Raw genomic sequence first — 57,671 nt, forward strand, 5'->3', positions numbered from 1 at the left:
GTCAAGTGTACCAGTCCCTCCCCTACGGGGGAGGTTAGGTGGGGGCTGGAAGTCAGCAGTTTTGACATATCAAGACAGATTACTCAATCCAGCGATGCCGGAATCCATACTGTCATCTCGCTCTTTCCTCTGTTGCCCCAGGCATAGTATGGGATGAAGCGCACGGTCTGTGTATGCTTCTTTGCCTTTGCCTCGCGATAGAGCTGTCCCTTCCACGACGGCTCGCTGCGGTTTATCACTTCTGCCTCAAGTGCCTTCACACGGCTGCCGTCGATGGTCATGTCAACGGGAGTGAACTTGGCGTTGAGCGGAATGGCGATGTCGTCGATTTGCGCACCGCCCAGGTCGTTGCTCTCAAGACAGTATACTATAGGTCCGCGCTGCACGGCTACCTGTCCGCGGCTCTCCTCCACGAGTGGGTTTGCCTCTATCAGACGTGTACGCATCGGCATGCTGAGTGTCACCACGTCGCCTTTCTTCCATGTGCGTGTCACTGTGGCGTAGGTGCCGGCGGTTGCCTCGATGGTCTGCTGAGCGCCGTTCACGAGTATCGTGGCTCCCTCGGTACACCAGTCCGGCACACGGAGCCGTATCCCGAACTGCTTCTTTCCCTTCAGCTTGTCGATGGTCAGCTCCACGGTGCCGTCCCACGGATAGTCGGTGGTCTGCGAGATGGCGATATCGCCGATGCCGTCGATGCGGGTGTTGAGGGTGTTGTCGCCATAGAGGTTCACGTATATCTCGTTCTTGCCGATGGAATAGGCATAGTCTTGTGCCTCGCAGAGGGTGCGCAACGTGTTAGGCGGACAGCAGAAGCAGCTGATATACTCGGTGCGCTCCTTGGGCCAGCGCAGCTTGTATGGCAGGTCTGCCGAGATGCGCATGGGGTTGGTATAGAAATATTTCTTTCCGTCGAGACTGATGCCTGGCAGTATGCTGTTGTATAGGCAGTTCTCCACCACATCGGTGTATTTGGCATCTCCTGTGGCTGCAAACATGCGCCAGTTGAAGAAGAGGTTTCCGATGTTGGCGCATGTCTCGTTGTGTGCCGTGGAGTGTGGCAGCTGGTAGGGGCGGCCATAGCTCTGGTGCACCTTCTGCACGTTGTCGGGCTTATAGTCGGTACCGTCGGGCGAAGTGCCGTCGTAGAGTGCTCCGCAGGCTCCGGTGATATACATCTTGCGTGTCACGATGTCGGTCCAGATGGCGTCGAGGTTCTTCTTCAGCTGTTCTTCGCCGCTCTCCAGATAGAGGTCTGCCACACCGGCATACAGATAGTTTGCCCTCACCGAATGACCCATGGCATTATATTGCTGGCGGAAGGGCACGCGGTCCTGGTTGTCGTCGGTGCCGTTTTCCACCTTGCCTCTTATGTCGATGAGTTTCTCTGATAGTTCCAGATATTTGGGGTCGCCGGTCTCGCGATACATCTCCGTCACCGCCATATAGTGTGACGGGCAGATGGCGTTGCGGGCGAGTTCGTCGGAGGCTCGCTTATAGAAATCATAGAGGAAGTCGGCTGCCTTCACCGCACAGTTGAAGAGCGTGTTCTTGCCCGTGGCTCTCTTGTGCATTATGCCGGCAGTGATGAGATGTCCCAGGTTGTAGGTCTCGAAGTTGAGCCGGTTGCCGAAGGCTCCGTCTTTTCCCGTTCCCACCTTTGTTCCGATGGTCTCATTCTCCTTCGCCTCCTCCTTGGCGCTCTGCTGCCTGTTCATCTCGGCTATGATGACTGGAGTGTGGAGGTATCCGTCGGGGCGCTGCGACTTTTGGATGAGTTCCACGAAGCGGTCGATTATCTTGCCCACTTCCGGGTCTTTGTTCACGGCATATACCGCCGTCAGTGCCTCAAGCCATTTATACATGTCACCGTCGTGGAATGGTGGTCCGTGGCGCTTTCCCTTTTTCTCTCCGGCTGCTATGAGGAAGTTGTTCCAACCGTGTCCCGTGTCAGACTTCCATGTCTCCCACATGCTCTGCACTGATGTGCCGCTGAACACTCCGAAGCGCTCGCCCCAGAATCCGCCGGTCCATCTCACGGCGCTGAGCGGTGTTGACGACACCACGGCGTATTTGCTCTTGCCGGTGTCGGTGATGCCGTTTTTCTGTGCTGCCGACGGCAGGACTGCCATAGACAGTGCTGCCATCAGTCCTAATCCTCTGAGAGGAATGATACTGTGTCTTATCTTTTTTGCCATTTGTATTCTTGGTGTTTAACCCAAATCGGTAATTAGGACGTTTAATGTATCTTTTTTCTGACTACTTGCAGGGTTATTACAACGTTCCGCCTCTTGCCTTCACTCTCTTTGCCCACTGCTCGCGCTCCTTGGTGAGGTTGTAGCCGCGCTTGGAGAGCCAGTTGTTAATCCTGCCCTTGTATTTGCCGAATGCCTCATGCTTCTTCTTGGAGCTCTCGGCATCGATGGCAAACTCGCGGCCCTCCTTGAGCCAGGCGAGAATCTGCACCTTCTCTTCTTCTTTCAGCGTGGGTATCATGTCGCACTGCGCCGTGTATGTCACGTTCACTACATTGTATGTCAGCACGTCCTTCACGGTCTCCACCTCTGCATCGGTGAGATATACCGAAAGGTCGGCGATGAATCCGAAATGACTCTTGTAGAGCTTCTGGTCTTTCAACATCTCAGCATATTCCATCTTCTCTTTCTTGGCGTCGCCGGTAAGGGTCTTTGCCACTGCCTTGATGCTGTCGCGCTCTGAATATATGTCGTTGAGCTTGAAATAGCGGTTTGCCACGATGTTGAGCACCTGCGTACCCTTCTCCGTACCGGTAATCTTCAGTGCGTCGGTCACCTTCTGCGAACGCTGCATGATTGTCTCCACATACTTAGGGTCGCGACCTGCTGAATCGAGGTCTACAGCACTGGCGGTGAGGGTGCCCCAGACCATTAGTGCGGCTGCCATGACGAATAATTTCTTCATATTTTATATATGTATGCTTAGTTGTTTATTTATACTGTATACTTGTTTGTCAATATAGAGCGTGTACTTGCTTTTTTGATATACAGCGTTATATATCTATATGTATTGAGTACTATATATAGTATATAATGTGTACTTATCTATATGTCCTTATCTGCCGGTTTTCTCCTTGCCGAATATTTCCTTCAGATATCTCACGTTCTCTCCATAGTTCTTCTTCACGTTGCGCACGTCGGTCACGTCGCGGCTCCTCTCCACGAAAAGCCATCCCGACCATCCCATCTTGTCGAGCGTACGCTTCACTGCCGGCATGTCTATCGCCTTGTCGTGGCGGAGCCACACTCCGTCGGTGTTGCTGGCATGAATGGCGCAGATGTTGCCGCTGCCGAGCTTCCGCAGGTCTTTGCTGATGTCGCGGCTGTGCTCCACGGCGGTCTGCAACTTATAGAATATCTTTATGCCCTTTGAACCGATTTCCCGCAGCAGACGCTTGTTGCCCTTGGCGTCGAGCGGTGTGTCGATGCCTATCACCTTGCCGCGGCGGTGTGCCATCTCGCCTGCCTCATGCAGACGCTCCACTATCTCGCGGCGCAGCGGCAGAGAGTCGGTCCAGTTGTTGCCGCATCCGCCAAGGGGCAGGAATGCCACGGTGGCATCCATCACGTCCATCGTGTTGAGACAGTCTTCCACGAGCCAACGCCACGATTTCTTCCGGGCGAAGCTCTGACCATAGAAGCCCGACATTGCCACTGCTCCCACCTCTATGCCGAGACTGTCGGCGGTGTGGCGGAATTTCCTTGCCATCTCCGGCTGGCGCATCTTGTTGTCGAAGGAGTCGCGCTTGCCGAGTCCACCCATGTCCATCTCCAGTCCGTCGCAGCCCAGCTCTTTGGCAAGCTTGAACTCTCCGAGCTTCTGGCGCTTCAGCACCATCCAGTCGCACACTCCCACCCGATAGCGGTTTTGTGCCACAGCAACATCGGGCAGCATCATCGAAAGCAACACGATGATAAGGGACAAATATTTCTTTATATCTCTCTTTTGCAACATATGGTTATTTTTTAGTTGACGAGTTAACGAGTGGACAAGTTGACGAGCCGACAAGGATGTCATCTGACCACCGGCAATTTGCCCACCGTATCATATAGACGGACAAAGGGGGAATTTGTAACTTGGTGATGGGATTATTTCCTGTTTCCACAATTATGAAGTATATTTGCAACGCATACTCTCACAATCGGTTTTGAGGCTGCTTGGGGATTAATCCCAATCGGTCATCGGCTGTTTGGAACTTAACATCTACACTCTATGCTTACATCGCTGATTCTCGGAATATTCACCTTCGTGCAGCTAAACTGCGAAAACCTCTTCGACTGCACACACGACTCGCTCAAGCAGGACACGGAATACCTGAGCGACAGTCCGCGCCACTGGAACTCCAACAGATACTGGAAGAAACTGGGTAACATATCCAAGGAAATTCTGGCTTGTGGACACAAGGACGAAAGGGGCACTGACCTGATTCCCGACCTCGTGGCGCTATGCGAGGTTGAGAACGACTCCGTGTTGCACTATCTCACGAAACGCGGTCTGCTGAGAAACGCGAAATATGAATATGTGATGACCGATTCGCCCGACCAGCGTGGCATCGACGTGGCGCTGCTGTATTCACCGATGTCGTTCAGGCTGATTGACTCTTATCCGTTGAGGGTGACGCCGCTGAAGGGGATGCGGCCTACGCGCGACATACTGTATGCTACGGGCGAAGTGGCGAGCGGTGACACCATCCATGTGTTCGTGCTCCATGCGCCGAGCCGCTTCTCGGGCAAAAGCAAGACAACACCATACAGGATGCAGGTGATGCAGCGGCTGATGGCATCGGTGGACTCCATACGCAGCATACACCCCGACCCGATGATTATCGTGTCGGGTGATTTCAATGATGAGTCGAAGGACAAGTCGATACGCTTTCTTGAGGCCGGCAGACTGTCGGAGGTGTCAGCTGGCGTCAAGGGGAGCCACGGGGCTAAGGGCACGTATAAATATCAGGGCATGTGGCAGAGCATTGACCACATCCTCGTGAGCCACAGGATGAGGGAAAGGCTCAAGGGATGCTTCGTCAACGACCTGCCGTTTCTGATGGAGAGCGACGAGAAGTTTGGCGGGATGAAACCTTTCAGGACCTACAACGGATACAGATACGCCAACGGATTCAGCGACCATCTGCCACTGGTGGCGCAGTTTGAACTTGAGGAATAATGCCCATGGCTGGTTTCTATGTATTGAATATCAGCCCCTCTCGTGCTCAAACCCATCATAGCCTTCCCTAAAAGGCAACCCATCCTAACCTTCCCAAAGGGCAACCCATCCTAACCTTCCCAAAGGGCAACCCATCCTAACCTTCCCAAAGGGCAACCCATCCTAACCTTCCCAAAGGGCAACCCATCCTAACCTTCCCAAAGGGCAACCCATCCTAACCTTCCCAAAGGGCAACCCATCCTAACCTTCCCAAAGGGCAACCCATCCTAACCTTCCCAAAGGGCAACCCATCCTAACCTTCCCAAAGGGCAACCCATCCTAACCTTCCCAAAGGGAAGGAACAAGTTACTCTGCAACTGAACATCAGCCCCCTCTCGGTCTCAAACCCATCCTAACCTTCCCCAAGGGAAGGGACAAGTTACTCTGCCAATGATTTCAGCCAATCATTTCAGCCCCCTCTCGTTCTCCCCCGTTGGGGAGATGCTGGTTACTACGTTACTGTCAAGGACTGGTTGACAAAGGTTACTCTTGTTACTGACAAGCCACTAATAATCAGCTAGCTACAGACAACAATCAGACAGGCAATGGTATCTGTCCCTCCCCAACGGGGGAGGTTAGGTGGGGGCTGATAGCGGAAAGCGGTTCATATATATCATGACAAATTACTCTGCCTATGATTTCAGCCAATCATTTCAGCCCCCTCTCGTTCTCCCCCGTTGGGGAGATGCTGGTTACTACGTAACTGTCAAGGACTGGTTGACAAAGGTTACTCTTGTTACTGACAAGGGCTAGTTGACAAAGGTTACTCTTGTTACTGACAAGCCACTAATAATCAGCTAGCTACAGACAACAATCAGACAGGCAATGGTATCTATCCCTCCCCAACGGGGGAGGTTAGGTGGGGGCTGATAGCGGAAAAGCGGTTCATATATATCATGACAAACTACTCTGCCTATGATTTCAGCCAATCATTTCAGCCCCCTCTCGGTCTCCCCCGTTGGGGAGATGCTGGTTACTCTGGTTCTGTCAAAGCCTTGTAAATACAGGTTACCTTTGTTATTGATAAGTTACTGATAATCAGACAACCAGACAACCGATGGTATCTATCCCTCCCCAACGGGGGAGGTTAGGTGGGGGCTGATAGCGGAAAGCGGTTCATATATATCATGACAAATTACTCTGCCTATGATTTCAGCCAATCATTTCAGCCCCCTCTCGTTCTCCCCCGTTGGGGAGATGCAGGTTACTCTGGTTCTGTCAAAGCCTTGTGAATACAGGTTACCTTTATTATTGATAAGTTACTGATAATCAGACAACCAGACGACCGATGGTATCTGTCCCTCCCCAACGGGGGAGGTTAGGTGGGGGCTGATGTCGATAGCCGGAGTAAACAGTCCCTTCCCTTGGGGAAGGTTAGGATGGGTTGCCCTTGGGGAAGGTTAGGATGGGTAAAAAACCTCCCATTCCTTTGGAACATATTATAATAATATGTACATTTGCAGCGATCCCCCTTCCATGCAATATTAGCAGTTATTGTGTGGCGAGGGGATTTTGCGTATATACGAGACCGTGTCTTGCACCCCAGACACCCAGCTGCGAGACGAGCTCAACTGCCTCCGACCATACGCAACGGAACCATATCAGACTAAACTTGCCACACAAGGAGCTCGATGGCAGCAAAAACTAAATGATTATGATCAACACCAAACGAATTTTCACGGCTTTTTTACTGGCCGTAATTGCCATGGCAAGTTATGCCTACGACTTTGAGGTGGATGGCATCTACTACAGTTATGACGTTTACGGCAACGCTGTCGTGACCCATGGCGACAAGAAATATACGGGCAAAATCAAAATTCCATCTGAAGTAAAATGGAACGGCAAAAAGAAAAAAGTGGTTGAAATCGGTGACTATGCTTTTGAATGTTGTTACGAACTCAAGTCGGTCTCTATTCCCAGTTCTGTATATTATATCGGAAGATTCGCTTTTTCGAACTGTCGTCTTCTCGAAGAGATAAATATTCCCAATGGGGTAGAAGCGATTAAGGTCAGTGCGTTCCGAATATGTATTTGCATACTTCATCAACTCAAAAGCGTCAATCATCTTTTGAATAACACAGTTCCACTCGCGCATACCTTTGAAGTCGGGACAATAGCCATGTTTCTCTAGTGCCTTAAAAGCCTGTAAGCGTGGAACGATTAACCGAGCCAAAGTATGGTACGTATTCCAAACCTCTTCAATGGAATAGTCGTTCTTGTGGCTCCAGTTCTCGGTAGAGTCCTTATTTCTCAGTTTTGCCATATTCCATTTCTATTATTGTAATAACACAATTGCTCGAAGTTCTTGTTTAGATTGGGGTGCCATACCCCACTTAATCAAAAACTCTCCTGTTATAGACTCAATCCAGTCGCTAAACGGTTGTAGCTCATCCATCCGTAAAGGCTGTTCTTCGGGAAAGAAGAAAAGCACTAGAGCATGATTGAATGGTTCAAGATGTGTGGAATTTCTTGTTATTTCGACCATCATCAGATTCATTCTGTTTGCCATTAAGGCATCTACAGAAACATCAAAGGCATGAATTACTCCACCTTCCTGAAACAGGTCTCTCACATCGTTAACATCGATGCTCACAAGACCCTTAGGAGCGTTGAGCACATCCATGATGCAGCGTTTAACCTGTCTGTGCTCTTCCTCTATTGTAACTTTTTCGTCAATGAGGGCAAAAACGGGGCTCATGTATTCTGGCCCTATCATGCATTTCTGTTCTTCCATAATCATCTATCCTTTTATTGATTGATACTCTTCTGGGAAGTCTTTCTTTAGCATGGCAAGGAAAGCATACTGATACATCGAACCGACAAAGTGTGCCATGCTTGGCAAAGGTCTCTTGGTTGCCCTGTCAAAGAGTGAACTCCAGATATGATTTAGCTCGTCCTCCCTAAAGCCGTTATCCATTCCCCGATGCAGATAAACATGTTTAAGGCATTCCGCTTCAAGTGGGTTCTGGCCAGACATCAGCTGAACAATCCTTGCTGACTCTTTCCAAGTCATACCTATCCAGCCCGTCATGAACCAGCAGACATCCTCTCTATATAGGAATCCGTATGGGAATCGCCATTTGTCAAATAGCCGTACTACACCGTGCTTCTTCTTATAGTCTTCAATGTTATGGACGTGAATTTCGTAAATCAGCCGTGCACTGTATAGGGCAGTAATGATAAGCAGGTCTTCCATAGAAGTTATCTTACCAAAAAGTATCTCAGCCATTTCCTTTGCCAACTTGTCACCAAAGAAAGGAATGCTTCTGTCTTCTTCATCAAACAATGTCTGATAACCATTTGAATAATACAGAATGTTTGCACTTCCACGATGATACATGTCTGGACATACCTTGCCAGCCTTGACGATTTCATGTTGAATGCGCTTGATGCGAGTCAGCGTATCTGAGCGGATGACGTTAAATCTGAATATATGTATGTTGTCAGTCGGCTCAACATCACCGTCAATGCAAAGCGTATCTAATCCGTCATCTCCTTCCACTTCATAAACCTTATAATGTTCTGCTACACCATCAGGACAGACAACTATAGAATAGCCTTTCTGCTTCTTCCTATATCCACGAAACGTATTGATTTCTTCTTCACTCTGAATGTTGTCTATGTCTGATGTGCGGGCAACATTGTCATACCCGAATACTTCTGTAGCCTTGAAATATGCCCAGTCATAGGTATCTTCATCAACCTCAATGTCCATCGTCGTATCACTATCTTCATCGCCCCAAAAGTCTATCGGTGTAAGGCTGATACTTCCAAGGCAAATGTTAGTAATTCCAAGTGCATGACAAACATGCGAAGCGGTCATCCATCTGCAGCCTGGTCCGATAAGTGCATCAGGCATAGACGTTAGTTCTTTCACGTATTGGTGCATCGCCAAGAAGTAATCGACCTGCTTCCTATTCTCAATAAAAGTGAGTTCCTGTAACAAGGTAAATGTTCTGACTCCACGATTGGGAATGCTCTCTTTCCCTTCTATGACGAGCTTTCTTAATTGTTCTATTGCTGTTTCCATATAGTAGTTATTTTACTAATGGGTTATTGGAATTGTATGCAGCATAACTGATGACCACTTGATTACCAAGTGCAGGGTCATAGTCAAGGATGAGGTCGCCATACTTGCGTCCTTCTGCCAACAGATTGCATAAAAGAATCTCGTCTTCCGTCAGAACTTCATGCTCTGTTCCTGTGACAAGACGGACAACGATGCCGTCCATCTTTGGTATCATGTCATACGATGTAAACAACTCGTATAGATACTTTGCGCCACTTTTACCATTAGAGGCATACGACATGATTTCCTCAGTACAGAACAACTCAGAGTGGAAAAGCTCACAGAGTTGTTCAACACACATATAGTTTCGTGCATCTTTTAACGCCCGTATTGCTTGAACTAAAAATCACTGATAACTGTCATACGCTCATAGTAGTGTTCCAAGAACTCAATCCTGAAGCGTTTCTTTCGCTTAATCTTATTCAAGGGGACGCTACCAAACCACACAGAATCCTTTGCAAGTTTGACAAGTTCTGCTTTCTTTAACTTGGACAGTTGTCTAATGGTGGGTATGAAACCGCCATATTCACGTATTACATTGAAATTCTTCAAGGCTCTGACTTTATAATAAAGGCTGTTGTTCCATCTGTCTAACGTAGCCATCTCCAAATCATAAATCCTAAAGTGTTCATCCACCTGCTTCTCGACGAACCCATAGAACGATGTATGCCACAAGCAACAAGCAGCCAATTCTTCATTAGATGCAGCGACTTCGGGCGCAATAACGAGTTCTTTGGTTAGTGAGTGTTCCCACAAGTCACCCTCCATCGGATAAGCGTTAAGATGCAGTCCGCTACCGTCCTCCCAGTCTTTCATGGTTATGTGACACACCTTATCGTTAGCATCCTCATGGAGTACAGGTTGCATCAGACGCAACATGTCAAAATGGATTTTGTACCAGCCAAGACTTTGCCCCATGTCTGGGTACATCTTGACGATGAGAGGAGCCACATCCTCAAACCGTACGCAGTCTAAAAGTTCCTTGAATGTCATATCAAACCTTTTTGTTTATTTCAATGTTAATCTCTGTCTCGAACTTCCGCACATAGATGAAATCTGTAATGGCGAAGTTCATGTGGTCGAAGATGTTGTGGAATGCACTGTGAAGGTGTAGGTCTTTCGTCAGTTCTCTATCAAGCCCCTCATTCCAATTAGGCGGTGGGCAGTCCATACCGATAAAAGTGTCAAAGTCCTCATTGATGTCCCTTGGCAAGGTTAGCGTTGGAAGTGTAACACCATCATCATACAATGGGTTCCAACCGCTGTCACAGATTGCGCCCCAAAGTTCTCCTCGTTCTTCACCTTGCAAAGGGTGAAGTCCTGGATAGTCATAGGAGAGGAAGCATTTGGCTGTAACCTCCACATCATCCCCCCAAGCGTTTTCTTTGATGCTATCCCAGATACAATGCGCCCTGTCATACATTTCCTTCAAGGCATCTCGCAGGGCATCGTTAAAGGCGATGATGTCCTGAAGGATTTCCTCTTGGTGAGCTAAGACCCTCTTGTTGATCATGTCCTTCCGTAAGGACAGCAGACAGTCGCAATCGGAATAGTCGTGCCGATTATCGTTGTATTTCCATAGGATTTCTCTTTCTATGCGCTCTATGTCATAATCGTGTAAGTCAACCATAATACTCATTTTAGTCTGTATTTTTAATTTTATCGAGTATAGAATTGTTTTCAAGACTCTGTCTGGTTTCTATTGAACCAAGAGCTATGTCATACATTGCCATAAGCAAAACCTCTTGCATGCTTTTCTGTGGGAGAGGTATGCGGACAAAAGCATCCATATAGGCATCAATCTTTTTATCCACATACTCCGCTGCCATCAAGTAAATCTGCTCTTTCTCCTTTGGCACATGTACTTCAAATTCACAACCACCTACATGGATGTTCAGTCTATTCGTTTCTTTTGCCATATTGATATTCCTATTTTTGATAACAAACAAATTTCCAGTTGCAAAATAAGCACAGACCTCCGCCAACTGGTGGCAGAGGTCTGAGAAAAGTGATGCTTTATCGAAAAATAATATTATGTCAACGTGCAGAACGAGTGTTTATCTTCTTTCCATCCTTGCTCCATGTATAAATCCATGAGCCTTTCTGGGTTGTGAATGAATCACCAGCTACAGAGAGGATTTTACCTACAGATGAAACTGCGAAAGTATGAAGTTTCTTCCCAGTAGGGTCATAGGTGTAAATCCAAGTACCATGCTGGATGATGTAGAAATTTGCGCTATAGCCTTTCAGCTCTCCTGTAGATGTGCTTACTGTCTTTATCTTTTTGCCACTGTCATCATAGATATAATACCAAGAATTCGTTGTTTCTATGTGACTAATCTTCTGTGCCTGTGATTCCTGAGAACCAAGCATTACCACTAAAATTATTAGAATCTTCTTCATTATAAGCGTTGCTGTTTTATTATAGGGTCTGAGCAATACTCTCGTCGTTTACATGCCTTGCAATGCTTTCCCATCCATATTTCATCGAACTGGTTCATTGCTTGTTCGACAATTCCTGGTTCATCTGTAAAAATGCCTGCTTCAAAGTTTCTTTTATTATCCGTCTTCATACCGATACCGGCACCAGTAAGGTTTGCGCTACCGATATACACTTCTTTTCCGTCAAAGACAAGCATCTTAAAATGAACACGAGGACAGAGAACTCGCTCCAAGCGGTCGTATAGAACAGGGTACTTGTCAAAGTCTTCCCGAAAGTTTGGACCAGGTTCTTTGGCATGAATGAGTCGAACCTCCACACCGCGCCGTATGAGATGAGCAATGATGGCAAGAAAAGGTTTCTTTTCTTTGCCTAACTCCACAAAGAGGTCTTTGATGTCGGCAGTCCCAATCCAAAGCATGTGCTTCACGGATTGTACCCGTGAAAGCACTTGCTTGTAATGATCGGTGTTGGATATATATGTAAGCATATAGTTTACATTTGCTTAATATCCAGATAAGAACCCCATGCACCCATGATAGGTTTTATATTCAATCCATACTTGCGTTGAAAAGCTGTAACAATAAGCTCTTGTCCTTGCACTGTGCCTGTCAAATTGTGGGCAAAACCATTGTAGGGAACTTCAACTTCCATTCCTTTTTCAACTTTGCAGCCATTGTATTGCCCAGACTGTTTAATAGATACTTTGAATAATGCCATAATTGTTTACTTTTTGAGTTAATAATGTATCCTATGAAAATTACAATTTTGCAACTTGTCGTATCTTATTCATGTATGATTTCATTTCCTCGACAATAACATTTGCATCAAGACTCTGAAAATCAAACTTACAATCGTACCACCAATCATTCAATTCCATAGAGTCAGCATCATCGCCATTGAACAAGCGTTGATTCTCACGAGTTACTTGCGTTCCAGGAGCTTTTCGAATGCCTACTTCGGCATTCTTTACGAAACCATTATCAATGACACCATGCCATTCATAACAAACCATAAAGTCCCCAATTACAATGCCAATACCAATCCATTCCCTGGCCCAATCCTGTTCCCGTTCTATCCAATGATCATTTCCATCATTCGCAGCAAAGTGAGCTTTTGCCTCAGGAAGTTCTTTGGTGATTGCAAGTATTAATTCTTTTCGTTTTTGTAAAGTATCTGAAAGTACAACTTCTTCGACTAATGGCTTTATCACTGAATAAGCAGCAGCATAAATCATACAATACCTTTCAAACGTTATTTTCGCAAAATTCACACTCTGATGCTGGTTGTATGTTATATCAGACTTAATCGATTCTATATCTTGCAGATAATGAAGCGACTCTTTATTTTCGTGGTATTCGGAGTATTGGCTGGAATTGCTCTTACTTCTATTCGCTTCAAAAGAAATCGCTGCCATGTTCCCAATGCTCCATAGCCAATCTTTATCATATTCTCGATAATCGGCGTTCCTCTTTCCTGTAATCCAATCTTGAGGAACAATATGATCAAAGTCCCAGGGACGATTTTCTTCAGCCCACATATCTTGCCGTGCAGGGTCATAATTGCGGAAGTGTGTATTTATATATTCTCTTTCCGCATATAATAGAATCTGTTTAGCCTCTGCGGTACCATACCAGAAAGTCCTATCGAAGAAATTTCGACTTGGTGCAGAAAGACTTTTCCATAATCTCCAATTTCTGGACTCTTCTATTGTAAAGAATTTTCGTACTTCTGTAGGAGTGTAAACATGAAGGAGTTGGCAATCATGCATCAATCTAGAAATACCCATTAAGATATTCTGTCGGTTAATACCTTTTTTGAATCGATAAAACATCTCTTGTACACAACTCTTTTTGTCATTTCCGAACCAATGTAGCAAGAATGCGAGTGCTCTTATCTCCTGGATAGTTAGATTTATAGAAGATTTTGCATCTTTGCTGGCAAGATACATGAGTAACAAATAAACATCAGGTGAGTTTCGAGCTATTATTGTCCGCAAGATACTCGGTGTCCGAAGATCTGTTTCTTCTTTTACTCCTAACCATTCGTCAACTTTGTCAAGGATAATTTCTAACTGATTATCCTTATACAAAGCTTCTATCTTTTCCTTCTCTTCTAGTTTCTTTGCAGCACTTCGGATTTGCTTGATAGTCATTTCGTTTTTAAAGTTTTTGTCCTCATCAGAGGTCAATGCTAGACGGAATGCAAGCATCACTAACTTGGCGGGATTCATGTATTTCTCCGCCAATGCATCGTTTACATCTTTGATGGATGGCCAGTAAGCTTTAATCGCAGAATAATTCAGGTCATCTCTTGAAATTGCCGTACCACCAGTATTAAGACGGGTGAATAGCACCTCCAAAGTTGTTTGGGCTGCAGAATCTTCTGTGGTCTCTGTCTCCATTACCTCCTTTGGAAGGTGGTTGCAAGTAATCGTATAATCCTTCAAAGCCTTAAAAGCAGGGAATAAAGTGCCACGTAGATAATCCAAGGCAATATCGGATTGCTTAAATTTCTCATTGAAGGACTTTCTGAAGGAGAAATTAGTGGCATTGAAAATTGCCAGTGCTTCGTCGGCAAATGTTTTATCATCATTACTTTTCTCCGCAGCCTCCAATAAACAAAATAGGGGAATTGGTAGATTTGCCTCTATAGGCCATGTTTCGGTCAAAGAAAAATGGTCATTATAGATGTTCCCTTTTAAATTAAACTCATTCAGAGCATTTCTTTTTTCTGCTGTATTTAGTCGATTCGCATCATCGTCGTTCTTAAATCCCCAAGGGTGCGGAGTAGTTGTGGTCTTAACCCAGAATGTGCGTGTCGAACTTTTTGAAGAAGGGGGTACAAGATCAATCCACAAAACAGCCCTCGCATTTGGAACGGTGTTAAAACCGATACTAATCGCATTGTATCTCTGTTGTCCGTCCATAAGGTAGTATTTTCCTGCTCCTTCATTGTTTACAATGTCTGATAGCATAAAAGAACCTATTGGAAACCCTCTAAGGATAGAATCCCAAAGAAGTTCAACCTGACGTGGTTTCCATACAAGTCCGCGCTGAAGCGCAGGAATCAAAACTTCGGAATTATTTGAGGTCCAGGATGCGATTTGCCGTAGCGAATATGATAAATTTTTCATATGATTTAAATTATCTTCTTATGATGGGGATAGTGTTTTTTGAATTTTCGGTGTTTTCTACATCATCATAGCGAACTTCATCAATAATATATTTAATGTTCCTGATACTCTCAGTTAACATCGACTCGAGTCTTTGAGTTGTTAATTCTGTATATGGACAATGAACCACCCCGGAGTAAGTTCTTTTTATGGAGTGTTTACATTTGATTTGTCCCAAGTATGGATCGGATACTAACTCTTCTTTTTGATGAAAATAACAAACGATCGTACCTCTTACCCACACATCATTCGAGTATGTTGTTGGTACAATTAACCAAGATGGTTGATGAACGATGCGGTCATCTAATAGTATAGAAGGTCTTTCAAATTCTGTATAGTTAATCTGAACTCTATCCTTACTTTCACATTCTATTTTAAACTTGTTGTTTAAGATTATAGAGCCTTCTTCATACATTTCGTGATATTCTTCTTTCGCTTTCCTTTCGTCATAATTCCTTGAATCTAAATATTCTATTATTTCTTGGAGAGACATACAATTGGGAAGAGCCTCAAATATACCTTTTGTTTCTATTTTCATAATCGTACTATTCAAATTTAATGTTATAAAATTTCTCTTGCTATCCATGCACATGCCTCTGCATCGGCAAGGGCGTGGTGATGATCTTCCAACTCATAACCACAGGCTGCTGCCACAGTCTGAAGCTGGTGATTCTCTAAATCAGGGAGCACTTGTCGTGAGACGCATAGGGTGTCGTAGAACTCATAGTCAGGATAGTCCATCTGGTATACACGGAATACGGCTTTCAGACAACCTTCATCAAAGGGTTTGTTATGAGCAACAAGTGGTAAACCCTCTATCAGAGGTTCAATCTGCGCCCATACTTTTGGAAATACTGGTGCATCGTCGGTGTCTTCATGACTGAGTCCATGAACCTGAGAACACCAGTAATTATAATAGTTCGGCTCTGGCTGGATGAGAGAGTAGAACGTATCTACAATCTCACCATTTCGTACAATAACGATACCAACAGAACAAACGGAGCTGCGCTCATTGTTAGCCGTTTCAAAATCTATAGCTGCAAAATCCTTCATTTCGGGTCATCTTTGTATTTGTTCCACATTCTTTTTATCTTACCGGCAATCTCCTTGCGGAGCCAGTAGGGTTCAAGTACCTCCATGTCTTCTCCATTCCAAAGCAGTTCCTGCTGGAAGTCGAACTCTGGACGGAGATTGAAGGTGAAAATACTGTACTCTTCATTACGCTCTATCTCTTCCTGCGACTCATGCATCTTCAAGTCACGTATATAGTTGGCTTGTCCTGCTGATACCTTCAACTTGACTGGCTGGATTTTAACTGACTGTTCAGCGATAATGCCGAAGCAGCCATCAAAGAAGTCCTGTGCTGTCCAGTCTTTTGGAATTTCAAAAGTCTCTGCTGTTGCATGAAGATATTTAATTCTGTCAAGAGAATAGATACGTGGCCCTTTCTTATAATAATAGGAATAGGTGCTACGAGCAACCATGTACCAACGTTGACGGAACAGTTTTACACAATACGGCTGCACATCGAAGTTGTTCTCTTCGTCCTTCCAATAGCTGTGGTAAGTCATATTGAGTACACGGTTTTCCTTCATCGCTTCGATGATGGGCTGAAGGTAGTCCTGACCAGACGGCACGTATTCCAGAATGATACGGTCTTTGATGCTCTGGCTGTTTGCCAGGGCATTGCTCACACAGAATGTGTTGTAAAGCCAAGAACGGAGTCCGTTCTTGCTAATATCCTCTTCATTCTCGATGTAATAACGGTACTCGCCACGCCCTTCATTGGCGATGTTGATACCAAACATATCCCAGATAACATAACGCCAGTTGTCGAAGGTACGTTTTGGAATATCCACACCTCTACTAATATCCGTATCACGAAGCCACCGTTCATTCAGTTCTTTGAATGAAATTTTGCGTCTGCGATAGATGGTTTCTATCACCCATACGTACTTGCTAATCAGGCTTTGCCCTCTATCGTTATTAATCATATTTTATGTTTTTTCTGCAAAATTACTCTAAGGGTACGCCAAGCCGTGGCAGAGGTTGGAGAAAAAGTAGATTTTGTTAAAAATTCATCTACATTCAACCTTTAGGGACATCTAAAGCTCGGAATTGTTCTTGAAGGTTCGTTATCTTTTCCATCAACTCGCCGAAAGTCAGAGGTTGCCCATAAATGAAGCTCTCCTTCATTTCGTTATAGTCAGCTTCGTAAGAGGACATCAGTTCGTCACTTGGTACAATCTGAATAGTGGCAGGTAGCTCTTTGTCGTAATCCACATAACCAACATGATAGAACTTGCGACGATGCTCCACAATCTCATGATAGAGCACCAAATCATTAAGAGCCATTTCTGCGTATGGGGTTTGCATCAGTCTCTCCAAGTCGTAGAAGTGACGTGTCATTCTATGCGTTCTCGGTTCGTCCTTCTGGAACTCTTCACACAAGAGGAAAGCTTTTTCCAAGAAAGTCCTGGCGGGACTGACAGTGCGGATTGTCTGGACAAGGTCGGAATCCACATCTTCATCCTTGAAGGTCTGTTCTATAAGTGATGAAATTCTTCTCATCTCGTAAGGCTCGGACATTGACAACACGCTAATCTCTACTTTAACCGTTGGTATTGCGTATGCGGCTTGGCTATCGTAGAGTGAAGGATATTGAACATAAAGAACAGATGGGTCTTTATCGTGTGGAACCTTTTGGGGCTCACCATTTTCATTGGATATGTCATTGTCTGTGAGAACTGTTACTTCAAGCCCCATTTCGACAAGTTTCGCCGATAACTCGTCTTTGAACTCGCCATACAAGAAGTCCTGTCCTTTCTCTCGAAGATTATGTATTTGCGTATTACTGGTACAGCTTGCACAAGAGAGTTGCTTGACGTTCAGAAAATAGTCACGGCTCAATGCTAAATCAATATCTTCACTGAATCGGTTGATGATATCCCAGCCTTTACTGAGACTCGTACCACCTTTGAATAACAGATATTCTGATACACTGGAGTGAAAAAGGGCATACAACACTGCCGTTACCCACCAGTCCTTCTCGGCAGCAGCTTCATCAATTTGCCGTGCCTCGACCACACCTTGTATCATCGCCTTTCGCTCGTCGAGCGAGAAATCAATCCATTTACTCATTTTATTCCTCTCTTTATAACTTGTCGCATCCATACAGGAGCCAACAACAAATCATATTCTATGGTGTCAGTCTCAGGAGTTTCCGAGAACAGTTGTCTAATCCTCGCTTCAACATCCTGAGTGATGTTATGCTCACCAATGCTGCGTAATGCTTGTACCAATTCTGGCATCAAACGTCCGCGGAATGCAAAGTTCTTAGGTGCCCCATGCTTCAGAGTCACTGTTCGATTCCCTAATTTCATTTTTCGCCCAGACCCAGTAGTCAGAAAAATAGTGTTCATGGGTACTTGCGTTGAGAATCCTAAGCGATTAGCAGCAGTGGCTCCCGTAGGTATAACTTTTGCCTTATCTCGTTTGGAAATCTCTTTCACTAATTCGTAAGCCGAAGGATAAAGGATGCCAAAACGTGTTTTACGTGCCTTGACATACACACCTTTGGCTATTCGTGTAATCAATCCTTCTTTCTCAAAGATGGCGAGCAGTTTTGTGACGTACTCGACATCATATTGGGGAAAAGAAGAAACAAAGAATATCTCGCCAAACTTACTGCGAGTAATCCTTTTTCTAATCTGTTGTACTACTGCATTCTCCATCGATTTTGTATATAAATTATGGTCGGAATGATAATAAATATTTCCGACCGCAAAGATACAAAAGTTCTTTTATACAGCAATACTTTAAGTGTTGAAATTAAGTTTCATTGGCAAATTATAGCGTTTTTCTTGCTGTATAGATGGCATTCCTATATAAATAATGTGTCGCTTTTTACATTAGGGGCAATATTGCCAGAAAAGACGACTTCAAGAATAAAATACCATGACTTAATCAATTTATTGCACACTTGCGGGCCATTTGGGGTTCAAAAAAGTTAAAAACGTTAAATGTTCGTCTTTTCCCCAATCTTTAGAATCTAGGCAATCACTTTTCTATCGTTTAAAGTACAAGTAATTGATATAATGCGATTTACAAATACCATTGATGAACTTATACATACCAAATCATACGAGACCATTGCTCATGTCATACCACAAAAGGGTGCGTATGTAGAGGTGGGCAATCGTGTACTTATTGGATTGGTGAAAGAAGACAACAGGCTGTTTCAAGCATTTATGGACGGAACTGCAACCTTGTATTATTCAGGAAAACAGTTTCCAACAACCATCGCCTTGCAAGATCTTCACTTCTTCATGCCATACATCAAAGGAAAAGGAATACGTGATGTGTATGAGATTGTCAAGGTGCGGACTATCACGGGCAAAGAGGCAAAACAAACGGATGAAGATGATGCCGACAGCAAGGCTCTCCGCCTGGCTTTTGAACTTCGGTATGTTCGCAAGCAATATGCAGAATTCCAACCAATAGACACAACAAAGATGATAGTCCACACGTTTGTTGATACGACTTTCGATAAGTTGGAAGAATGTGTGATAATAGATAAATTGTAAAAAACTATATAAGAGAATGAAAAGCATCGGATAAAGCTTGAGTTTCAGGAGCAACCCGAACTTATGCAGGTAAAATTGACTCTCCATATTCAAAACGAGCCTACAAATGAGCCTGTAAATGAGCCTGTAAATGAACGGCAACAAACTATACTATCTATCATGAAGCAAAGTCCATCAATAATAAGAGAAAATTTGGCAAACAAACTGGGTATTTCGCTTGCAACGTTAAAAAGAGAACTTACTTCGTTAAGAAAGGAAGGTTACATTACACGTAACGGAAGTGATAAAAATGGGCAATGGATTGTTGTTTCAAAATAGTTGTATGTACGTGAAAAAATCTGCCATATCTTCCAGTTTCGACATAACTCGTTGTATATAAGCAAAATAAAGGCTGGCAGATAACTCGATAATCGGGTTATCTACCAGCCTATCCCCCAGCCTTAACAAGCCATCTGCCAGCCTGTCAATGCGATTAACGCAGACTGGAAACAAGATTACCGCGTAGCGAAAATATCATTACCGCGTAGCGGAAATAAGATTACCGCATTGCGGAAACAGAAGTACCACGCTGCGGTAATGTGCTTGGGGCTGAAGAAATCTCCCCTTTCTCTTAAAGAAGTTCTTCCTTTTTCTGAAGAAATATCCCCTTTTTCTTTTTACTAAACACGCATCACTCGGGCAGTGCTGTTACAATCACTACGCGATTAAGATCGTTATCTTCGTATGGCTGCGCATTGCTGCCGATGCCTTGCGCCTCGATGCGCGACGGAGCGATGCCGTAACGCTCTATGAGGATATTACGCACGCTGTCGGTGCGGCGTATGGAAAGCATCAAGTTGGTGCGCGCCTTGCCTGTGGCTTTGTCGGCATAGCCGTCGAGACGGATGCGGGCAGAAGGGTTCTGCTTGAGATATTCGACGATGTTCTCAAACACTATGTCCTGCTTCTTCTCTGGCTTGGCGGAAGCGCAAGCGAAGCTGACCGAGGCGAGACGGAACGCTTCCTGTTTCTTCGCAACCGACTTCTCCACTATGCGGTCCTTAAAGACGGGACGCTCCACTATCCGCTCCTTCACGTACACCGTGTCGACCACGGCTTCACGACGGAGCTTATGGCAGCGCTGCTTCTTGGCGCAAGGCTTTGAGGCGTTGAAGCGATAGGTCAGTCCGAGCGTTGCACCGAGCGTCGGCTCGTACTTGCGACCAGTGATGCGACCGTCGAAATGGTCGGGCATGAGAGCCGAAGCTATCTCAAGGTTTACATCCATGCACTTCAGCACGCTGTACTTGGCGGCTATAGAGAAGTTGGCTGTGAGCGAGTTGGCGTCCGCCGTGCCGCGATAGGCGAAGGTGCGGGCGTAGCCCAATCCTACAGCCGGAAGCACATCGAAGCGGCCCTCGCTGCGGAAGAGCAGACGCGAGAGGCTCACCATGAAGTCGGCATGAGCGTTGACGTAACGCAGATAATGGCGATAGGTGCCGTCGGGGCGGACCGTCACATTGTCGATAACGGGGTCGTGAGGCCCGTATATAGAGCCGTCGGTCTGCGGGTCGCGCAGATAGAGTCCTTCGGATGTGGACATGCCGTTGAGCGCATAGCCGCCAATCTGCAGGCGCAGGGCGTAAGCCGGAGTGATCCACTTGCCGACGCCGACGTGGTATGAAGGAGTGAGACGCTTGCCGAAGTGCAGCTTGCCGGCATCGCTCGAGAAGATAGTCTGCACGCCTCCGCCCGCCTCAACGAACCATCCGTTCTGCGCAGATGCCGGGAGCAGCGACATGCACCCCAGCACCATGCTTATTATAGTTTTCTTATTCATATATACAGATAGGTTTTAAGCTTATTCAACAATGAGGAAAGCAGGTCTGCTGGGCTCGCCAGCTGTGCCGTAGCTTGCGCCGCCGGCAAACGTGAAAGCCGAGACAGCCTGATAGAGACACTTGTTGCGTGCGGCATAATACTTCAGCGTAACGGGTTCCTCCGCTCCCATGCTGCCGTTTATCTCCATGCGGAAGACATACTCGCCGTTCTCCGCCTGTTCTGCCTTTGCCATGCCGCGACATTCTGCGCCCACGAATGCAGCCATCAGGTCGTCTGCCGTTGCCTGGCGCACGATGTTCTGAGGCAATGCCACACAAGCTGTCATCTTGAGCGGATGCTTGCCGGCGAGAACGAGAGGCAGGGTGAGCGGCTGCTCGGGCGAAGCCTCCACCTTGCCGTCGGCGAAGGCGAGGCATGCAGGAGCCGTGAACACGTAGCTGTTGCGATGGCTGTAATAGCGTATGTCTACAGACGCCGCCTGTGAGCTGACGCCGTTGACCACCATCTTGTATACCGGTCTGCCGTCCTGCTCGCCCACAAGTTCGCCCACGCCGGCGCACACATTGCCAATGAACGCCGCCAGCTTGTCGCCGCTCTTGTCGGCATAGCTGCCTGTAACGGCGTCAAGGGTGAGATAAGCGATCATGCTGCCTTGCGGCACGAAGCTGAGAGTCTGCGGCTGTTCCTCAGAACCAACCACCGAACCGCGCTTGCCGATAACGAAGGACTGCTCGGAAACGAACACCTGCTTCTTCTCCGCGCTGTAATAGCGGAATATCACCTGCTCGCCCTCGGCACGTCCGAGGATGTCGTACCAGTAGAGCATATCAGCCTCGCTCTCCACGTGCTTTATGCCGCGACACTCGTCGCCCACAAACGCCTGCAGCTCGTCGCCTGCAGCTACGTTGAAGGGCAGCTTCGCCTTGTCCACCTTCACCCATACCTTGGTAGGTACGGGGAAGGGTCCCGACTGCTCGAAGTCGGGATAGGCGGGCGCGTCGGCTGTGCCGTAAATCTTGTCGACCTCATATCTGACGTCTGACGCTACGGAGACATACGTGCGCTTGGCGGCAGCACTGTAATAGCGGAACTCCACATTGCCGTTCTCGCTCGACGGCGCCTTCACGTGGATGAAGAAGAGGCGCACGCCGTCGTTCATCACCGTCTTAGCCACACTGCGACACTCGCCGCCAATGAAGGCAGCCATCTTGTCGCCGTCGGTGGCAAGCGTTTCGAGCACCGGCGAGAGACGCACTACGGCAGTCATGCTCATCGGATAGACACTCTTGTCGGGGTCGCTCCACAACGGCGCCTGATCGTTGCCGCTGAAGTCGGCTCGCCACATCGGGGCGGAAGCAGGAGTGGCAGACGCCACCTGCCATGTTGGAGTCTCGCTTACGAAGTCCTCCTCAACCACGCTCCACTGGGGAGCGGGTTGTTGCGGATAAGTCTTGTCGCCCTCTTCGGTGCATTGTGCGAAGAGTAAGCCCAATGCGGCGAGAAACGAATACTTTATATATTTCATATAGTCTTTCTTTTTAAAATATTACTTCTTGATAGCCTTCATCGAATAAACGTTGCCGTCTACGGCGATGCTGACGATATACACACCAGCCGGAACCGTGTTGCCGGCGTTCCATGTGATGTCTACATTGCCGCCAGCGTTGCAGTCGTTCCATGCCACGATACGCTTGCCGCTCATGTCGCTGACGTATACATCTGTATAGGCGTTGCGGCCGACAGTGGCACGTATCTTCAGCTGCGAGTAGAACGGCGACGGATAGATGTAGAGTCCGCCCTCGGTGCCGAGGAAGCTGATGCGCATCGGCTCGCTGAGGGTGCCCACATTGCTGTTGGCAGCATAGCTTACAGCGCTCGGTGCCTTGGCTACGACGTCGCCGTCGCGCTCTACAGTGAAGTCAACAGCCTCGGGCTTGTCGCCACCGATGGTGAGCATGAAGACGGTTCTGCCGTCGGGCAGAGCTATAGCCTCGGCATAGCCGCGCGGCTCGCCTGCTACGTAGCTCACAAGGCGGTCGCCCTGCTGCAGCTCTACGCCTTCCACCTCTACCACTGCCGTCATGTTGGCTGAGTAGGGGAAGTAAGCGTTTGTGCCGTCAGCGTTCTTGGCAGCTGCCATCGCAGCCTTAGTCTTGCGTCCTACAGAAGTCTTCGACGGATACTGCAGCTGAGCGTCGTCCTGCGACTGGCGCAGGAGCATGTATCCCTTGCCGTTCTCCATGTACGTCAGACTGCCTATCCATCCCAGATTGCCGCTGTACATAGCCATCTGCGTCTGCGACTTCACGATGTCGCCTTCCTTGGCGTCGTAGCCGGCGAGAGCCTCCTTCAGCGTGAAGTTGTCTGAAGGCAGATACGAGATGTAGTTCCAGCGCGCTGTGCCGTCTGCCTTTGCTCCGCGTATGGTGAGCTTGTGCGAGGTGGGGTCAACCGCCGGTCCTGAGATATGCAGGCTCTGCGGCTGCGAACTGTGTACGAGATACATCTGGTCGTTGTCGATGGCGGTGAGCTGTCCCATCCATCCGTTGCGCTTTGTCCACGATGCGAAGCCGTACTGCTCGTTCTTCACCTGGTCGTCTGATGTCCACTTGCCGTCGGCAAGCAGCTTGTTAAGATCGGAGAGTTTGTCGGATGCGATGTTCGTCGATATCCACGTCCATCCCTCGTTCAGCGTGATGTTCTGCACACGATAGTCCTTCGCCGTGAAGAGCACTGGCTGCGACGGACTGCCCACTACGGCGTTATTCTCGAAGCTTATCGGCTTCTCGCTCTCGGCTATGTAGGTCTGTCCGGTGCTTGCGTCCCAGATGCGGAACTCGAGGTTGTCGCTGCTTACGTCGTTAGAGTAGACCGTGAGCATGGCGTAGTACATGTCGTTCTGCTTGTAGTAGCGGTTGTTGCATACGCCTACGCACTTTCCGCTGCTGAACGCAGCAAGCATGTCCTCGTCGTCAGAAGAGTATACCTTATTGATATACAGCTTGCCGAAGACAGACATATTATACTTGAAGTCGGCGGCGTTCACCGTCCAGTCGGGCTTCTCGCCCTCTACCTTCACCGTGAGCTGCAGAGCCTCCACCACGTTGTTGTCGCCACGCAGATAGAGCGTCTCGTCGTATGTGCCGATGTTCAGACTCGGGTCGATAGTCAGCACGATGTCCTGCGACGCTGTCGGGTCGATGGTGCCGCTTGCCGGTTCTGCCTCAAGCCATGAAGGAAGGTTCTCTACGGTGAAGTGTTCGATTGAACCGCCGTTGTTGAGTGCCTTCACCTTGATGGTCTTCTCCTCGTTGAGCTTCTTCACTACGGTGAGAGCCCGGTCGCTCCACTTCAGCTGGTTGCGGTCGATGAATGCGCTCCATGTTATCGGCGAGAGAATCTCGTTGCCGTTCTTGTCGCGCACGCCGTCAACGGTGAACTTCACGATAGTCTTCTCTATGCGCTCGTAAGGCTCTTTCAGATTGATGATGAGCGCGTCGTTGTTCACTACGAAGTCGTAGAGCAGCTTGCTCTCCGGTCCCTTTGCCTTGACGGGTGCAGAGGTCTTGGTCTCGACATCGCCGCCTACCGCAACTGCGTCAGGCACCTGCTGCGTCGGGTCAGCCTGCTGCTTCTGGTCTTTCAGAGAGAACTGCAGTTCCTTCACGCCCTGCCATTCGATGTATGTCTCAAACGGATAGTAAGCCAAGAGTCCCTTCTCAGTGCCGTCAAGACGGTTGCTGTTGCCGTTCTCCACGAGCGTTTCGCTCTTGTAGAGATTCCATACACGCACCTCGTCAATCTCGCCCTTGAAGAAGTTGTCTGCCTTCTCCTGCTGCAGGTTGTCGGCAGGAGTCCACACACGAGCGCCGAGATGTATGTAAGCCGCAGCTATGCCACCAAGGTCGGCTGCCTCGAAGTAAGTGTTCAGCTTGCCGTCCACGTATATCTGTCCGCGTCCGCTTGTACGGTTGACAGCTACAGCTACGTGGTGCCAGTCGTTGTCGGCGTAGCTACCGTCGCACGCCACACGCACACCGTTGTTGTGGAACACCAGACGGCCTTCCTCCAGATTGAGAGCGAAGAGATTGAGCGAACCGCCCATGTCCTCGCCGTCGCCGCGTCCGTTAGAGATGATGGTAGCCGTCTGCTGAGCCTCGTCGGCCTTGAACCATGTCTCGATGGTGTAGTCCATGCTGTTGTCTACGACACATGAACTGCCCGAAGAGAGCTTCAGATACTGGTCCTTACCGTTGAACGCTGCTGCGCGTCCCTCGGGGTTAGCCCATTCGCCGCCTCGCATCTCAAGGTTAGCACCGTGTGCCTTGTCGGCAAGAACGCTGCCCTTAGCTTCTGACATAGGATAGTAAGCAATGAGATTGCTTTCGGCTCCTGAGAGCATTGTCAGCGAGTTGGTCTGCAGACGTGCTGGTGTGACTACCTTGTCCCAAATACGGGCGCCGTGCATCTTGCCTGCGAAGTGTCCGCTTCCGTCTACGCTGGCTCCGAACACGTAAGCGCCCTCGCCATTGTACTCGCCCACCTCAGCTGCGCTGATAAGCTGTTCGTAGTTATAGTAAGCCGACACGTTTCCTTCATTATTATATACAAGAGCCACGTGTGCCCATGTGCCCTGCTCGTAGTCGAACGCCTTGTCGCTGACGATGGTCTTATCAGCCACCTTCACCTTCAAGCGGTTGTCGCTCGTCGTTGCAAGCTCTATCGCACTGTTGGCGTTGCCCTGGCTGAAGAGCACAGCGTCCTGAGGCTTGTCTGCAAGAGTCCACATCTCGATGGTGAGGTTCTTGCCACTCCAGTTGCGCTGGAACTCAGACACGAGTTCGTCGTTCTTTCCGTCAAGACGTACGCTTACGCTATGGTCGGTCTGTGCGCCGTTGCGTATACCTGTCACCGAGAAGTTGTTGTCGGTGAGGAGTCCGTCGGCTATAGGCTCGTTGAATGTGAGCTTCACCTCGTCGTTGACCGTCAGTACACCATTAGCTGGCTGAGCGCTACCGAATAGGCGCGGGTTATACATATCCTTGATGCCGCTGTGTACGGCAGAATAGTTGTATACCTCTTCATTGTTGATCATGCTCGTACCTACAGTGCGCAGGTCGTAACGCTGATCCTGCTGGTCGTCCATAAACCAGCGATACTTGATAGTACCGGCATCAGCAGCCTTGATCATCTCTGCATTCATACCATTCTTCACTGCCTGGTCGAAGAGAGTCTGGTCGTTGTAGTAGCTCATGAGCGTTGTCCAGTCGTTGTCGCTGCCCGACGACGGCTTGAACTGAAGCATGATGCGATGGAAGTTGTCATAGTTCACATCGAATCCGTCAATCACTACGTCCATGTAATGCTTCTGCACGCCGTTCACCTCCGCTGTTGCCAACTTGGTGTTGTATGTCCAGTTGTCGGTAGGCTTCTTCAGGTTCACGTCAGTAGCCGAGGGAGTGAAGTGTACGCTGAACGTCACGTCGTCATATATTTCATCCTGGAAGTCGGTGGGGTCACACTGACACTGCGACTGAAGCATCAGTCGGAGATTGTCGTAGTTCATCACCGAACCCTTGCGCACCTCGAGTGTCTTGGTGAGTGTTCCGCCTGCCGGTACGAGCAATGCTCTGCCGTTGCCGATCGGTGCGCCATCGATGAGCAGCTGTGCTCCGTTAGGATTGCTGGCATCGTCAATAACGAGGTTATACCAGTTGTCGTCCTGCGACTCAGAGTTGTTGCGCAGATAGAGCGTGAAGTAAGCCGACTTGCCAGAAGGAACATTATCGATGAAGTCCTTTTCAACGGTTATCTCCGGAACTTCCATCTGAACGGTAGCCTCATTGATGACGTGCTGTCCCGGTTCGTAATACTTGGTCTTGTATTCGCCCTCGAACGGACAAGACGTAGCACCGCCACGGGTCTTGAAGATGAATGTAGAGAAGGTCTGTCCCTTTTCATCCTTCATGTCCTTGTACTTGATGTACTGGTCGCCGTTCTTGTATCCTGCCTCGCGGCATACGTCTACAGAGATGTAGTCAGAGCCTTCCTCTGCGAGCACGTAGCCCTTGCAGTGGCGTGCAGTTTCCTCAGTTGAGAACTCGCCGCCGTGTTCGGTGGTAAGGCTCTCGTCTAAAGTGAACACCATACCAGTGCCATTGAGTGTCCATCCGAAGTTGTTGGTGAACTGAGCGCCAATCAAGATAGAGAAGCGTTGAGTCTCCGAGCGTCCAACCTCATACTCCTCAGAGTATTCGTAAGAAGCACCGCCCTGGAACGAATGGTTCTGCATAAGTTCTGCCTTCACCTTCTGTTCCTCGTTATTGCGAAGCTGCATCTTCCAGTTGTCAATCGACTGATTGAGGAACATGATAGTATCCTCCTTCAACGGCTGTCCTGCCGGAGTGTAGATCTTGTAACTTGGTCCGTCAATCGGGTCGGTGGCATTGGCACCCTTAAACACCTTGTCGTTGTTGCTCTTGCCGAAGTTAGGATCGTCAGCTGCCAACTTCGAAACGTATACTGGGAGTTTGGTGTTGTCAGCCATTGCCTGGAAGTCGATACCTTCAGCTGGCTGATGCAGCAACTTGTTGCGTACATCCTCAAGTTTAGGCAACAGCACCTGCTCGATGTGCACCTGCGGATAGGTGAACATAGTGCCATACTTCTGCGAAAGTCCCAGACCAGTAGTCTTCACAAGCAGATATTCACTGTTTTCGGGAGTAACATTGCTGAACAGTTCGTATTCTGAAGGATTGGCCTGATACATCTCACGTGTAGTAACGGCGATGTTTTCGGTCTTGCCTACACCGATATTGGTAGAATAGCCAACGAAGAGGTCGCCGTCGCTTCCTACATACTGCGGGTCGCTACTTGTCTCGAAGCGTGTGGTAGTGGTCATCGTCTTAGTGTCAGAGTCTGTACCACCGATTGTCTCACTGTGAGAAGCACCGAATGAGAATTCGTTCTTCACGTCGTTCTCGTACACCACTCCGGCACCAAGACCGGTGAAGGTGATGACCTTGGCACCAACCTTTGCCTCGTTGTTCAATACTCCCTCGTTAGTGACATTTCCCTCATATGTACTTGTAGAAGTAACTGTCACACCCTTCTCAAGATAAGCATAAGAGTTGCTTCCCGGTGGGTCGCGCAGCACGAAGAGCACCTTGTCGGGTCCGTTCGTAACGAAGTCCGATCCCAGAGTCTTTGCACCAATTACGATAGCCTTAGTATTTCCCTTGCCGTCAAAGCCACCCTTCCAGTTGATTGTTGTAGAAGATGTGCTTTCGCTGTTTTCGCTGTAGGTCATATCCATAGCTGCTGAGCGCAGAGCCGAAGTCATTTCCGGGTTGTTAACCTGGAAAGTCCATTCAGCCTCACCGTTCTCGTCAGTAGTGATGTCTTCTTGCGTTCCGTACGCAATGTCGCCTCTACTGAATGACAGTTTAGCCTCAGGCGTTGGCACGATGTCCTCCTTAACGCCATCCTTACGTCTGCCGTCCTTATCCTTATATTCGTACACCTCCGCTGTGGTGATGTGATAAGTGACGTATTGTCCCTGCTCATACACCGGCACGCCGAGTGTGTAAGGCTGTGCAGCATTATCAGGATTGTAGGTCTTTACCTTTATAGCCTTTGTTTGGTCGAGGGTAGCGATGCTGAGTTCTTCCTTTCCGAAGAAGTCCTGAAGCTTACCCTTCACCTTCTCCTTCACGATGATTGACGGAGTGTAGCGCTTGATGAACTGCTGCTTCTTGTTGTAATATACAGTGTCGCTGCAATTGACATACTTGCCCTGCGTAGAGATAGAGTCGACATAAGCATTCACCTCGCTCTGCTTTGCAAACTCGTTGCTCAAGTTGAGGTCGTCGCCACTGCCCGGGATTTTGTCATGACCAGGCACTACTACATTAATCTTATACTTCTCAGGAATGAGGTCGGCATAGAACTCACCCGTTTCTGCGTCAGGATAGATAGTAATCTTGTTGCCATTGTAAGCTACGCGGTTCTGGTGCTGCTTGCTTACGTATGCGCCCTTGACGTGATTGAGTGTAGTCTCGCGAGCTTCAGTTGTCATCTTGTAATTATCGTTCGGATAGGTGAGTTCGATGCGTACGTCGTCAGCGAGGTTGTTCTTCGAGAGCGAGTGACCCACGGGAAGCGCCTCCTGCTTCGTACCACCAGCTACGCGTCCGATGTAGCGTACGGTTGTAACGTCAAAGATTTCGAAGCCGCCGTCGTCGTCCTGATAGTTGCGGTCGGTGCCGTCGGTGTTGGTCAGCTTGCCGCCGTTCTCGAACGTATGGTTGGCAAGCACAGCCTTCACCTCGTGCTGTCCTACGGGCACGCTGATAGTGAACTGTCCGTGCGAGTCGGTCTTCACAATGTTGCTCTTGCCGTCCATTACGGTGACGCCATCCACGGCGAACGACACGCCCTCAACGGGCACGTTGCCACCCTTATACATCACCTTACCCGAAATGTTGAACGACGACTTATCCGTGAAGTTCACGGTGTGGCTCTGTGACTGCGAGTTGATGAGGCGCAGCTCCTTAGCCGACGCAAACTGATGTATGCCAAGAGTAGGCACAATCATATAAGTGGTTCCGTTGCCGGTGTAGGGCAGCGAACGAATCTGGTATGAACCGTCTACAGCTGTGTAGCTGCTGTAGCCGAGCTGTGCAGAAGTAGGAATGTCTTTCGAACTGATAGTAACATCCGTAGCCACACCATGGTTCATGTTGTACTTGGTGCCCTTGTACGATATGTCGTAGAAGGCGTTGTCTACCGAATAGTCGAAGGTGTAGTAAGCCTGCAGGCCGTCCTCATTACCTACGATATAGCGGTCGTAGTCGTTGGCGAGGGTGTCAGCATTGAGCGCCTTGTTCCAGATACGAACTTCGTCGATGGCTCCGGTGAAGCCTTCACCAATCACCACCTTATTGTCGTTGCCCGTAATCTGAGCCGTACGCTTGGCTTCTGCCACTGCCTTACCGTTTATATATACAATAAGGTGTGTAGCACTTGCCACGGCTGAGAGATGCACGAACTGTGCCGAAGAAGCGTAGTCCTTGAGTTTCTTCGAAGTCTTCAGTGTCTGAGAGCCTACCGTGAACTCAATATACTGGTTGTTGTATGCCAGCTTGTACATGCCCGGCTTCTCGATGATAGTACCTTCCTTGTCTGCTCGTACCCATGCCTGGAGTGTTGCAGCCTTCGTAGCGTCCTTCAAGAGCGACTCGTTGTCGACGGTAAGCTTTGACGCACCGCTGAAAACGTACGACTTGCCGGGAACGCCAGAGCCTTCGGTAGGCTCAGCTGTAACCTTTGCTCCAGCCACTGCCTGTCCGTTTTCGAATGTTACGCGGCCGTAGATGTCGCCCGTAGGTGTGCGGAAACCAACGTCAGTAAGTTCCTCGTCGCTCTCAAGCAGATTGCCAGAGCACATCACCTGTCCCTTGATACGATAGTCGTAGACAATGCCGGGAATGGCGTTCACGTCGTTATAGTAATAGTCGTTCTGAGCCTCGTTGCCCTCAGTAACGGCTATCTGCTTATAGTCTGTATCAGGAGCGCCATGCTCCTTGCGGTTGATTACGAAGCGCTCAAAGTTGCCCTTGCTGCTCCATGCCAGTTCCACGCGATCAGAATAATATCCCTTGCCGGCTGTGAACGCAACAAGATTACCTATGCTTGTGGGCATGATTGACTCCGGAGCAGCCACCGTAGGCAGAGTGCCGTAAGCCTCGGCAGGCTTCACAGTAAGGCGGTAACGATATTCGTTGCACACCATTATCATGTCGTCAACATACTTGCCGCTGAGGAATTCTTCCTTCGACAGCTCAATGTTGTCAGTAGTATTGGTCGTAACGTTCACACGTGTAAGCACCGCTTTGGTGCCCGAACTCCAGATGTCGCCCTCAGTCTGCCAAGTGATAGTGGCAGTCTGGTCGTCTTCACTAAGCTTAGCATGTACAGAACCTGCCGTAACATTGCTGTGCTTTGCAGAAGCCGAGAGAGAGGTCTGCTTGCTGAAAGCGTTGTTCCATACATCAGAGTTGCCTGTATGCGAACGTTTAATGCTGAATTCATAATTCAGGCTCTCGCCTAAAGGTACGTCAAACTCATAGCTGTATGCTGTCTTACCAGCCATATACTTGATATTCTGTGTGGTTGTCTCCACAGCATTTGTCGCCCTATTCGTACTCTTGATTGTGAGCACCATATTGTCCTCAATGCAGTTCTGCGTCGGAGCCGCACTGAGATTCCAGTTCACCTTCGCCTTGAGCGTCACCTGATCATAGTTGGCGCTGATTTCCTTCACCTGCGGATAGGCAGGACGGGTGTTATTGGCAGAGCTTGATGTCTCGTAAATTACCTTATTGTTATAAGTCGGCTCGTAGTGCTGTATAATCTTGTATTCAGACGGATTGTCAAGATTCAGACTCTCCACTGGGATAAAGAACTCTCCACTGCTATAAAGACTCGCATCGATAGTGGAGATGTTTGGCACGGGGTCACCGTTTGAATAGCAGAGTCTGAAATGTCCCTTTTTGTCAATGGAGTTCTGCTTTGCCGTTCCGTCTTTTTTCCATGCGATGACATAGCCAGGCTTATTCCCCTTTACGCCATAATAGGCATTTGTGATTATAGTCGGCGTACAGCCGAAATGGGTGTCTACGGTTGCAGTGAAATCAACGTCCTGATCCGTCGCCGTTTTCAATTCGCGCCACCATACTCCCTTGTATTTTACAAATACGTCTGTTCCGATTCGGTCCTGTATCAGCGGAATGGTGATCTTAATGAAATAAGATCCCTTGTCGCCATCTGTTTTTCTGAAACCAAGCCATTGTACGTATTTCTTGTCGATTCCCGTGACCTGATCTGAGTTAGGGTCATAGCTTGTCCACTGGTCTTTCGGACCTTTGAGATGGATGTCGTATCCAGCCACACTGACATCAAGCCAACCGTCATCACGACAGAATCCGCAATGGCCGGATCCTGCTCCACCCCACGATTGGTAAACGCGGATGTCGAGTACGATAGTGGCATTTTCCGCATCGTACCATTGACTTATCCAGCTGTCCTGCCAATCGTCATACGCCGACGCCTTCTGCACTGAGAACGCCATCAGCATCATGACACAAAGGAAGAACTGCATGAACCTTCCCGCGGACGTTCGCATGGAACGCCGCGTAGAAACAGAATTGCTTGCAACCCGCCCGTCCAAATATGGAGGATGTTGCTGTTGTCTTCTTTTTTTCATTTTCAGATGTTTTGATTATTGTATATGATTTGATTTGATCTTATCTTTATGCAATAGAGTTATAGGTACGTTTCTTTCATAGGGCAAATTTAATGTTTTTCATTAAAATTAAGTGTCTGATTCGTGTGCGTAAATGTCCAATTCATATAAAAAAGGTGTCCACTTCCTACGAAGTAGACACCTTACAGAGGGTTTCTCAGTAGTTTTTTATGAGTTTTTGGCTCTCCATTCAACAGGAGTGCATCCCTCCTTTTCCTTAAAAATCCTATAAAGATATGACCTTGAAGAGAAACCGCATTCGGCAGAAATGATGTCGTTGTTGTAGTCGGGAAACTCCTTCATCATCTTTTTGGCAGCATTGAAACGTATCTCGCTGAGCCATATACGGAACGTCGTGTTCTGGCATTGGCTGAAGAATTGGCTCAGTTCGTTTTTGTTGATGTCCAGCGAATGTGACAATGTAAGCATATTGACCGAACTGTCCTTATAGCCCATGTCTGCACACCACTTGTCGAGCGCCGCCTGGATGAAGGCGCTGCGTTCGGCTGAGAGGCGCTGCGCGGACTGCTCACAGTCAGCCGCCGACTGCGAGGCGCAGTTCTCTGCCGTCGTCTGTTCGTCGTCGTCGGTTTCGCCGTTGCCTCTTTCCCTATCCAGCAGCTCCTCGGTAGGTACGTAACAGTTGCCGAACGCCACAAAGTTCACGATGAAGAAAAGCAGTACGAGGAGACCGACCGGACCTATTATGTACAACGACTTGGTGGAGAGGATGGCGAACGGCATGGATATGGCTATGAGGGAAAGCATCGCGATGCTCGCGCGGGCATATCTTATAAAAGGCAGCATATCCGTGGCTGTCATCGTCTCAAGGAGTTTCTTCCGCTTGTTCATCTCTATTATTATCATGTATATGCAGTAGACAATATTGCCAAAAAAGAGAGCAAGCATCACGTAAAGCCATGCGCCAATGTTCAGGGAGCCGCTAAAGCTGTAGCCCACAGCGAAGGCGGCAAGCATGGCGGCGTATACGGCGGCGCAGATAAGGTTCATCTTACGGCGCTTGGTGTGGGTAGCCTCAATGTTGTAGATAGCCATCGAGAAAAGCGTGAAGCAAGGCAGGTAGACCAGCACATTGATGACGGCTCCCACATCTTCGTCCGTGGCGCGGAAGCCGAAGTACATCTGCAGGAAGAAGTGTACCGACATAAAAAGCAGGGCTGCGAATATCATCCAGCGCGACCACTCATACCGCCGGTTTATCCATCTCACGTGAAGACGCGTGACGGCAATGAAGAATGCGCAGATAAACATGAATATCAGACATGCAAACTGTAACAAATATAACATAACTCTTCTGGTATATATTAATCGTATCTTTCTCTGCGGATGCGCATCCGCTTATGTTAAGATACGCAAAGTTAAGCAAAAAACGGAAAAACATAAAGAATAAAGAAAAGAAGTTGAGCGTTTTTCTTGCGAAAGAACCGCAACAATGCTGTTCCCGTGGCGTGGTAACGTTGTTACCGTTGCGCGGTAACGATGTTACAGCACCGCGGTAATGACGTTACACCACCGCGGTAATGATGTTACACCACCTGCAAATCAGCACTGCTCTTAGCGCTAAGCATAGGAGGAGGGTGTGTGTCTACACACTCTCCTTTTGTTTTTATATACATAGCAGAATATTTTCAACAAAAAACTCTGCATTTTTCCCATTCGTGTTGTTTTATTTCATATATTTGCAAAATCTCCATATATCTCCCCTTGAACACAGTTCCAGTTATTGCAATAACTTTATTTTCTATAATATATTATTCCGCAGATAATTAACTGCATCCGATAGCAACGCACGTTTAAACATTTGTTCCTTACGTTTACTCCACTCTTATTAGAATCAACTGGTACACAATAAGTTATAAATACTATGGTTGCAAGGCGTTGAAAGACATATATTGTCAGGCAGTGAATGTTCCGGAAACGCATTCGAGCGCATTTGATAATTCGCCTATAGGAAACATGACGCTCTATGTGCCGGGCGAGTCGATGAATGCATACAAGACTACCGACCCTTGGAGCGGATTCGGCAAATTCCAGACTCTCACCACCGGCATCGAAAAGACCGAGACTGCCGCTAAGCCAATGATTACGTCTGCCGACGGACAAATCGCCGTATCCGGTCTCAGCGGCAACGCCACAATCCAGGTGTTATCTCCCGACGGCAAGTTGCTCGACAGCACAAACGCCACTGACGGCATCGCCACTCTGAATGTCCAGCCAGGCAAGGTGGTAATAGTGAAGGTTGGCACGGAGAGCTACAAGGTGGTTGTGAAGTGATGACCAAGGCTGGCGGAAGATAGAATGACAAACCTCCCAGCAGCTGAATATAACCCCTTCTGATTCTCCTTTGGGGATTGTCAGAAGGGGTGATTTTATATCCATTTGACAAGTTCATCCATGAGGGACATGAAGCTTTATCATCCTTTGCAAAAACAGACAGAGTCAACTTCAACGAGAAAGAATCGGCTTCCATATACTATGGCATTATGGCATCTGCTGTAAAGCATAATATTGAATTGGACTCTAAAGCCAGTATAGAATCGACAGCAAAAAGTTTCTTATCTGGTATGTCGTGGAAAGGTTTTACAGACTTCAAGCAAGAATGTGTCACCAGTTGGACAAAACTCTTCGCCACGAATGAAGTTCAATTCACAGACAACGCCATTGACAACTTTCTCGCTTTTGTTGACCATATGTCATGTAGTGCAGACACATACGTTTCGCTTGGTGGCTCCAATGGTTGCGCTGACCAACTTACGAATTGGGACGGAACACAAAAGGTAGGGCTTGGAAGCGTTCCACAAAAGAAAGGAAAAGGGCTGGGGCGATAAAAGAACAGTGAATAGTAACATTCTATTCGCCAACAAACTTTTAGAATCGTAAAAACACGACAATTATACGAAACAGTAATGATTAGATGTGAGAAATCATATAGGCTTCTCACACCTAATCGAATACACGAATAATGTTACCAAACGAAATACACATCAGTTCTTCTTTTACAATAAGCAACAGCCACATCACGTGCCGCTTTAATTCTAGTTTTTTCAATATCCGTCTCACGTTGTGATTGCCTTTCAATGAGTTCAACAGCCCGTCTAGCTTCTGCATCTTTAGTTTGCTTGATTTGCATGCATAGTTGTTTGGCTTCAGTAGCACAAGAGCTTGTCATATCTATTTGTTGCAGATATTCGACTGCTGCATCAAAATTACCGTTAGAGAATTCTGCCCGAGCTTTCTGAATGACATTATTACATTCCTGCGTTTGGTATTGACGATAAATTGTAGTTATCTCGTTATTGACTTTTGTGTAACCTGAGATTGTCGCAGGACAAGAAAACAACAGAGCCAGTCCCTCACCATATTGTTGAATATTGGCAAAAGTGCGAGCACGTGATATAACAGAATTAAGATTATGCTGATAGTAATCTATGATTTTATCTTTTGCCTTATTCACAAAGTCTGTTAGACGTTTGTCTTGGGCAGACAATTTAGAAATGGCATTTTTTATTGCGTCATCATCAGAGAATCCTTCCCCACGTACTGTAACGACACAACTTGCAAAAGTTGTACTTGTGGCAAGATTGGTACAGACAAAATTGAATTGTATGTCGCTTGTATGTATATTCCTCATACCACCTTCAACAACTTGTTTATTAACGAAACTAATCTCTGGCTTTATGGCAATGGTACTTACTTCGGCTGTTTCAACTCCACTTTCAGTCATGGCTGGCAAGAACTTGCTCCTCAGCATCTTTGCCGTATTATCACTTAATTGGCAATTACCAACAGGAAGCGCAAAGGCTATTTCTATTCCTTGTGCGAAAATAGTTGCATAAGAAGTCAACAAGATTGTCAATGTAAGCAAGACCTTTCTCATAATACACACTCCCGTTATTTAATGGTTACAATTAGCATATTGTTGCTTGTAGTTCTCTCAATCTTGATTCCAAGATTCCTGAAAAATGTTAACAACTTCAATCCAAACTTATTGATATTATACGTTCTTCCGTTCTCGTCTTTTAGCGGTATGCGAATATCGTCGAAGAGCATCTGCTTGTCGGTTGTTCCCTGGATATGGTAATTGCCTTTATAGGCATTTTCTTCCACCCACATTTCCAAGGCATCGGACAAAGCAAGACCATCTGCGCCAACCTCTTGCGACATAGAGCGAGATGATGCCTCGTCAATGCCGACTGTTACCGCTATGGATTGTCCGTTTTCAGCTATGTCCATCAGTTTCTCCTGCATGGTGTTCAAGAATTTGTCCATCCCTGCCTCGACAGCTCTTGATGTAAGTTTACCATAGTCATCGGTGTAAAACTTACCGCTTTCGCAAACTGCATTGGCAAGCGAATTTGCAGTAGAGGTTTCATAACCAGACAGGATTACTTTCATGGCATTGCCAGAAGGAGATTCCAACAGGTTTATTTCCGCTTCGACATAAACATCTGCACCAGACTGTTGTATAATCATAGTCTTAACATCCTGTTGTTGGGTATTGCCTAATGCGGTTGCTTTTGACAAGGCTTTTACCTTGGCAAAAAAATCAACTGTAGTATACCCCCTTTGATCGAATGCTTCCTTTATTTTGGTTAAAGCGATACGCTTATTCACGTCATTCTCCAAAACGGTACGTATGTCTTCACCTTGCATTGTATATGGTATGACCATAATCTTTGGTCGTGCCGTAGGTAAAGGAGTAACTTGAGACTCTATGTTTTGTGCCCATGTGCAGCAGAAAGCACACAGTCCCAATAATATTATTGCTATTCTTTTCATACTCATTTTTTGATAATTAAGTTACAACGAACTAAATTGTGAGAAGCTTTACTATTTTCAATAGCGATAATGACTTTGCGTGACACGCTGCATTCGGCGAATGACTCTCCAGAGAGTTTTGTCACCTTGGCCTTTCCAAGTTCAGATGGATAAGGTTTGCCATCAAGCATCTCTACTGATTCTATCGTAAACGTATCACCGACCTTGATTCCAGCTTCCTTGCCAACGTTGAGAAGTATCGTGCTTTTATCTATCGTCTTCAAGACTTTTCCCTTGACGGGGAAATTGATACGGAAATATTCATATATGTCGGATTGCAGGCTTTGCATGGCTGCTGTAACAGCACTCTCTGGCGACAGCATTTCCTTACTGCATTTTCCATCAAAACTCTGTGCCTCATTGCTTACGCCTGTCTCTACGTCAACAACTTTCAACTGAAATGCTACACTTGCTTTATAACCACGTGTGCTTCCGTCACTGTTCTTCATGCGATAAACCGGTATCTTAACAATATGTCCTGTTACCAACTGCTCGGCAGCAACAGCCGCACCTTGTTCTGCAAGATTATGGCTGTCGAGAAAAGCCTCGCTCTTCTGTAGTTCAAGTTCATCAACTACTTTATCGCGACTTGTTCTGTCAACTACAACAAAGCGGTGAGTGTTAGTCAGCATTTCCACAACTTTCTCTGTTACAAGTCCTGTGTATGGACTCTCTTCATCGCAGGTAAACTGAGTTACGCCTACGACAGGGCGGTCATCGGCTGCTAAAGAAACTTGCGTATACCCACAAAGGATACACGCAAGTATGACCGCATATAAAATGCGATAATTTCCCATCACAGATTCTTTGCAGTTTTTGCTGTTTCAATCATCTGCTTGATGGCTGCGACCTTCGCCTTTGACTCTTCAAGCAAGACAGGGTAAGCATCTTTTGTAAAGGCGAGAGCTGATGCTATCTTAGCTATTTTCATTGGATTCTTGTTAGTAGAAGATGCCTTGGTTGCAGCTTCTGCACCTTTCCCAGCCTCAGCGATAGAAACACCTTCTGCAGTTAGAGTTGTGCTTAATGCGACAAGTTCCTCTACAGTAGGTTTCTTGATACTTACGTCTGTAACACCATCCTTCGTCTCGCCAATCTGACGATAATAAAGGTCTTGGAGTAGAGCTGATGACGCAGCAGAACTGATGGCTGCGTTGTAAACACCCTGTACATAGGTGTCAACATCTGCAACTCCAGTTTGCTTTGGCTGCTTAGAGCAAAGTTTCTCCAATTTTGCACAACGGTCGATACTTGCCTTAATGTCCTCTTTGGACTGACCGAAACAGAATGATACCGACATTGCGAGCAATGCTGCGGTAACGAATAAAAATCTTTTCATCTTGTATTATTTTTAAGATGACTGCCTGGCTACCACAGCAGGGTTAATTTTTTATTGACGAATATACAAAATAAAAGAAACGTGGAGCCAGTCTGTCACTCGTTCCACGATTCGTAGGCCTTCGCATTGCCCTGTCAGGCAACGCCGAAAGCCCCACGTATGTGTAAGTATATAAATACCCTTTCTTGGCAACGAATGCAAAATGCAACCGAAGCCAATTAGGGCTGTATACAATACACCCATGAGACGTTCCTTGTTGCTTTGTTCTTGACTGACAAATGAGTTTGCGAAGTTCACGAATCGTCAAAACCAAAGCGTCAGATACGCCTTTTACTATGTATATGTCTGCCCAACCTCTGCCCATCGGGACTTCCGGTATGGGTATAGACGTTACAAAGATAACACTTTTACCTTGAAAACCACTTTGCTTGGCTGGTAAAGTATGATTTTAAGGCCTGATTTAACATTATTAAATATAAATATGTCAAAGAATCCACTTCCTCATGATTTTTCTTGCCAAAAAGTTTGTATTATCAATGATTATTTGTATTTTTGCAGCGTTAGTTCCAGCCGAGCCTCTTTACAATGCTTAAATAGGCTGGGCTTTTTTGTTTATAAGCTATGACAAAGAGAAATTTTGGAAAAGATTACAAGACTCCACGAGAACTTGTAACCTTATTGGAAAATCGTGGATTGATAATCAATGATAGGCAAAAGGCTCAATTGTATTTGGAGAGCATTGGCTATTATCGATTGTCTGCGTATATGCATCCTTTGTTGAAGACTCCAAAGATTCTTCATCTGTATAAGGAAGGTGCTACATTTAACAAAGTGATGATGCTTTATCGCTTTGACAAAAAGTTGCGCTTACTCCTTTTTAACGAGATTGAGAAGATCGAAATTGCTGTAAGAGAAGCCGTAATGAATATGACGGCTGAACGGACTGGTGATATATATTGGCTTACCAATTCTGCACTTTTTCGTGATCAGTCCATTTTCGTCAATAGTATGGCAATGTTGTCGAAGGAGTATGAACGTTCTACTGAAGACTTTATAGAACACTTCAAAAGAACATATACAGAACCTTTTCCACCAGCATGGATTCTTGGTGAACTTCTCCCAATGGGTAGCGTGAATATGTACTACAGGAACTTGAAAGATAAAGGGCTCAAAAAGCAGATCGCCAAGCGTTTCTGCCTTCATGCTCCAGTGTTTGAGTCTTGGCTTTCTGTGCTTACGCTTACTCGCAATGCGTGTTGTCATCATGCTCGTGTTTGGAATAAGGTCAACAAGATTATTCCAAATGATATGAGAGGCATGACTCGTCCTTGGATTACTATTCCTGCGGACAAGCGAAGAATCTATTATAATATGTGCATCATCAAGTATTTCCTTGACATCATCTCTCCCAACAATGACATGCTTGACAAAATGCACAATTTGTTCAGCAAGTTTCCAGAGATAGACCTGGCAGCTCTTGGATTCCCTGTTGGTTGGGAAAATGAACCTCTGTGGCAATGAAGGAATATGAAGAGACTGTTAACCACCCCACATCACCCATATTTTCTGCAATTTTGATGTGATTGAAAGTTAAATACGTTAAATCTTCACCTTTTCGTATCTAATCAGAATTCATACGGTCACTTTTCTACCGTTTAGAGCGTATAACACTGATAATCAACTAATAATAGATACGAAAACTGTATGCGGTTTATATAAAAATATGCCTAAGAACGTGTCGTTCGTTTTGTTTCTGCGTCTTTTCTGCGTCAAAGATAGTTATGATTTCAATACGAACAAACATTTTAATACATTATTTTTTCTTTTAGTCACATTTTGTATCAATGGCTTACGCTTAGGCGAGTCTTTCCATTTCTTAAGACCGTTGTATATATGACGTTCCATAATGCTATAGTTTTATATCCAACGGAAAATTTAATGATAATCAACGACATACACAAGTTAATTACACTTTTATGAACGTTCAATAGCTACAAAAACACCTTTGCAAGCCAGATAAAGACAGACATTTTTATGGTTGTTTTTTGTTCTTGAAATTGCCGAATCACAATCCTTGGAAAGCATATCAAAACATCAAGAAACGGGCAAGCACCGTGCCCAAGTGGGGCAAGCACCTTGCCCCAAGTGAGAAAGCACCGTGCCCCAAGTGGGCAAGCACAGTGCCCAAAACTGTGCCCAAAGTTTCTATAGAAGGAAACGTCAGTAAAGGAATATAACTATCAGCAATTGTTTCGATGAATATATACTATTTTCAGCAATAATGGCAATTGCACTTATGGAAATAATGTATAACTTTGCAGCGGACAACTACAAAGATACAACAAAACGGAATCAAACAAATAAAAACAACATACGACATCATGCAAATCATAAAAGACAAACAATTCGGAGGCGAACGCCCACTGTTCGCTTCTCACGACCTGCATATCGACAACGTGCTCATCACTGAGGGCGAGTCGGCAATAAAGGAATGCAGCAACATAAAGGCGACCAACTGCCGTTTCGAGGGTAACTATCCTTTCTGGCATGTCCATGGGTTTGAAATAGAAAACTGCTACTTCGCTGTCGGCGGACGTTCAGCCCTGTGGTATTGCGACCATCTGAAGATGCGCGACACGGTTATCGATGCGCCTAAGATGTTTCGCGAGATGAGCCATCTCGAACTGAAGAACGTAACGATGAACGATGCAGACGAGGTGTTCTGGCGCTGCGACAACATACGCATAGAGAACCTGAAGATGCACGGCGGCACCTATCCATTCATGTTCAGCCATGACGTTTATGTTGATGGATTGGAGAGCGACAGCAAATACGTGTTCCAGTATGCAAGAAACATCGAGGTGCATAATGCGAAGATTACAACGAAGGATGCTTTCTGGGAGGTGGATAACGTTACCGTGTACGACTCCGAGCTGAACGGCGAATACCTGGGATGGCACTCAAGGAACCTGCGGCTCGTGAACTGCCACATCACCGGCGAGCAGCCCCTCTGCTATGCCCACGACCTCATTCTCGAGAACTGCACCTTCGGCGAAGACTGCGACCGCGCATTTGAATACTCCACACTGAATGCCGACATCAAGGGCAGCATCGCGAACATCAAGAACCCTATGTCGGGACGCATCGTTGCCGACAAAATCGGTTCCATTACCATCGACGAGAACATCAAGCAGCCTGCCGACTGCGTGATTGAGGAAAGAAAATGACGAATATGAAATATGATTTCGACAAGGTAACGCCGCGACGCGGCACAAACTCATACAAATGGGACAGCACCGACGACAAGGAGGTGCTGCCGATGTGGGTTGCCGACATGGATTTCCCTACCGCCCCCTGCATCATCAACGCCCTGAAGAAACGCGTGGAGCACGGTATATTCGGCTACACCCGTGTGCCGGAGGAATACTACGATGCGGTAATCTCATGGTTCAGCCGGCGCCACCATTGGAAGCCGAGGCGCGAATGGTTCATATATACGTCGGGAGTAGTTCCGGCATTGTCTGCCGTGATAAAGGCGTTGACCAATGTGGGTGATAAAGTGCTGACCCTTACTCCGGTATACAACTGCTTCTTCTCCTCTATCAGGAATAACGGATGCGAACTGGACAGCTCTGCATTGAGGTATGAGAACAACACTTTCTCCATCGACTATGAAGACCTGGAGCGTCGTGCCGCCGACCCGAAGACCACCCTTATGCTGCTCTGCAATCCGCACAACCCCTCGGGACGAGTGTGGACAAGGGAGGAGCTGCGGCGCATAGGCGACATCTGCATCAAGTACAATGTTGTCGTGGTGGCCGACGAAATCCACTGCGAACTGGTACACCCAGGATTCACCTACACACCGTTTGCCTCCGTGTCGGAAGAGTTCCAGAAGCATTCCGTCACCTGCGTTGCACCGAGCAAGGCGTTCAACATCGCCGGACTGCAGATTGCCAACATCATCGTGGAGAACGACAAGTGGCGACAGCGCATCGACAAGGCGATAAACATCAACGAGGTATGTGACGTGAATCCGTTTGGCGTGATTGCCACCATCGCCGCATACAACGAGGGAGAGGAATGGCTCAATCAGCTGCTCCAGTATATCCACGGCAACTATCTCTTCTTCAAGGACTACTGTGAGGAGCATCTGCCCCAGTTGCCTGTGGCACCGCTCGAAGGCACCTATCTCGCATGGATGGACTGCCGGAGCCTCGGCATCCCGTCGGAAGAACTCGAAGAGGAACTCATGAAGGAAGCCAAACTATGGCTCAATGCCGGCAGCATGTACGGTAAGGAAGGCGAAGGCTTCATGCGTTGGAACCTCGCCTGTCCGCGACAGCTCGTAAAAGAAGGGCTGGAGAGATTCTCTCAGTTTGTTGATAGACGCTGATGTCACAACTTTCCTGCAACCGATAGTAAGATAAAAACCAAAGGGTCCATACAAAATCAACTGTTCTTGACTTCGTATGGACCCTTTTTTGTTGCATAAAGCCTGCCATTTAGAGTATATGGCTTTTGCTTTATTGCTTAGATTTCGAAATGTTCCTTTATGTCGGGCATCGCACCGTTCTGGGTGCACACATAGGCGCTCACTTCAACGGCGAGCTTATGTGCTTCCCTTACAGTCTTTCCGCTGAGGATTGCTGCACAGAACGAACCGGTGAACGAGTCGCCGGCACCTACAGTGTCTGCCACTTCCACCCGGGGCGTTTCCTGATATGACACACAGCCCGGAGTGAACACATAGCTGCCGTTCACGCCACACGTGAGCACCAGCATGTCGAGGTTGTACTTGCCGAGTATGAGCCAGCATTTGTTCTCTATGTCCAGACCCGGATAGCCGAACATCCTGCCTATCTGTATCAGTTCCTCGTCGTTAATCTTCAGTATGTTGCAGCGTTTCATAGATTCGCAGATCACATCCTTGGTATAGAAGTTCTGTCGCAGGTTGATGTCGAAAATCTTAAGGCAGTCTTTCGGTGTATTGTCGAGGAACTTGTAGATGGTCTCGCGGCTCACCACATTGCGCTGTGCCAGCGAGCCCCAGCATACGGCAAGCGTGTTTTCAGCCACAGCCTTCACCTCGTCGGTGAAAGGAATGTTGTCCCAAGCCACATTCTCCTTGATGTCGTATGTCGGAATACCTTCATCATCAAGCTCCACCTGTACGGTACCTGTTGGATAAGGCACGCGTGGCATTACATAGTTGAGTCCTTTTCCTTCCAACTGCTCTATAGTCTCTTCTGCAAGTTTGTCCTCGCCGAGGGCACTCACAGCAATGGAGTTGAGGCCAAACTGTCCGGCATGATAAGCGAAGTTTGCCGGTGCGCCACCAAGTTTCTTTCCATCAGGCAAGACGTCCCAAAGAGCCTCGCCAAGTCCTACTACATATTTATCTTTCATAGTCGTATATCTGAGTTTATTTATGTCGTGTATCTGAATTCCCTATTATTATAACGGTTTCTCGTACAAGTTATTGTTTCACCTTATTTATATATGTGAACAGATAAACCACTCCGGCTGCCATTACAGCCACAGCACCAACCTGTCCGATGGCGTCGCTGGCGAATCCCATCAGGAGAGGGAACACCGTACCTCCGAAGAGACCCATAACCATCAGTCCGCTCACCTCGTTCTTATGCTCAGGCACCGAGATGAGAGCCTGCGAGAAGACGATGGAGAAGATGTTGGAGTTGCCGTATCCCACAAGAGCTATTGCTGCATAAAGAATGACTTTGCTTGTTCCTACGAACATTCCAGCCATACTCAGCGCCATCATCACCACGCTGATGATGAAGAATGTGCGCGCCTTCATCACACGGAGGAAGAACGAACCCGTCAGACATCCCAAGGTTCTGAAGATGAAATAGAGGGATGTGGCGAAGGCTGCCTCGTTGAGAGACCATCCGAGACGCTCGATGAGAATCTTCGGAGCTGTGGTGTTGGTACCTACGTCGATGCCCACATGACACATGATGCCGATGAAGGAAAGCAGCACGATAGGTCTGCCGAGCAACCGCACACTGTCCATTATGCCGGTAGCCTTACCCTCGTTGTGCTCTTCCGGAATGGATGTGACGCAAAGGGCAGCGGCAGCCACCATACCTATTATCATATATATGGGGAAGAGTATCCTCCATCCGAAGCCGAAGCTCGGTATTGTAGCAATGGCTCCCCACATGGCTATGTATGGAGCAAGGAATGAGGCTATCGCCTTAACGAACTGTCCGAAGGTGAGCGTTGAGGCGAGGTTGCCCTTTATAACGACAGACACCAGTGGGTTGAGCGACGTCTGCATCAGAGTGTTGCCTATGCCGAGCAGGGAGAACGACACGAGCATCAGTGTGAAGTTCTCGCCGAAGAGCGGCAGAAGGAGCGACACTGTGGTCACGGCGAGCGAGAGCAACACGGTGTTCTTCTTGCCGATCTTGCTCATAAGCATGCCCGTGGGCACACTGAACAGGAGGAACCAGAAGAAGACGAGCGACGGGAACATGTTTGCCGTAGCGTCATTCAGGTTGAGGTCTTCTTTCACGTAGTTGGAGGCGATGCCTACCATATCTACGAATCCCATGGCGAAGAAACAGAGCATCACCGGGATGAGGGTAAGTTTAGCAGATTTACTCATTTTATTCTGTTTTATATAAGTTCATTATTTCAGTTTATATACTGCATATTTCTTTGTCTTGCCCTTTATCGTTACCTTGTCGTAAGGTTTTGTTGGGAACACAAGGTTTGTCATAGCCATCTTTCCGTCGTTGTCGAACACCTCAATACTGCTCTTGTCGATGAATATGCGCAGCTTGTTCATCTTGCCATATACAGGGGCTGTAGTTATGGCAGCAAAGTCGCTGCTGAAATCGGTCTTTCCGCTTAGTGTTCGGTCCATCGAGAATGTTTCGTCCTTTGCCTTATATGTCATGACCACCTTCTCGCCCTTGCTGTTGCTCAGCGTAATCGTGGCATCACCCTTCAGATTGACCACCATTTCGCAAGCTTCGCTCAAAGACTTTGATGGTTTTTTACTTCGTGCAGCAGTAATCTCTTCTGATGGAGTAACGCTGCAATAAGTGTTGCCTTTATATTCGAAGAGTCCCAAGTCGCGAGGAATGGAGTTGGCAGAACGATACTGCAACGTAGGCACCTGATTGGCATACTGCCAGTTGCTCATCCATGCCAAAGCCACGTGTCTGCCGTTGGGAGCATTGTCGAAAGTAACGGTGGCATAGTGGTCTTTACCATAGTCCATCCATTTTGTCACTTCCGGTTTCGATTCGCAAGTAAATTTATGTCCGTCGAAGTCACCAACAAAATATTGTGTTGCCGAACCTCCGGAAGGACCTCCAGGATTTATGTTGCACACAAGCATCCATTTCTCTTTGTCTGTGCCACGTACTTTCATCTTCATCAAATCCGGACATTCCCATACACCGCCATGACTGCCGTATTCGGCTCCGAACGAGCTTTCAAACTTCCAGTCTTTCAGATTGTCAGACGAGTAGATGTTCATCTGCTGACCGGCAGCGAGAATCATGTTCCATTTCTTGATATCCTCGTTCCAGAACATGTGAGGATCGCGGAAGTCGGGCACGTTGCTCGTTATTATCGGATTGCCATCATATTTTGTGAAAGTCTTTCCGTTGTCGGTGCTGTAAGCCATGCTCTGCGTCTGATTCTCACCGGCTGATGTGTAGAGAGCCACGATGGCGTTTTCTCCAAATCCGGCAGTGTTGTTCTTGTCTACCACTGACGAGCCGCTGAATATTGAACCCCAAGCATCGGGCTGTACCGGGTCGCCTTGGAACGTCCAATGGATGAGGTCGGTTGATGTGGAGTGGCCCCATGTCATGTTCTCCCACTGCGAACCATAAGGGTTATGCTGGAAGTAGAGATGCCATACACCGTCCTTGAAGAACATTCCGTTCGGGTCGTTCATCCATCCGTAAGCTGGGGTGTGATGGTAGAGCGGACGATATTGTTCGCGGTTTGTCGTGTCAAAGCTCTCTGCATTCTTGATATTCTTCCAGCAAGTGAAAGTGGAAATACCACCATCGTTGCGGTAGTTGCCGTTCACGTGAATATCAAGAGCTAACGTCTTTTCCTCATTGAATTCATCCAGATAAAGCGGAACATAATAATCCACCTTGTTCATTGCCAGTCGTACATTGAGCGACTTCATCTGTTTGTTGCCGGCGATAACCTTTATGTTGCTCATTTCTGCACTCTCCTGTACTGGCAGCAACAGGCATTTGTCCTTCTGCTGTATACGGTACAGACAATGGTTGCTGCTCAGAAACTGTGTTTCCTGTGCGCATGCTGTGCCTATTGATGCCAGAGCAATCAGAACTGATAATATATTTCTTTTCATATCTCTGTATTCTTAAATTTAAATGTTATCCTGAATCAATCCAATCACCTTTTCTGACTAAAGTTTACCTATTAATTTCTTTTGACTAACCTATACTTATATTATAAGAAAATCAATATTCTTATTTTGCATCGTCGTATCCTTTGTTCTGCTTATACAAGCCTGGTATATAATATAACTGGTTGTATGGCACTGGATAGAATTCATTCTTGCCGGCTGTGAAGTGGGCATCCCTCAGATATTCGGCGTAAGTCTGATTTACTGTATTACCATCCTTGTCGGTAAATGTGTAAACATCCTTCTGCTCTGTCTTGAAGTAATTATTCAGCGTAGTTGAAGCTATTCCCCAACGGCGCAAGTCGAAGAATCTTCCGTTTTCCATTGCCAACTCAAGACGACGCTCCCAGCGCAGGCATTTCCGTGCAGTTTCCTTATCCTGGAAATAAGACTCTGGATAGAGAGCAATGTCACACTGGTCTTTGGCATATTCAATGTGTTTGTCTATAGAATTCTTTGCTCTCTGTCTGATATCGTTAATTATGATGCGTGCTTCTCCAAGACGGTCAAGTTCTATAAGAGCTTCGGCTCTCATAAGCATTACATCGGTGTATCTCAATACGTAGTCGTTCATTGCGAAAGCCTGCCATGAGCCGTTATATGTTTCACCTTTAGAGCGTTGTGGCACTTCTTTCATTGAAGTGTAATAACCGTAGACGTTAGGAGTGCGGGCATTGTCTGTCGTCAGAGTGTATTCCTTTTCGTATTTATATGGGAAGGTAGGCATACCGATGGTGTGGAACAAACGTGGATCCCATTTCTGGGCAGTGACCTTGCCGTTTACCGGGTAGTCGATACTATTGTTGTAGTCATCAAACTCTGGCAGTCCGTTGCGTGTCTTGAAGGCATTCACCAAGTCCTGTGATGGTTTGTGAACATCCCATCCGCAAGACCAGATACCCCAACAGCCGTTCAACATGTTCGACCAGTTGGCACGACCATATTTTGTATGGTCTCCGCTATAATCAGAGGTTTGCACGGCGAATACAGACTCTTTACTGTTCTTGTATTCAGGCAAGAAAATGTCGCCGTAGTCTTCCAGATATCCATAATTGGAATTCTTTACCTCATCAGTATAGTCAACAACCTTCTGCATGTATTGCTTGTTGATATGGTCAACGCCATCGGTTGCCTCATATCCGTCGCCCCAAGCCAATGTGAGATAACATTTTGCCAAATATCCGGCAGCAGCAATCTTGTTGGCACGTCCGCCATCAGCCTGCTTAGCTGGTAGAACATCATGGGCAAACTGGAAATCGTCGATAATCTTCTGGAACAGTTCCTCGTATGTGAATTGTGTGTTAGAAGTCTTCTCCGTAGCATTGTCGGCATATACCTTTTCGTCAATCCATGGAATCTGGCGGAACATGGTAATCAGCTTGAAATAGAAATGTGCACGGAGGAATCTAACCTCAGCTTCGCGCTGTTTCGTTGTTTCAGCTCCAAGGGTCTTTTCGCCGTTCTGTTCAAGAGAGACCAACGCACGGTTGCAACGAGATACGGCACAGTAAAGGCGATACCAAAGTTCATCGAGTTCCCCTTTTGTAGAAGTCAGAGTCTTCCATATTTCCACATCGTGGTAACCAGTGTCACCAGTTCCCCAGCCACCTTTCAGACAGTCGTCTGATGCCAGGTCGCCATAAGGCCAGAGATTGAACGGATAGCTGTACCAGCAGTCACCAAGCATGGCGTATGCGCTGTTCACCATCTTTTCCGGCTCATTGAAGGCCTTGTCTTCGTCTATCACAGCTGTCGGATTATAGTCCAGAAAGTCATCACAACTTGCGAATGTTCCTGCAAGTGCTACTGCAAGCACTATTGTATATATCTTTTTCATAATGAAAATTCGTTTAATCGTTATACCTTTTATGTCTTAATGATAATTCTGCAATTTGTATTAGAAACCAACTTGAAGTCCAAACGACAATGATGTTGCCAAAGGATAATTCCAGTCAGGATTCTCAGGGTCGGAGCATGTCAGGCTCTTGCTCTTTATAGTAAGCAGATTCTGTCCGGAAACATAAATGCGTGCACTTGACATCTTGACTTTTGACAAAACACTCTTAGGTATATTGTATCCAATCTGCAGAGTGCGGAGCTTCAGGTAAGAACCATTCTCCACGAAGTATGAAGAAGCCCTGCCCTCATCTGCAATATTCATTGTGCTCAAGCGAGGAATCGACGAACTTGTATTGTTTGTGTTCCATGCGTTCAGCAGACGTGTTCCCTTGTTTGAGCCAGGGTCGTTAACAGCCCAGAAATCGGTCTGGAACTTCTGGTTGTTGTAGACGTCCTGATCGTAAACACCCTGCCAGAACATGCTGAAATCAAATCCCTTGTAGTTGAGAGCAATGTTCAGTCCGTAAGAGAATGCTGGCACTGGATCGTAAATCCAAGTCTGGTCGTCAGCATTAATGCTGCCACTGTGATCCAAATCCTTGTATTTCAGTCCACCGACACGTGCGTTTGGCTGTCCCGACTTGTCTACTTCCTCTTGAGTCTGGAATATTCCGTCAGCTACATATCCAACGATAGAACCGTATGACTTGCCGCTCTGTACGAGATTTTCTTTTGTAGTATGAGTATAAGCACCCGTTGTAGATGAAGGCAGATAAGTTACTTTGTTGCGGAAGAAATCCAAATTGCCGTTGACGTCGATTCCGAGTCCGTTAGCAAGTGTTGTGCGATAGCCCAAGCTGAACTCCATACCACAGTTGCGGAGCGACGGGCCGTTTTTCCAAGTGTTGCCACCCTCGCCCGTTGCACCGAGGTATGCAGGATTAATCAGCATGTCCTTCACATTCTTGATATAAGCATCGACAGTTCCGTAGAAACTGTTGTTGAACATCGTGAAGTCAACACCGACATTGTATTGTGTTGCCGATTCCCACTTCAAATTAGGGTTTGCAAGTTGTGTGGCGCGGTAACCTGAAGGGAAAGTGCCGGAACCCTGCAAGAACAGGTCGTAGGCTGTAGATGTAACGCGGTCCAATCCGTAGTCAGCGACATAAAGTCCAAACTGTGCGTTGTTGTCGATTGCCTGATTACCTGTCTGTCCCCATGACAGACGCAGCTTTGCATCGTCAAGCCATTCCTTTTTCAACAGATTAGAGAAGCGGAAGCCGAGAGATGCAGCAGGGAATGTACCCCAGCGGTGAGCCTTGCCGAAGCGTGAAGAACCGTCGTAGCGGATAGTAAAAGATGCAAGGAGAAGATCATCCCAGTTGTAGTTCACTTTTCCGAAGAATGATGCCAGACGATAGCCAAACTTAGCACCGCTATTGGTCATAGTTCCAGTTGCAGCATTTGGCCACATATAGTTTTTGTCTTCCAGGGCATATCCTTCAGAGTAGGCAGAGAAATCAATAACAGACTGTTTAGACATTTCGCTACCGACGAGGATGTCAAAATTGTGCTTACCTATTTTATTTACATACTGCGCAGTATTAGACCAAGTCCAGTTGGTCTCGTTATTGTTGCTCAATGTTGTTTTGGCAATATCATTCCTTACGATGTCAGAATGGAAAGTGTTTGTCATCGCATTGATGAATGATGTCTTGAAGTCCAAACCGAAGTTTGAGCGGAGTGTCAATCCTTTGATAGGCTTCAGTTCTACAAATGCATTGCCGAATATGCGCCAGTAGTCGAGATTATTGTTACGGTTGTCGTATTGCTCGCGGCAAGGGTTCTGGCGGTCGGACATGCTGCCAACAGGACCTGCGAAAACCTTACTGTTCTCCTCGTATACAGGAACGATAGAAGGCATCTTCAACGCATTCTCCATAGGGTGGCAGTCTACTTGCGATGTGTAAGTAAGAGTGAGATTCTCGCCAACAGTAAGCATCTTGTTCAGATTCCATGAAGTATTCAGTCTTGCTGAGATATTCTGGAAATCGGTATATTTCAATACGCCCTCATTATTCTTGTATCCTAAAGAGAACATTGCGCTGTGCTTGTCGTTGGCATGCGATACCGATAAATCGTAATTCTGCATGAATCCGGTACGTGAGATAGCATCCAGCCAGTCGGTGTCAGAGAATCGCATTGTCTTCTTTGAGTTTATATATCCGTCGTACCTTCCGTTTATCGTATAGTTCTGATATTGGTTTGTTGCCGGATTCCAAACTGTGATAGGAGTACCGTTATGTGCATTCAAATCAATGCCATAGTTTGCTGCATAGACAACAGGGTCGAGACCGTCGTTGAGAGCTGCCTGTGCCATGGCTGTAACATATTCGCCAGAATTGAGGAGTTTCATTTTCGACTGACTTGAATAGAATTGTGCGGTAAGGTTTGCTGAGAAGTCCACAGCCACCTTGTTACCCTTCTTTCCCTTCTTCGTCGTTATGATGATAACACCGTTTGAAGCTCTTGAACCATAGATAGAAGCCGAGGCTGCATCTTTCAACACCTGCATACTCTCGATATCATTAGTGTTGAGAGTGTTCAGTGCCATGTTTGTAGGTACACCATCTATAATATAAAGAGGATCTTGTGAAGAGTTGAAAGAACCAATACCACGGATACGTACCTTACCGCTACCAATAGGAGAACCGTCGGTTGTAACGGTCATACCGGCAACTCGTCCTTGCAAGGCACGCATCGGGTCTGTGTCAGAAGATGATTTCAGATTCTTTGTAGAAACGACAGATACAGAACCCGTCAAGTCGGCTTTCTTTTGGGTTGTATAGCCCGTTACGACAACTTCGTTCAGGTTGTTGGCAAGTTCAGCCAATTTTATTTTCATGTTTGGCTGTACTTTAACTTCCACTGTCTTGTAGCCGACATAAGATATGACAAGAGTTGCTCCCTGGTCAGCATCAAGCATGAAGTTACCGTCAAAGTCTGTTATAGTTCCTGACTTCGTTCCTTTTTCCATTATGGTTGCTCCGATTACTGTTTCACCAGCTTCGTCTGTAACCACACCGCTCACTTTAATTTTCTGTGCGTTGGCAGTAATGCTCATCGCCAGAAGTGAGAAGCTAATCAATACTTTTGATAGATTGCTCATAAGTTTTAATGGTTTTGTTAGTTGTTTGATTTTAGTGCTGCAAAGTTATATAATGTATTGATATCCAACAAGAACGGATGTTGCACAAACAGAAACGAATCGTTCATCGTATCATCTGTTGCATGTTTTGAACGATTTGTTGCAATCCTGCCGAGAAACAGACCACGATAGAGTCTCCGGAGATATAGAATATGTATAGGGTTAAGTGCTGGGACAGACATTTACATTTAGTGTGGATGAGAACAACAAGATAACTTTCGGCGATTACTATGAATGGTTCACTGTAACAGAATAATTGTATTATACTCAATTTCTATAAGGTGGCGGGACGTTGGTCTTATTATTCAGACCAACGTTCCGCTTATTCTTTATTTATTACATGTTATTTCCATTATTTTGCTTAATTTTGAAGCGAAATAATAAATATGTAAATAGTAAGAGTATTATATGAGGCAGAGAGAGAACAGAAAGTCCTGTTATATAAAGGTATGGATAACGTTGGGGGTGGCAGTAATGTTGGTTCTTGCATTGCATGGAGCCAGCAGCTATATGCTTGACTATTCGCTCAGCTATCCGAAAGGGGAACGCATGACGGCAGAACACTGGAAGAACAGAACACGGAACGAATGTCCGTGGACTACGGCGTGGATGGATTCCATATACCGGAACCATTGCGTGAAGGACACGTTCCTCATTATGCCCTCCGGCTACAAGGCACACGCCATTTATCTTTATGCGCCAAAGGCAACAGACAAAACGGCAGTTGTGGTGCACGGCTATAAGGTGCGTTCCGAGGGAATGCTACACATCGCTTATCTATACAACCACGATTTGGGATATAATGTGCTCTTGCCCGACCTGTATGGACACGGACAGAGCGAGGGTGACCATATACAGATGGGGTGGCAGGACAGATGGGACGTGATAAGATGGGCGGAAGTGGCAAATAATGTGTTCAGAGCGTCAAGGTATTCATCCACAAAGCAAGTCATCCACGGCATCTCTATGGGTGCAGCCACCACGATGGCCGTGGCGGGTGAGAAGACTCCGGATTATGTGGAGTTTTTTGTTGAAGACTGTGGCTATACGAGCGTATGGGATGAGTTTGCAGGACAGCTGAAAGAGGAGTTCGGGCTGCCGTCGTTCCCGCTGATGAATACAACTTCCGGGCTTTGCCAACAGAGATACGGATGGTCGTTTGACGAGGCGCAGCAGATAAAGCAGGTGGAGCGCAGCACCAAACCGATGCTCTTCATCCACGGCGATGCCGACACCTACGTGCCCTACTCCATGCTCCGTCCGCTCTACGAGGCTAAGCGCCACGGCCGCAAAGCCATCTTCATAGCCAAGGATTCTGAACACGCCATGGCATACCGCGACCACCACAAAGAATACACAGAAAAGGTGAAGGAGTTTGTGGGGGAATGAAATAGCGAATGGTTTGCTTGCCAGAACCATTGGCAATATTAGTGCACCTACCATTCTGTGATACGTAAACTATATTAATAAAAAGTCCATTGGCAGAATTAAATATGCACTAAATTAATTCCGCCAACGGGTTATAATAAGGAATATGAGCATAAATAAGGATTTGACAAGAACTTCCCAAGAGCGAGATTTTACAGAAGTGGTGGATATAATAGTTCAGCATAGGAGTAAGGCGTCACGTGCAGTCAACGAACAATCTCTGCTTTGTGCATGGTATGTTGGAGGTTATGTTTCAATGAAACTGAAAAGCGAGGAATGGGGAAGTAAAGTCGTAGCCCAATTGTCTGAATATATTCGTTCCAACCGCCCTGATATCAAAGGCTTCAGCAAGAGAAACATTTACAACATGGTGATGTTTTATGATGAATATTCATCTGAAGTTTTTGCTGTAGCTATAAGAAAATATATGACGGATAAATTTGTGCAGTCGGAAACTGCACAAATAGGATTTAAGCAAGGAGAGGCTATAACTGTACAGTCACAAATTGGACAAATGCCCGACATCTTGGCACTGACAACTTTGACAAACCATATTGAGATATTGTGTAGGTGTAAAAGTGTAGAAGAACGGTTATTCTACATTCTTTATGCCCATAAAGAGCATTTGTTTGTACGCGAACTGCAACGCTGTATATCGAACCATACATATTCAGCGTTATTGAGTAACAAAACTAATCTGTCGAAAGGTCTGCTTGAAACTTATCCCAAATCTCCGATAATGTTCAAAGATACATACTTCGTGGATTTCCTCAACTTGCCAAAAAAACATAGCGAATCGAAGCTGAAGCATGACTTGATAGAACACATGAAGCAGTTTATTCTTGAATTGGGTAAGGACTTTATCTTTATGGATCAAGAGTATCGCTTAAATGTCGGTGCTTCTTCGTTTAAGGCTGATTTACTGTTCTTCCATCGTGGGCTTCAAGCTCTCGTTGCTGTGGAATTGAAGAAAACAAAGTTCCACCCACGCGACCTTGGTCAGTTGGAGTTTTACCTGGAGGCTCTTGACCGCGATGTGAAGCGTTCAAACGAGAACCCATCTATTGGCATAATATTATGCCCCGATGCAGACAAGGTGGTTGTTGAATATGCCATGAGTCGCAGCATGAGTCCAACAATGATTGCTGAGTATAAGCGTATCTTGATACCACAGGAGCAAATGCAGCAGCAATTAAGAGAGTTCTGCCAGTTTTTTATGAATGAGGATAAAGCAGAAAAGTAAGGAAAACAATGGTTAATGAGATTGTTGTGAGCCGAGAACAGGGAAATCTGAGTAAACTTGATAACATCTTTAAACCCGAATCGGTCATCAGGTCGTCTTGGATTGGAGCTTCAGGCTACCGACCTGATGAAAATGAATGGACTCAAAACAATATAAAAGGGATTTTTTCGTTTTTAACGTTGAGATGCTGTAACTTTGCACCAGTAAGCAGACGGATGACCCGACGGACAAAGAGCGGCAACCTATTTATCACCAAGGAACTGTCCATAACTGCAAAACAAGGACAGACTCCCCATAAAAGACAAGAATGAGAAAAATCTTTTTATACCTCATACTGAGCATCGTGGCGACCGCCACGGCAACCGCACAGGAGAGCCAGACGGAATACAATTTCCTGAGGCTGCCCGTGAGCGCTCATGCGGCAGCCCTCGGTGGCGACAACGTGAGCATCATAGAAGACGACCCGTCGCTCACGTTCAGCAACCCAGCACTGCTGTCGTCGGTAAGCGACAAGACGCTGAACCTCAACTTCATGACATATATGGAGGGGGCGATAACGGGAAGCGCGGCATTCAACAGAGTGGTAAACGACAAGGCATCGTGGGCGGTTCTGGGACAATACATCAACTACGGCAAGATGAAGGAAACGGACCAGAACAACGTCCAGACGGGAGAATTCTCTGCACAGGAGATTGCACTGGCAGGAACCTTCAGCTATATGCTGGCGAAAAACCTCGCCGGAGGTATAACGGCAAGATGGGTGGCATCGTATATCGGTGGCTACAACTCCATGGCGGCTGGCATAGACCTGGGACTGAACTACTACGACCCGGAGTCGGAGTTCTCAGTGTCGGCAGTGGCCAAGAACCTCGGCGGACAGTTCAAGGCATACGACGAGGACTACGGCAAGATGCCGCTCGACCTGCAGATAGGAGCAAGCAAGAGATTTGCAAACATGCCGTTCAGAATCTCGGCAACGCTCGTTGACCTCAACCACTGGGACTACAGCTTCATAAACCACCTCGTGTGTGGAGTGGAACTGATACTCTCCGACCAGTTTTATGTGGCCGGAGGATACAACTTCCGTCGTGCACACGACATGAAGATAGCCGAGGGCACTGGCGAAGACGCCTCAAAGAGCAACCACGGAGCCGGATTGTCGTTCGGAGCCGGAATGCAGCTGGAGAGGTTCAAGCTGCAGGTGGGATATGCCAAATACCACGTGTCGGCCAACTCGCTGCTCGTCAACGTGTCGTATTCTCTGTAATGACAAAACTCAAAACACCATAAAGAAAGAAATGGAAGCAAAGAACAATCGCATCGTTATCGCCATCGACGGATTCTCATCCTGCGGAAAGAGCACGATGGCAAAAGATCTCGCCAAGGATTTGGGATATATATATGTGGACACAGGAGCGATGTATCGCTCGGTGACGCTCTATGCCCTGCGCCACGGCATGTTTGCCGCCGACAACACGATAGACACCGAAGCCCTGCAGAAGGCGATGCCGAAGATAAACATATCATTCAGACTGAACACCGGAACCGGCCGCCCCGACACTTATCTCAACGGAGAATGCGTGGAGAAGGAGATACGCTCGATGGAGGTGTCGAGCCATGTGAGCCCCATAGCCGCTCTGCCTTTCGTACGCCAGGCTCTCGTGAGACAGCAGCAGGAGATGGGCAAGGAGAAGGGCATCGTGATGGACGGCAGAGACATCGGCACAGTGGTGTTCCCCGATGCCGAACTGAAAATCTTCGTCACGGCATCTGCCGAGGTACGCGCCCAGCGCCGCTACGACGAACTGAAGCAGAAGGGTATGGCTGCCGACTTCAACGAGATATTGAAGAACGTGGAGGAGCGTGACTATATAGACACGCATCGCGAGACTTCGCCTCTGAAGCAGGCCGACGATGCCTTGGTGCTCGACAACAGCAACATGACAATCCCCGAACAGAAGGAATGGCTGAAACAGAAGTTTGAGGAAACGATGGAAAAGCTGGGATAAAGATATCCTAAGAAAAAGACAAAAGGTATGGGACTAAGCAAAAGTCTCATACCTTTTATTATATATACTAATATGACACAAGATTGATTCATTGGGCAAGAGTCTTCTATTATTCTTTATTCCAAATCAGTAATCAGACAGATCGGGGGTTATCCTTGTTCGCCATTCAATATCTTCTGCATACACTCCTCCATGAGCCACTTGGGGGTGCTCGTGGCTCCGCAGATTCCTATCGTGGCGGCACCATGGAGCCACTCGTCGCATATCTCTCCCGGTCCCTCAATGAGGTGTGTATTGGGATTGATGCGCAGACATTCATTGAAGAGCACCCTGCCGTTGCTGCTCTTTCTGCCACACACAAAGAGCACAAGATCATGGCGCGAGGCGAAGCTGCTGACATTAGGCATACGGTTTGCCACCTGTCGGCAGATGGTGTCGAAGCTGCGGAACGTGGCGTCGGGCGAGATGTGGCATTGTATGTAGTCGATGATGCGATGGAACTCGTCGAGCGACTTGGTGGTCTGCGAATACAGATATATGTCGCGGGAGAAGTCGAGCGTCTTCACATCGTCGAAATGGGCTATCACGCGGGCGCTGCCCTGGGTCTGTCCCACAAGACCGAGCACTTCGGCATGTCCGGGTTTGCCGAATATCACTATCTGCGCTTCGCCATGGGCGTCATACTGACTCTTTATGCG

General features: G+C 47.0%; 45 protein-coding genes (1 of these 45 only partly in view). 13 read left to right on the forward strand and 32 right to left on the reverse strand.

Features of this window, described 5'->3' with window-relative positions:
* Positions 1-83 precede the first annotated feature (83 nt).
* The 3 genes from ACDC99_RS07800 to ACDC99_RS07810 form a co-directional block, all read right to left on the reverse strand.
* Positions 84-2,198, reverse strand: a complete 2,115-nt coding sequence (locus tag ACDC99_RS07800; protein WP_370756505.1) for an aceric acid hydrolase — start codon at positions 2,196-2,198, stop codon at positions 84-86.
* 76 nt (positions 2,199-2,274) lie between these two features.
* Positions 2,275-2,940: a DUF3826 domain-containing protein gene (locus ACDC99_RS07805; protein WP_044073715.1), complete on the reverse strand. Its 666-nt coding sequence runs from the start codon at positions 2,938-2,940 to the stop codon at positions 2,275-2,277.
* 150 nt (positions 2,941-3,090) lie between these two features.
* Positions 3,091-3,990: a sugar phosphate isomerase/epimerase family protein gene (locus ACDC99_RS07810; RefSeq protein WP_370756506.1), complete on the reverse strand. Its 900-nt coding sequence runs from the start codon at positions 3,988-3,990 to the stop codon at positions 3,091-3,093.
* A 258-nt stretch (positions 3,991-4,248) separates the two neighbouring features.
* Here ACDC99_RS07810 and ACDC99_RS07815 point away from each other — a divergent pair, with 258 nt between their 5' ends.
* A complete protein-coding gene (locus ACDC99_RS07815; RefSeq protein WP_042519930.1) occupies positions 4,249-5,199 on the forward strand; it encodes an endonuclease/exonuclease/phosphatase family protein in 951 nt (316 codons plus the stop codon).
* Positions 5,200-6,892: 1,693 nt separating this feature from the next.
* Positions 6,893-7,369 (forward strand): leucine-rich repeat domain-containing protein, encoded by a 477-nt coding sequence (locus ACDC99_RS07820; protein WP_370756507.1) that lies wholly within the window; start codon positions 6,893-6,895, stop codon positions 7,367-7,369.
* Positions 7,370-7,513: 144 nt separating this feature from the next.
* Here the strand turns inward: ACDC99_RS07820 and ACDC99_RS07825 are convergent, their stop codons facing one another.
* The 15 genes from ACDC99_RS07825 to ACDC99_RS07895 form a co-directional block, all read right to left on the reverse strand.
* Positions 7,514-7,972: an FtsZ/tubulin family protein gene (locus tag ACDC99_RS07825; protein WP_370756508.1), complete on the reverse strand. Its 459-nt coding sequence runs from the start codon at positions 7,970-7,972 to the stop codon at positions 7,514-7,516.
* Positions 7,973-7,978: 6 nt separating this feature from the next.
* Positions 7,979-9,268: a hypothetical protein gene (locus ACDC99_RS07830; RefSeq protein WP_370756509.1), complete on the reverse strand. Its 1,290-nt coding sequence runs from the start codon at positions 9,266-9,268 to the stop codon at positions 7,979-7,981.
* 7 nt (positions 9,269-9,275) lie between these two features.
* Entirely contained in the window at positions 9,276-9,608 is a 333-nt protein-coding gene (locus ACDC99_RS07835) for a hypothetical protein (protein WP_370756510.1), read from the reverse strand.
* A 38-nt stretch (positions 9,609-9,646) separates the two neighbouring features.
* Positions 9,647-10,300: a DUF6557 family protein gene (locus tag ACDC99_RS07840; protein WP_370756511.1), complete on the reverse strand. Its 654-nt coding sequence runs from the start codon at positions 10,298-10,300 to the stop codon at positions 9,647-9,649.
* 1 nt (position 10,301) lies between these two features.
* Positions 10,302-10,820 carry a hypothetical protein gene (locus tag ACDC99_RS07845; protein ID WP_320874655.1) on the reverse strand — a complete coding sequence of 173 codons (519 nt, stop codon included), beginning with the start codon at positions 10,818-10,820 and terminating at the stop codon, positions 10,302-10,304.
* Positions 10,821-10,947: 127 nt separating this feature from the next.
* Positions 10,948-11,226: a cell division protein ZapA gene (locus tag ACDC99_RS07850; protein ID WP_370756512.1), complete on the reverse strand. Its 279-nt coding sequence runs from the start codon at positions 11,224-11,226 to the stop codon at positions 10,948-10,950.
* Positions 11,227-11,344: 118 nt separating this feature from the next.
* Positions 11,345-11,710 (reverse strand): hypothetical protein, encoded by a 366-nt coding sequence (locus tag ACDC99_RS07855; protein ID WP_302750556.1) that lies wholly within the window; start codon positions 11,708-11,710, stop codon positions 11,345-11,347.
* Positions 11,710-12,237 (reverse strand): phospholipase D-like domain-containing protein, encoded by a 528-nt coding sequence (locus ACDC99_RS07860; RefSeq protein WP_370756513.1) that lies wholly within the window; start codon positions 12,235-12,237, stop codon positions 11,710-11,712. The genes ACDC99_RS07855 and ACDC99_RS07860 overlap by 1 nt, the downstream gene beginning before the upstream one ends.
* 5 nt (positions 12,238-12,242) lie before the next feature.
* Entirely contained in the window at positions 12,243-12,467 is a 225-nt protein-coding gene (locus ACDC99_RS07865; RefSeq protein WP_370756514.1) for a DUF6140 family protein, read from the reverse strand.
* Between the two features lie 40 nt (positions 12,468-12,507).
* A complete protein-coding gene (locus ACDC99_RS07870; protein WP_370756515.1) occupies positions 12,508-14,883 on the reverse strand; it encodes a GmrSD restriction endonuclease domain-containing protein in 2,376 nt (791 codons plus the stop codon).
* 10 nt (positions 14,884-14,893) lie between these two features.
* Positions 14,894-15,460 (reverse strand): hypothetical protein, encoded by a 567-nt coding sequence (locus tag ACDC99_RS07875; protein ID WP_370756516.1) that lies wholly within the window; start codon positions 15,458-15,460, stop codon positions 14,894-14,896.
* A 23-nt stretch (positions 15,461-15,483) separates the two neighbouring features.
* A complete protein-coding gene (locus tag ACDC99_RS07880) occupies positions 15,484-15,975 on the reverse strand; it encodes a 3'-5' exonuclease (RefSeq protein ID WP_370756517.1) in 492 nt (163 codons plus the stop codon).
* Positions 15,972-16,916, reverse strand: a complete 945-nt coding sequence (locus ACDC99_RS07885) for a helix-turn-helix transcriptional regulator (RefSeq protein ID WP_370756518.1) — start codon at positions 16,914-16,916, stop codon at positions 15,972-15,974. Before ACDC99_RS07885 ends, ACDC99_RS07880 begins: the two co-directional genes overlap by 4 nt.
* Positions 16,917-17,010: 94 nt before the next feature.
* Positions 17,011-18,063, reverse strand: a complete 1,053-nt coding sequence (locus ACDC99_RS07890; protein WP_094387112.1) for a nucleotidyl transferase AbiEii/AbiGii toxin family protein — start codon at positions 18,061-18,063, stop codon at positions 17,011-17,013.
* Positions 18,060-18,656 (reverse strand): DUF6088 family protein, encoded by a 597-nt coding sequence (locus ACDC99_RS07895; protein WP_370756519.1) that lies wholly within the window; start codon positions 18,654-18,656, stop codon positions 18,060-18,062. Before ACDC99_RS07895 ends, ACDC99_RS07890 begins: the two co-directional genes overlap by 4 nt.
* A 363-nt stretch (positions 18,657-19,019) precedes the next feature.
* Here ACDC99_RS07895 and ACDC99_RS07900 point away from each other — a divergent pair, with 363 nt between their 5' ends.
* Together ACDC99_RS07900 and ACDC99_RS07905 are read left to right on the forward strand one after the other, a co-directional pair.
* On the forward strand, positions 19,020-19,508 hold the full coding sequence (locus ACDC99_RS07900; RefSeq protein ID WP_022316771.1) for a hypothetical protein: 489 nt from the start codon (positions 19,020-19,022) through the stop codon (positions 19,506-19,508).
* A 63-nt stretch (positions 19,509-19,571) separates the two neighbouring features.
* Complete coding sequence (locus ACDC99_RS07905; RefSeq protein ID WP_308007206.1) at positions 19,572-19,826, forward strand: MarR family transcriptional regulator; 255 nt, start codon at positions 19,572-19,574, stop codon at positions 19,824-19,826.
* 352 nt (positions 19,827-20,178) lie between these two features.
* Here the strand turns inward: ACDC99_RS07905 and ACDC99_RS07910 are convergent, their stop codons facing one another.
* From ACDC99_RS07910 to ACDC99_RS07925, 4 genes are all read right to left on the reverse strand, one after another.
* On the reverse strand, positions 20,179-21,327 hold the full coding sequence (locus ACDC99_RS07910; RefSeq protein ID WP_308007207.1) for an OmpA family protein: 1,149 nt from the start codon (positions 21,325-21,327) through the stop codon (positions 20,179-20,181).
* 21 nt (positions 21,328-21,348) lie between these two features.
* Positions 21,349-22,854, reverse strand: coding sequence for a hypothetical protein (locus tag ACDC99_RS07915; protein WP_370756520.1), 1,506 nt, complete (start codon positions 22,852-22,854; stop codon positions 21,349-21,351).
* A 21-nt stretch (positions 22,855-22,875) separates the two neighbouring features.
* Positions 22,876-32,514 (reverse strand): LamG-like jellyroll fold domain-containing protein, encoded by a 9,639-nt coding sequence (locus ACDC99_RS07920; protein WP_370756521.1) that lies wholly within the window; start codon positions 32,512-32,514, stop codon positions 22,876-22,878.
* A gap of 288 nt (positions 32,515-32,802) precedes the next feature.
* Entirely contained in the window at positions 32,803-33,942 is a 1,140-nt protein-coding gene (locus ACDC99_RS07925; protein ID WP_370756522.1) for an AraC family transcriptional regulator, read from the reverse strand.
* 591 nt (positions 33,943-34,533) lie between these two features.
* Here ACDC99_RS07925 and ACDC99_RS07930 point away from each other — a divergent pair.
* Both ACDC99_RS07930 and ACDC99_RS07935 read left to right on the forward strand, forming a co-directional pair.
* On the forward strand, positions 34,534-34,929 hold the full coding sequence (locus ACDC99_RS07930) for a hypothetical protein (protein ID WP_370756523.1): 396 nt from the start codon (positions 34,534-34,536) through the stop codon (positions 34,927-34,929).
* 89 nt (positions 34,930-35,018) lie between these two features.
* On the forward strand, positions 35,019-35,483 hold the full coding sequence (locus tag ACDC99_RS07935; RefSeq protein WP_370756524.1) for a hypothetical protein: 465 nt from the start codon (positions 35,019-35,021) through the stop codon (positions 35,481-35,483).
* Between the two features lie 137 nt (positions 35,484-35,620).
* On the opposite strand, the gene ACDC99_RS07940 is transcribed toward ACDC99_RS07935, so the two are convergent.
* The 4 genes from ACDC99_RS07940 to ACDC99_RS07955 are packed head-to-tail and all read right to left on the reverse strand — an operon-like array spanning position 35,621 to position 38,812.
* Positions 35,621-36,532: a hypothetical protein gene (locus ACDC99_RS07940; protein ID WP_044065105.1), complete on the reverse strand. Its 912-nt coding sequence runs from the start codon at positions 36,530-36,532 to the stop codon at positions 35,621-35,623.
* A gap of 14 nt (positions 36,533-36,546) precedes the next feature.
* Complete coding sequence (locus ACDC99_RS07945; RefSeq protein WP_370756525.1) at positions 36,547-37,434, reverse strand: DUF6175 family protein; 888 nt, start codon at positions 37,432-37,434, stop codon at positions 36,547-36,549.
* 2 nt (positions 37,435-37,436) lie between these two features.
* Entirely contained in the window at positions 37,437-38,270 is an 834-nt protein-coding gene (locus ACDC99_RS07950; RefSeq protein ID WP_044065103.1) for a CsgG/HfaB family protein, read from the reverse strand.
* Positions 38,270-38,812, reverse strand: a complete 543-nt coding sequence (locus ACDC99_RS07955) for a hypothetical protein (RefSeq protein WP_308591308.1) — start codon at positions 38,810-38,812, stop codon at positions 38,270-38,272. Before ACDC99_RS07955 ends, ACDC99_RS07950 begins: the two co-directional genes overlap by 1 nt.
* A gap of 621 nt (positions 38,813-39,433) precedes the next feature.
* On the opposite strand from ACDC99_RS07955, the gene ACDC99_RS07960 reads away from it, so the two are divergent.
* The 3 genes from ACDC99_RS07960 to ACDC99_RS07970 all read left to right on the forward strand — a co-directional run bounded on the left by ACDC99_RS07960 (position 39,434) and on the right by ACDC99_RS07970 (position 43,208).
* A complete protein-coding gene (locus tag ACDC99_RS07960; RefSeq protein WP_044073437.1) occupies positions 39,434-40,333 on the forward strand; it encodes an Abi family protein in 900 nt (299 codons plus the stop codon).
* 860 nt (positions 40,334-41,193) lie between these two features.
* Entirely contained in the window at positions 41,194-42,039 is an 846-nt protein-coding gene (locus tag ACDC99_RS07965; RefSeq protein ID WP_042518458.1) for a DUF3737 family protein, read from the forward strand.
* 5 nt (positions 42,040-42,044) lie between these two features.
* Positions 42,045-43,208 carry a MalY/PatB family protein gene (locus ACDC99_RS07970; protein ID WP_370756921.1) on the forward strand — a complete coding sequence of 388 codons (1,164 nt, stop codon included), beginning with the start codon at positions 42,045-42,047 and terminating at the stop codon, positions 43,206-43,208.
* Between the two features lie 137 nt (positions 43,209-43,345).
* On the opposite strand, the gene ACDC99_RS07975 is transcribed toward ACDC99_RS07970, so the two are convergent.
* The 5 genes from ACDC99_RS07975 to ACDC99_RS07995 form a co-directional block, all read right to left on the reverse strand.
* Entirely contained in the window at positions 43,346-44,221 is an 876-nt protein-coding gene (locus ACDC99_RS07975) for a carbohydrate kinase family protein (RefSeq protein WP_042518456.1), read from the reverse strand.
* Positions 44,222-44,291: 70 nt separating this feature from the next.
* Positions 44,292-45,446 carry an MFS transporter gene (locus ACDC99_RS07980; protein WP_042518454.1) on the reverse strand — a complete coding sequence of 385 codons (1,155 nt, stop codon included), beginning with the start codon at positions 45,444-45,446 and terminating at the stop codon, positions 44,292-44,294.
* 24 nt (positions 45,447-45,470) lie between these two features.
* Complete coding sequence (locus ACDC99_RS07985; protein ID WP_044065098.1) at positions 45,471-47,186, reverse strand: DUF4980 domain-containing protein; 1,716 nt, start codon at positions 47,184-47,186, stop codon at positions 45,471-45,473.
* 121 nt (positions 47,187-47,307) lie between these two features.
* Positions 47,308-49,080: a RagB/SusD family nutrient uptake outer membrane protein gene (locus ACDC99_RS07990; protein WP_287071767.1), complete on the reverse strand. Its 1,773-nt coding sequence runs from the start codon at positions 49,078-49,080 to the stop codon at positions 47,308-47,310.
* Positions 49,081-49,140: 60 nt separating this feature from the next.
* A complete protein-coding gene (locus ACDC99_RS07995; RefSeq protein ID WP_370756526.1) occupies positions 49,141-52,254 on the reverse strand; it encodes a SusC/RagA family TonB-linked outer membrane protein in 3,114 nt (1,037 codons plus the stop codon).
* Between the two features lie 447 nt (positions 52,255-52,701).
* On the opposite strand from ACDC99_RS07995, the gene ACDC99_RS08000 reads away from it, so the two are divergent.
* From ACDC99_RS08000 to cmk, 4 genes are all read left to right on the forward strand, one after another.
* Positions 52,702-53,682, forward strand: coding sequence for an alpha/beta hydrolase (locus ACDC99_RS08000; RefSeq protein ID WP_370756527.1), 981 nt, complete (start codon positions 52,702-52,704; stop codon positions 53,680-53,682).
* Positions 53,683-53,827: 145 nt separating this feature from the next.
* Positions 53,828-54,964, forward strand: a complete 1,137-nt coding sequence (locus ACDC99_RS08005; RefSeq protein WP_022317428.1) for a PDDEXK nuclease domain-containing protein — start codon at positions 53,828-53,830, stop codon at positions 54,962-54,964.
* A gap of 307 nt (positions 54,965-55,271) precedes the next feature.
* A complete protein-coding gene (gene porQ, locus ACDC99_RS08010; RefSeq protein ID WP_370756528.1) occupies positions 55,272-56,231 on the forward strand; it encodes a type IX secretion system protein PorQ in 960 nt (319 codons plus the stop codon).
* Positions 56,232-56,262: 31 nt separating this feature from the next.
* Positions 56,263-56,973, forward strand: a complete 711-nt coding sequence (gene cmk, locus ACDC99_RS08015; RefSeq protein WP_370756529.1) for a (d)CMP kinase — start codon at positions 56,263-56,265, stop codon at positions 56,971-56,973.
* A 149-nt stretch (positions 56,974-57,122) separates the two neighbouring features.
* Here the strand turns inward: cmk and ACDC99_RS08020 are convergent, their stop codons facing one another.
* A protein-coding gene (locus ACDC99_RS08020) for a 4-hydroxy-3-methylbut-2-enyl diphosphate reductase (RefSeq protein ID WP_022317431.1) crosses the window boundary here: on the reverse strand, positions 57,123-57,671 show its 3' portion. Its footprint extends 372 nt past the window's final position; the window shows 549 of its 921 coding nt (coding positions 373-921); its start codon lies off the right edge, out of view; the stop codon is at positions 57,123-57,125.

The organism is Prevotella pectinovora (genome assembly GCF_041323955.1).
GTDB lineage: Bacteria > Bacteroidota > Bacteroidia > Bacteroidales > Bacteroidaceae > Prevotella > Prevotella pectinovora.

Bases quoted from the DNA above. Each gene is read 5' to 3' on its own strand.
- ACDC99_RS07990 (WP_287071767.1), bottom strand. From the start codon at position 49,080: ATGAAAAAGATATATACAATAGTGCTTGCAGTAGCACTTGCAGGAACA.
- ACDC99_RS07815 (WP_042519930.1), top strand. From the start codon at position 4,249: ATGCTTACATCGCTGATTCTCGGAATATTCACCTTCGTGCAGCTAAAC.
- ACDC99_RS07840 (WP_370756511.1), bottom strand. From the start codon at position 10,300: ATGACATTCAAGGAACTTTTAGACTGCGTACGGTTTGAGGATGTGGCT.
- ACDC99_RS07885 (WP_370756518.1), bottom strand. From the start codon at position 16,916: ATGATTAATAACGATAGAGGGCAAAGCCTGATTAGCAAGTACGTATGG.
- ACDC99_RS07905 (WP_308007206.1), top strand. From the start codon at position 19,572: ATGCAGGTAAAATTGACTCTCCATATTCAAAACGAGCCTACAAATGAG.
- ACDC99_RS07945 (WP_370756525.1), bottom strand. From the start codon at position 37,434: ATGAAAAGAATAGCAATAATATTATTGGGACTGTGTGCTTTCTGCTGC.
- ACDC99_RS07865 (WP_370756514.1), bottom strand. From the start codon at position 12,467: ATGGCATTATTCAAAGTATCTATTAAACAGTCTGGGCAATACAATGGC.
- ACDC99_RS07855 (WP_302750556.1), bottom strand. From the start codon at position 11,710: ATGAAGAAGATTCTAATAATTTTAGTGGTAATGCTTGGTTCTCAGGAA.
- ACDC99_RS07965 (WP_042518458.1), top strand. From the start codon at position 41,194: ATGCAAATCATAAAAGACAAACAATTCGGAGGCGAACGCCCACTGTTC.
- ACDC99_RS07800 (WP_370756505.1), bottom strand. From the start codon at position 2,198: ATGGCAAAAAAGATAAGACACAGTATCATTCCTCTCAGAGGATTAGGA.
- ACDC99_RS07805 (WP_044073715.1), bottom strand. From the start codon at position 2,940: ATGAAGAAATTATTCGTCATGGCAGCCGCACTAATGGTCTGGGGCACC.
- ACDC99_RS07810 (WP_370756506.1), bottom strand. From the start codon at position 3,990: ATGTTGCAAAAGAGAGATATAAAGAAATATTTGTCCCTTATCATCGTG.
- ACDC99_RS07950 (WP_044065103.1), bottom strand. From the start codon at position 38,270: ATGGGAAATTATCGCATTTTATATGCGGTCATACTTGCGTGTATCCTT.
- ACDC99_RS08000 (WP_370756527.1), top strand. From the start codon at position 52,702: ATGAGGCAGAGAGAGAACAGAAAGTCCTGTTATATAAAGGTATGGATA.
- porQ (WP_370756528.1), top strand. From the start codon at position 55,272: ATGAGAAAAATCTTTTTATACCTCATACTGAGCATCGTGGCGACCGCC.
- ACDC99_RS08005 (WP_022317428.1), top strand. From the start codon at position 53,828: ATGAGCATAAATAAGGATTTGACAAGAACTTCCCAAGAGCGAGATTTT.
- ACDC99_RS07955 (WP_308591308.1), bottom strand. From the start codon at position 38,812: ATGAAAAGATTTTTATTCGTTACCGCAGCATTGCTCGCAATGTCGGTA.
- ACDC99_RS07890 (WP_094387112.1), bottom strand. From the start codon at position 18,063: ATGAGTAAATGGATTGATTTCTCGCTCGACGAGCGAAAGGCGATGATA.
- cmk (WP_370756529.1), top strand. From the start codon at position 56,263: ATGGAAGCAAAGAACAATCGCATCGTTATCGCCATCGACGGATTCTCA.
- ACDC99_RS07910 (WP_308007207.1), bottom strand. From the start codon at position 21,327: ATGAATAAGAAAACTATAATAAGCATGGTGCTGGGGTGCATGTCGCTG.
- ACDC99_RS07915 (WP_370756520.1), bottom strand. From the start codon at position 22,854: ATGAAATATATAAAGTATTCGTTTCTCGCCGCATTGGGCTTACTCTTC.
- ACDC99_RS07875 (WP_370756516.1), bottom strand. From the start codon at position 15,460: ATGAAAATAGAAACAAAAGGTATATTTGAGGCTCTTCCCAATTGTATG.
- ACDC99_RS07820 (WP_370756507.1), top strand. From the start codon at position 6,893: ATGATCAACACCAAACGAATTTTCACGGCTTTTTTACTGGCCGTAATT.
- ACDC99_RS07995 (WP_370756526.1), bottom strand. From the start codon at position 52,254: ATGAGCAATCTATCAAAAGTATTGATTAGCTTCTCACTTCTGGCGATG.
- ACDC99_RS07975 (WP_042518456.1), bottom strand. From the start codon at position 44,221: ATGAAAGATAAATATGTAGTAGGACTTGGCGAGGCTCTTTGGGACGTC.
- ACDC99_RS07845 (WP_320874655.1), bottom strand. From the start codon at position 10,820: ATGATCAACAAGAGGGTCTTAGCTCACCAAGAGGAAATCCTTCAGGAC.
- ACDC99_RS07830 (WP_370756509.1), bottom strand. From the start codon at position 9,268: ATGGAAACAGCAATAGAACAATTAAGAAAGCTCGTCATAGAAGGGAAA.
- ACDC99_RS07880 (WP_370756517.1), bottom strand. From the start codon at position 15,975: ATGAAGGATTTTGCAGCTATAGATTTTGAAACGGCTAACAATGAGCGC.
- ACDC99_RS07985 (WP_044065098.1), bottom strand. From the start codon at position 47,186: ATGAAAAGAAATATATTATCAGTTCTGATTGCTCTGGCATCAATAGGC.
- ACDC99_RS07925 (WP_370756522.1), bottom strand. From the start codon at position 33,942: ATGTTATATTTGTTACAGTTTGCATGTCTGATATTCATGTTTATCTGC.
- ACDC99_RS07850 (WP_370756512.1), bottom strand. From the start codon at position 11,226: ATGGCAAAAGAAACGAATAGACTGAACATCCATGTAGGTGGTTGTGAA.
- ACDC99_RS07970 (WP_370756921.1), top strand. From the start codon at position 42,045: ATGAAATATGATTTCGACAAGGTAACGCCGCGACGCGGCACAAACTCA.
- ACDC99_RS07895 (WP_370756519.1), bottom strand. From the start codon at position 18,656: ATGGAGAATGCAGTAGTACAACAGATTAGAAAAAGGATTACTCGCAGT.
- ACDC99_RS07835 (WP_370756510.1), bottom strand. From the start codon at position 9,608: ATGTGTGTTGAACAACTCTGTGAGCTTTTCCACTCTGAGTTGTTCTGT.
- ACDC99_RS07940 (WP_044065105.1), bottom strand. From the start codon at position 36,532: ATGAGAAAGGTCTTGCTTACATTGACAATCTTGTTGACTTCTTATGCA.
- ACDC99_RS07960 (WP_044073437.1), top strand. From the start codon at position 39,434: ATGACAAAGAGAAATTTTGGAAAAGATTACAAGACTCCACGAGAACTT.
- ACDC99_RS07860 (WP_370756513.1), bottom strand. From the start codon at position 12,237: ATGCTTACATATATATCCAACACCGATCATTACAAGCAAGTGCTTTCA.
- ACDC99_RS07870 (WP_370756515.1), bottom strand. From the start codon at position 14,883: ATGAAAAATTTATCATATTCGCTACGGCAAATCGCATCCTGGACCTCA.
- ACDC99_RS07920 (WP_370756521.1), bottom strand. From the start codon at position 32,514: ATGCGAACGTCCGCGGGAAGGTTCATGCAGTTCTTCCTTTGTGTCATG.
- ACDC99_RS07900 (WP_022316771.1), top strand. From the start codon at position 19,020: ATGCGATTTACAAATACCATTGATGAACTTATACATACCAAATCATAC.
- ACDC99_RS07825 (WP_370756508.1), bottom strand. From the start codon at position 7,972: ATGGAAGAACAGAAATGCATGATAGGGCCAGAATACATGAGCCCCGTT.
- ACDC99_RS07980 (WP_042518454.1), bottom strand. From the start codon at position 45,446: ATGAGTAAATCTGCTAAACTTACCCTCATCCCGGTGATGCTCTGTTTC.